We start from the raw sequence: 57,671 nt of genomic DNA on the forward strand, positions 1-57,671 counted from the left end.
GTGCACTGCTGCTGCACGGCACCGTCGAACGGCGCCTCGGCCGGGTAGCCCTGAGCGGTCAGGCTCGGGATCTTGTTCATCGCCGGGGCGTTGAACTCGACGTCGTACGCACCGCCGGCGACCTCCTCCAGGGACTTGCCGCCGGTGCCGTTCTCCGGCTTCACGTGCATCAGGGCGAAGTCGTACGGGGCCATCGGCACACCGGGAACGGCGCCGCCGGCCTTGATCCACTGGTTGGACGTCGCCATGTCATCGGCCCACCACTTGCCCGACGGGACGCGGTCCTCGAAGGGCGTGGTCTTCATCTTGTCGGCGGTCTGGCCCGTCCGGTTGAAGTTCGGGACGAACATCATGTTGCGGTACCAGCCGCCGTTCTTGCCGGCGTGCACGCAGTGCGCGGCGGTCCACACCAGGTTGGACTTGCCGGGGTGCGCCGGGTCCTTGACGACCGTTGCCGAGCAACGCGACTCGCCCTCGGGGGTGCTGAAGAGCAGCAGGCCGACGCCGGGAGCGGTGGAGGTGTACGGGGTCTTGACGGGCTGAGCGGGGACCGCGGCGGGCTCGGGGTCGGTCTTGCCCTGGTCCTCGGAGATGTCCTCCGGCTTGCTCGGGTCCTTGGGCGGCTTGACCTTGTCGATCTTGTCCGGGTTCCAGAAGTCCTTGATGATCGGGTTGATGAACTCCCCGGCCTCACGGAGCCACTTGTCCCGGTCCCAGTTCTTCCACTCGCCGTTCTTCCACTTGTCCAGGTCGAATCCGTGCTCCTTGAGCTTGTCCTGGATCTCCTGGGGGATCTTGATCTCACCTCCGCCCGTGGTGTCCTGAGCCGCGGACTCGGTGGCCTTGGCGTCCGCCTGGCCACCTTCCGGCCCACAGGCGGTTGCGGTCATCGCCAGTACGGCGGTGAGGGCGGCCGCGGCCAGGACTGGCCGACGTATGGATCGCATGGGTGAGCTCCCCCTGATGAATTCGAACTGCGCTTCGGTGAAACGGGATGAGTGCGCCGTTTCGTCTTGTCATGAACCTTAAAGAGCCCGGCGCAGCACCCCACTATGCCGGTGCCGAAGGGGACGGCGGCACCCGGGTCCCCGGTTCCCGCGGCAGAGATCTTGTGCTCGACCGTGATCCTCCGCTGGTGCCGTCGTTGGTACGTACGGGGGAGAGCCGGGCTGCCCGAAACGGGCCCGCGGCATCCAGGAGCAGATCAGCAGGAGGTCACAACTGCCGTGGCGTTGACCGAAACAGCACCGGCGGCCACGCCGTCGTCCCACGAGGGGATCCTGCGCCGACAGTCCCTGCGTGAGTCCGCTGCCCGCACCTACGCGCGCTCGCTGCCCATCGTCCCGGTACGGGCCCGGGGACTGACCATCGAGGGCGCCGACGGCCGGCGCTACCTCGACTGCCTCTCCGGCGCCGGCACCTTGGCGCTCGGGCACAACCACCCCGTGGTGCTCGAAGCCATCCGCGCCGTCCTCGATTCAGGCGCGCCGCTGCACACCCTCGACCTGGCCACCCCCGTCAAGGACGCCTTCACCACCGAACTCTTCGCCACCCTGCCGCGGGAATTGGCGGAGAACGGCCGCATCCAGTTCTGCGGACCGGCCGGCACGGACGCCGTCGAGGCGGCCTTCACCCTCGTCCGCACCGCGACCGGCAGGGAGGGCCTGATGGCCTTCTCCGGGGCCTACCACGGCATGACGGAGGGGGCGCTCGCCGCCTCCGGGGGCGCACGGACCACCGCGGTGACCCGTCTGCCCTACCCCTCCGACTACCGCTGCCCCTTCCGGATCGGCGGCGAGCGCGGCGCCGAACTCTCCGCGCGCTGGACGGAGAGCCTGCTCGACGACCAGAAGAGCGGAGTACCCCGCCCGGCCGGGATGATCCTCGAACCGGTCCAGGGGGAGGGCGGCGTGATCCCCGCCCCGGACAACTGGCTGCGCCGGATGCGGGATGTCACCGCCGCGCGCGGGATCCCGCTGATCGTCGACGAGGTGCAGACCGGCGTCGGGAGGACCGGCACCTTCTGGGCAATGGAACACAGCGGGATCGTGCCCGATGTACTCGTCCTGTCGAAGGCGATCGGCGGCAGCCTTCCGCTCGCGGTCATCGTCTACCGCGCGGACCTGGACACCTGGCAGCCCGGTGCCCACGCCGGCACCTTCCGCGGAAACCAGCTCGCCATGGCCGCGGGCCGGGCCACCCTCGCGCACGTCCGCGAGAACGGCCTCGACCGGCGCGCCGGGGAGCTGGGCGCCCGGATGCTCGCCCGGCTCGCTCAACTCGCCACGGCCCATGACTGCATCGGCGATGTCCGGGGCCGCGGCTTGATGCTCGGCGTCGAACTCGTCGACCGGGACGCCGACGCCGACGCCACCGGCGCGCGCCCCGCGGACCCCACGCTCGCGGTCGCCGTCCGGAGCGCCTGCCTCGACCGCGGTCTGATCGTCGAGCTGGGCGGCAGACAGTCCACCGTCGTCCGGCTGCTGCCGCCCCTGACCATCACCGACGAGCAGGCGGACGCGATCCTCGACCGCCTCACCGACGCCATCGCGGCGGCGGTCCGCACCATTCCCGCGCCGACGGGCACCTCCCCCACGACAATGCGAGGCACCTCCCGATGAACGAACGCCCCGGCCCCGACGGCATCCAGGCCGCCGAGCGGCTCCCCGCCCACCCCCAGGGCGCGGGCACGATCGAGTCGGTCCCGCGCCAGCAACGGCGCCCCGCGAACACCCCCTGCCACCTGCCTGCCGAGGAAGCGCTCCACCGGACCAGCACCCCCGCCACGGCACCGGGCGCCGGCTTCCTCCCCGGCGACACCCTCCTCCACGGTGACCCCCTGGACCACCCCGACCCGGCCGTCGCCGCCGACGCCGCGGGCATCGAGAACCTCCTGCGCTGCTGGATCCGCGAGAACGGCACCCACCCCCCGGCCGGCAGCCGGCTGCGCCTCCCGCTGCACGCCAGCGCGAGCGCCCTGCTCGTTCCCGTCCGCTACTGGTCACCTACCGGCTGGCACCGCCTCGGCGCCCCCGCACTCGAAAGCGCCCCCGAGGACGCCGCGCCCCTGGACGCCGTCACCCTCGCCGCGCTGCTGCGCCGCGAAGCCGCGTACGGCGGCGAATGCCGGGCCGCCCACGGCGGCGCCCCTGGGGCGGACGCAGAACCGGCTGACCCGGACGGCGCCGCGCGGCCGGACCCGGACGGTCGGCCACAGGTGCCCGACGGCGACGGCGCCGAGCTGATCGGCCGGGTCGCCAACTCCGTCCGCAGCACCGCCGTCTTCGTCGCCGACCGGCGAGCCCAACCCGCGGACGACCACGGATCGCTCTTCCTCGAAGCGGAACAGTCGCTGCTCTTCGGCCACCCGCTGCACCCCACACCCAAGAGCCGCGAGGGCCTCACCGACGCCGAGACCCGCGCCTACTCGCCCGAACTGCGCGGCGCCTTCCCGCTCCACTGGGTGGCCGTGCACCGCTCCGTCCTCGCCACCGACTCCGCCTGGACCGAACGCGGCAAGCCCGTCACCGCCGAGCAGCTCACCACCCGCCTCGCCGGAGACGTCCTCCCCCTCCCCGACGGCACCGTCCCCCTGCCCCTGCACCCCTGGCAGGCACGCGAACTCGCCGATCGCCCGGACGTCGCAGCCCTCCGCGACGCCGGCCTGCTGCACGACCTGGGCCCCCGCGGCCCCCACTGGCACCCCACCTCCTCGGTCCGCACGGTCTACCGCCCCGACGCGGACGCCATGCTCAAGCTCTCCCTCGGCCTGCGCATCACCAACTCCCGCCGGGAGAACCTCCGCAAGGAACTGGAGCGCGGCGTCGAGGTCCACCGGCTGCTGCGCACCGGCCTCGCCGAGCAGTGGCAGACCGTCCACCCCGGCTTCGACATCGTCCGCGACCCCGCCTTCGTCGCCGTCGACGGCGCCGACGGCACCCCCGTCCAAGGGCTCGATGTCGTCATCCGCCACAACCCGTTCACCACCACCGACGACGCCGTCTGCATCGCCGGGCTCACCTCGCCGAGGCCCTGGCCCGGTCAGCCGGGGATGCGCTCCCGGCTCGCCGGTCTCGTCAGCGCCCTTGGCGTCCGCACCGGCCGCAGCCTCGGCGCGGTCGCCACCGAGTGGTTCCTGCGCTACCTCGAAGCCGTCGTACGGCCCGTGCTGTGGCTCGACGGCACGGCCGGTGTGGCCCTGGAAGCCCACCAGCAGAACACCCTGGTGCTGCTCGACCCCGACGGCTGGCCCGTCGGCGGCCGCTACCGCGACAACCAGGGCTACTACTTCCGCGAGTCCCGGCGGGCGGACCTCCAGCGGAGGCTGCCCGGCATCGGCGCGACCAGCGACACCTTCGTCGCCGACGATGTCACCGACGAACGGTTCGCCTACTACCTCGGCATCAACAACGTCCTCGGCCTCATCGGGGCGTTCGGCGCGCACCGCATGGTCCGCGAGGAAATCCTGCTCGCCGCCTTCCGCCGCTTCCTCGCCGACGCCGCGGCTGCCCCCCGCGGGCACCGCTCCACACTGCCCGAACACCTGCTGACAGCCCGCACCCTGCGCTGCAAGGCCAACCTCGCCACCCGGCTGCACGGCCTCGATGAGCTCGTCGGCCCCGTCGACACCCAATCCGTCTACGTAACCCTGCCCAACCCCCTGGCCCCCTAGCCGCGCCCACCGCAGCCCGGCACCGACCCCGGACCCGCCCCGGCCTCCGCCGCACCGCGACCCACAAGGCCACGCGGCCCCGGCCACGAGAGGAGAGCGACGCCGTGACACACACCGATTCCGGCCTCAGCTCAAGCTCCGACGACACCCTCGACCGGCAACTCCCGCCCGAATGGGACAGGTTGCTCGCCACAGGAGCCCGGCCGCCGGCACCACCCGGCGCCCCGGCCGCCGGACCGCTGCTCGACAACCTCGCGGGCTGGGGCCCGGCCGACACCCCGGCCGGGCCGTTCGCACTGCTCCCCGTCCAGCTGGAGCGCGATCTCGACCGGATCGCCGACTGGATGAACGATCCGGCAGTCGCGGCCTTCTGGGAACTGGCCGGGCCGCCGGAGACCACCGCGGACCATCTCCGCGCTCAGCTCCGCGGTGACGGACGGAGCGTGCCCTGCCTCGGTGTGCTCGACGGCGTGCCGATGAGCTACTGGGAGATCTACCGCGCCGACCTGGACCCCGTGGCCCGCTACTACCCGGCCCGGCCCCAGGACACCGGCATCCACCTGCTCATCGGCGGCGGTGGTGACCGCGGACACGGCCTCGGCACGACGCTGCTGCGCGCCACCGCCGATCTCGTCCTCGACCACCGGCCGCACTGCGGACGGGTCATCGCCGAGCCCGATCTGCGCAACATCCCTTCCGTGGCCGCGTTCCTCGGCGCGGGATTCCGCTACGCCGACGAGATCGAGCTGCCCGACAAACGCGCGGCACTGATGATCCGCGACCGCGCCCACCGCCACCAGCTCTGAGACCGGGGCCGTCCACGGACGGCCCCGGTCCTCGTTCCCGACCCCGCCGCATCTCGCGGCCTTCCGCCCCCCGTCCACCTCTCCGCCGGATCCGCCTCCAATCGCCGTTGTCCACCGTGCCGCCCCGGTTGCTGTCCCCGCACGAGCCGGGCCGGTCCCGCTCAGAGGAGTCCCGCCTTGTCTCCTGCGCACCAGCCCCCGCACAGCGCCTGGCAGCACGCCGCCCGTCGCCTCTTCGCCAAGACCCTGTCGGAGTTCGCGTACGAGGAAGTCCTCACCCCCGAGCCCGACGGCACCGCCCCGGACGGCGCCCCCCGCTACCGGCTGCCCGTCACCGACGACCTGGTCTACCGCTTCCGCGCCCGGCGCGGCGCCTACGGCCACTGGCGCGTCGACCCCGACTCCATCACCCCGCACGCCGACCCCCTGCACTTCCTCGCACAGGCCCACGACACCGTGCTGAACCTCAGCGGCGACACCACCGGCCACCTCATCCGCGAGCTGACCGCCACCCTCGCCGCCGACACCCGCCTGGACGCCACCGCCGTCGACGCCGGTGCCCTCGCCGACCTCGATTACGCCGCCCTCGAAGGCCACCAGACCGGTCACCCCTGGCTCGTCGCGAACAAGGGCCGGCTCGGCTTCTCCGCCGCCGACGCCGAACGCTGGGCCCCGGAGGCCCGCACCCCGCAGCGGCTGCCCTGGCTCGCCGCGCACCACAGCCTCGCCCACTACCGGGGTGTCCCCGCCCTCGCCACCCCCGACCGCCTCTACGCCGAGGAACTCACCCCCGCCACCCGCGCCGCCTTCGCCCGCGCCGTCACCGACCAGGGCGGCGACCCCGACGACTACCTCTACCTCCCCGTGCACCCCTGGCAGTGGGACGAGACCATCGCCCCGCTCTTCGCCCCGCAGCTCGCCGACCGCTCCCTCATCGCACTGCCGAGCGACGACGACCTCCGGCTCCCGCAGCAGTCGATCCGCACCTTCCTCAACCTCAGCCGCCCACAGGCCCGCACGGTCAAGCTGCCGCTGTCCATCCTCAACACCCTCGTCTGGCGCGGACTGCCCACCGAACGCACCCTCGCCGCACCCGCCGTCACCCGCTGGGTCCACGGCCTGCGTGACGAGGACCCCTTCCTGCGCGACGAGACCCGGGTGATCCTGCTCGGCGAGACCGCCTCCGTCACCGTCGAGCACCCCCTCTACGACCGCCTCGCCGGCGTCCCGTACCAGTTCAAGGAGCTCCTCGGCTGTATCTGGCGCGAGCCCGTCAGCCGCCACCTCGACCCCGGCGAGCGCGCCCGCACCCTCGCCTCGCTGCTGCAGACCGATCCGCGGGGCCGCGCCCTGACCGCGGAGCTGGTGCGGCGCTCGGGGCTGGCGCCGCGGGACTGGCTGCGCCGCCTCTTCGCCGCCCTGCTGCCCCCGCTGCTGCACTTCCTCTACCAGTACGGCACGGTCTTCTCCCCGCACGGCGAGAACGCCATCGTCGTCTTCGACGCGCACGACGTTCCCACCCGGCTCGCGGTCAAGGACTTCGTGGACGACGTGAACACCACCTCGCAGCCGCTGCCCGAGCACCAGTCCATGCCGGACGACGTGCGCACGGTGCTGCTGACCGAGCCGCCGGCCTTTCTGACCCAGTTCATCCACTCCGGCCTCTTCGTCGGTGTCTTCCGCTACCTCGCACCGCTGTGCGAGGAGCAACTGGGCGTCCCCGAGGCGGAGTTCTGGTCACTCGTAAGGGCGGAGATCCTGCGCCACCACGAACGCTTCCCCCGGCTCAAGGAGCGGCACGAGACCTTCGACCTGCTCACCCCCCGGATCGAGCGGCTGTGCCTGAACCGCAACCGGCTTCACGTCGACGGCTACCGCGACCGCAGCGACCGCCCGCACGCCGCCGTGCACGGCACCGTCCCCAACCCCCTGCACGCCCCGTGACCGGGCCGGCTGTCAGTGGTCCCGCGTAGGCTTGCAGCGCTATGACGAAGCCCTCCCTCCCCGATCTGCTCCATGCCGCCGTCACCGCCGTCGGCGGCACCGAGCGCCCCGGCCAGGTGGCGATGGCCGAGGCCGTCGCCGAGGCCGTGGACGACAATTCCCATCTGCTGGTCCAGGCCGGCACCGGCACCGGCAAGTCCCTCGGCTATCTGGTGCCGGCGCTGGCCCACGGCGAGCGCGTGGTCGTCGCCACGGCCACCCTCGCGCTGCAGCGCCAGCTCGTCGAGCGCGACCTGCCCCGTACGGTCGACGCCCTGCATCCGCAGCTGCGCCGCCGGCCCGAGTTCGCCATGCTCAAGGGCCGCTCGAACTACCTCTGCCTGCACCGCCTGCACGAAGGCGTCCCGCAGGAAGAGGAGGACGGCCTCTTCGATCCGTTCGAGCAGGCGACACCCACGAGCAAGCTCGGCAAGGACCTGCTGCGGCTGCGGGACTGGGCGGACGAGACCGAGACCGGCGACCGCGACGCGCTCACGCCCGGTGTCTCCGACCGCGCCTGGGGCCAGGTCTCGGTGTCCTCCCGGGAGTGCCTGGGCGCCTCGAAGTGCGCGTACGGCGCGGAGTGCTTCGCCGAGGCCGCCCGGGAGCGGGCCAAGCTCGCCGATGTCGTCGTCACCAACCACGCGCTGCTCGCGATCGACGCGATCGAGGGCGCCCCGGTCCTCCCGCAGCACGAAGTGCTGATCATCGACGAGGCTCATGAGCTGGTCTCCCGGGTCACCGGCGTCGCCACCGGTGAGCTCACCCCGGGGCAGGTCAACCGCGCCGTGCGCCGGGCCGCCAAGCTCGTCAACGAAAAGGCCGCCGACCAGCTCCAGACCGCCTCGGAGACCTTCGAGCGGCTGATGGAGCTGGCGCTGCCCGGCCGCCTGGAGGAGGTCCCCGAGGACCTCGGCTACTGCCTCATGGCCCTGCGCGACGCCGCCCGTACGGTCATCTCCGCGCTCGGCTCGACCCGCGACAAATCCGTCCAGGACGAGGACGCCGTCCGCAAACAAGCCCTCGCCGCGGTGGAGAACGTGCACGCCGTCGCCGAGCGCATCGCGAACGGCTCCGAATACGACGTCGTCTGGTACGAGCGCCATGACCGCTTCGGCGCGTCCCTGCGGGTGGCGCCGCTCTCGGTGTCCGGACTGCTGCGGGAGAAGCTCTTCGCGGACCGCTCCGTCGTGCTGACCTCCGCCACCCTCAAACTGGGCGGCGACTTCAACGGCGTCGGTGCCTCGCTCGGCCTGTCGCCCGAAGGCGTCCAGGGCGAGGACATCCCGGTCTGGAAGGGCCTCGATGTCGGCTCGCCCTTCGACTACTCCCGGCAAGGCATCCTCTACGTCGCCAAGCATCTGGCGCAGCCGGGCCGGGAGGGCAACCGCGAGGACATGCTCGATGAGCTGGCGGAGCTGGTCGAGGCCGCGGGTGGCCGAACGCTCGGGCTCTTCTCGTCGATGCGCGGTGCGCAGGCAGCGGCCGAGGCGCTGCGCGGCCGCCTCGACATGCCGATCCTGCTCCAGGGCGAGGAGACGCTCGGCGAGCTGATCCGCCACTTCGCCGCGGATGCCCGTACGTGTCTGTTCGGCACCCTCTCGCTGTGGCAGGGCGTGGATGTGCCGGGGCCGAACTGCCAGCTGGTGGTGATGGACCGGGTGCCGTTCCCGCGGCCGGACGACCCGCTGATGAGCGCCAGGCAGAAGGCGGTGGAGCAGGCCGGCGGGAATGGCTTCATGGCCGTTGCGGCGACCCATGCGGCGCTGTTGATGGCGCAGGGCGCCGGGCGGCTGGTCCGTGCCACCGGCGACCGCGGTGTGGTCGCGGTCCTGGATCCGCGGGTGGAGCGGGCCCGTTATGGCTCGTTCCTGCGGAAGTCGATGCCGGACTTTTGGTACACGACTGACCGCAATCAGGTCCGCCGCTCTCTCTCCGCCATCGACGCGGCCGCGAAGACTGCCGAGAAGCCGGCAACGGCCGAGGCAGACGGATCGGCGGTCGTGGCGGAGGCGGGGGAGTAGCCCCACGCGCGGGGGAACCGAGCGGGGACAGAACTGAGCCCCGGAACCGGCGCAGTGGTTCCGGGGCTCGGCATGAGGGCTGGGTCAGACCCGGCGCAGTACCGCCACGACCTTGCCGAGGATGGTTGCCTCGTCGCCGGGGATCGGCTGGTACGCGGCGTTGTGCGGCAGCAGCCACACATGGCCGTCCTCGCGCTTGAAGCGCTTGACGGTGGCCTCGCCGTCGAGCATCGCGGCGACGATGTCGCCGTTCTCGGCGACGGGCTGGCGGCGGACGGTGACCCAGTCTCCGTCGCAGATCGCGGCCTCGATCATGGAGTCACCGACGACCTTGAGCACGAAGAGTTCGCCGTCACCGACCAGCTGGCGGGGGAGCGGGAAGACATCCTCGACCGACTCCTCGGCGAGGATCGGGCCACCGGCCGCGATCCGGCCGACGAGCGGGACGTAGGAAGCCGCGGGCTTGCCTGCGGTGTCGGTGGCCGCGCTGGTGGTCTGGTCGGATCCGCGGACCTCGTACGCGCGGGGGCGGTGCGGGTCGCGCCGCAGGAAGCCCTTGCGCTCGAGAGCCATCAGCTGATGGGCGACCGACGAGGTGCTGGACAGCCCGACCGCCTGGCCGATCTCCCGCATGGACGGTGGATAGCCGCGACGCTGCACCGAATCCCGGATCACTTCGATCACCCGGCGCTGGCGATCGGTGAGCCCCGAACTGTCGGCGCGAATTCCGGGCGGGCGGCCCGGGAGCGAGCGTGCGGGCTTCGGCTCTTCGGAGTCCAACGTGGCGTCGTCCATCGGCGTGTTCCGTGCCGATTGAGGAGGCTCGAATCGGCTCTGGGAGTGGCTTTGTGCGGTGATGGTCGCGCTGTCTGCGGTGGTGGTCACGTCGGCCCCTCTCGAAATGTTCTCCCTAGTTAGCCAACGGTAGTTGCTTTCGAAAGGTTGCGCCAAACACACGTTCGAGTGAAATATTCGCTGATTGGCTGACCTGGTCACGTGGCTGGGTGTATAGCCGAAAGGCAATTCGGGCCTCTGTTGTACGTTTTCGCCCGAGTTCTCCGGTCGCATCTGCCGTGGACGGCACGCCGTTGCGACCGCCTGCCGCGCCGTCGCCGATTCTGTCATCCCGGCCCCTGCGGCCCGCCGGCCGGGTGGCTTCCCGTACCCTCGTGGGCGACCCCCCGGCCCGCCTCCTCCGCGACACGCGGTAGGCAGTTATAAGCGGCCCGACACCACATCTAGTGCTTGAATGCGATTCGCCGCCTACAAGTTGTGGTGCCTGGTCCTCCGAGGCCCCGGGGATCGCCTATGCTGGAGGCTGCTCCGAAGGGCCCGAAAGGGCTGGTCGGAGGTCATTCGTCGTACGCCGGATTCGGTGGCGTACGTCCGTTTTCGAGGGTGAGGAGGGTGGAGCCGTGCACTGCCCCTTCTGTAGGCACCCAGACAGTCGGGTCGTCGACAGCCGCACCACGGACGACGGCACGTCGATCCGCCGGCGCCGCCAGTGCCCCGACTGCTCGCGCCGCTTCACGACCGTCGAGACCGCGTCGCTGATGGTGATCAAGCGCAGCGGTGTCACCGAGCCCTTCAGCCGGAACAAGGTCATCGCGGGTGTGCGCAAGGCCTGTCAGGGCCGCCCGGTCACCGAGGACGCCCTCGCCAAGCTCGGCCAGCAGGTCGAGGAGGCGGTGCGCGCCACCGGCAGCGCGGAGCTGTCCACCCATGACGTCGGGCTCGCCATACTGGGCCCGCTTCAGGAGCTGGACCTCGTCGCCTACCTGCGCTTCGCGTCGGTCTACCGCGCCTTCGATTCGCTCGACGACTTCGAGGCGGCCATCGCCGAGCTGCGCGAGCAGCGCGAGCTGGGACCGCCCGGGCAGCACCGCGGGAGCGACGGGGAGGCCGGCGGCCCGACCGGCGCCCTCGCCGTCGGTACCGCCACCGCCGCCGACTGAGTTCGGCGCGCAACCAAGAACCTGGTCGGGGCTAGAGCAGGCGCCCCGGCATATGCAAGACATACACCGTGCCACGGAATGAGTGTGCACATATGGGCGTTTGCCCGTATAGGGAGGCGGAATGACAGAGACGACGAGCGGCCCGGCACGAGGCTCCCGCGCCAAGGGCAGCAAGGCGAGCAAGGGTCTGCGCATCGAGCGCATCCACACCACCCCCGGCGTGCATCCGTACGACGAGGTGGAGTGGGCGCGCCGTGACGTCGTCATGACCAACTGGCGCGACGGCTCGGTCAACTTCGAGCAGCGTGGCGTCGAGTTCCCCGACTTCTGGTCGGTGAACGCGGTCAACATCGTCACGAGCAAGTACTTCCGCGGCGCGGTGGGTTCGCCGACGCGGGAGTCCAGCCTCAAGCAGCTCATCGACCGTGTGGTCAAGACGTACCGCAAGGGTGGCGAGGACAACGGCTACTTCGCCTCCCCGGCGGACGCCGAGATCTTCGAGCACGAGCTGGCGTACGCGCTGCTGCACCAGGTCTTCAGCTTCAACTCGCCGGTTTGGTTCAACGTCGGGACGAAGCAGCCGCAGCAGGTCAGCGCCTGCTTCATCCTCTCCGTGGACGACTCCATGGAGTCGATCCTGGACTGGTACAAGGAAGAGGGGATGATCTTCAAGGGCGGCTCGGGCGCCGGCCTGAACCTCTCCCGCATCCGCTCCTCCAAGGAGCTGCTCTCCTCCGGCGGCAACGCCTCCGGCCCGGTCTCCTTCATGCGCGGCGCCGACGCCTCCGCGGGCACCATCAAGTCGGGCGGCGCCACCCGCCGCGCGGCCAAGATGGTCGTCCTGGACGTCGACCACCCTGACGTCGAGGCCTTCATCGAGACCAAGGTGAAGGAAGAGGAGAAGGTCCGCGCGCTGCGCGACGCCGGCTTCGACATGGACCTGGGCGGCGACGACATCACGTCCGTCCAGTACCAGAACGCCAACAACTCGGTCCGGGTGAACGACGAGTTCATGAAGGCCGTCGAGACCGGCTCGAAGTTCGGCCTGCGCGGCCGGATGACCGGTGAGGTCATTGAGGAGGTCGACGCCAAGGGGCTCTTCCGCAAGATGGCGGAGGCGGCCTGGGCGTGTGCCGACCCCGGCATCCAGTACGACGACACCATCAACCACTGGCACACCTCGCCGGAGTCGGGCCGCATCACCGCGTCCAACCCCTGCAGCGAGTACATGCACCTGGACAACTCCTCGTGCAACCTCGCCTCGCTCAACCTCCTGAAGTTCCTGCGCGACGACGACCTGGGCAACCAGACCTTCGAGGCGGACCGCTTCGCCAAGGTCGTCGAGCTGGTCATCACCGCGATGGACATCTCCATCTGCTTCGCGGACTTCCCCACCGAGAAGATCGGTGAGACCACCCGCGCCTACCGCCAGCTGGGCATCGGTTACGCCAACCTCGGCGCCCTGCTGATGGCCACCGGCCACGCCTACGACTCCGACGGCGGCCGCGCGCTCGCCGGTGCCATCACCTCCCTGATGACCGGCACCTCCTACAAGCGCTCCGCCGAACTCGCCGCGGTCGTCGGCCCGTACGACGGCTACGCCCGCAACGCCGACGCCCACAAGCGCGTCATGAAGCAGCACTCCGACGCCAACGCCACCGCGGTGCGCATGGACGACCTGGACAACCCGGTCTGGGCGGCGGCCACCGAGGCGTGGCAGGACGTGCTGCGCATCGGCGAGAAGAACGGTTTCCGTAACGCGCAGGCGTCGGTGCTCGCGCCGACCGGCACCATCGGCCTGATGATGGACTGCGACACCACGGGCGTCGAGCCGGACCTGGCCCTGGTCAAGTTCAAGAAGCTCGTCGGCGGCGGCTCCATGCAGATCGTGAACAACACGGTCCCCAAGGCGCTCAAGCGGCTCGGCTACCAGCCCGAGCAGGTCGAGGCGATCGTCGCCCACATCGCCGACCACGGCAATGTCGTCGACGCCCCCGGCCTGAAGCCCGAGCACTACGAGGTCTTCGACTGCGCCATGGGCGTGCGCTCGATCTCCGCCATGGGCCACGTCCGGATGATGGCTGCCGCGCAGCCCTTCCTCTCCGGCGCGATCTCCAAGACGGTCAACGTCCCGGAGACCGCCACCGTCGAGGAGATCGAGGAGGTCTACTTCGAGGGCTGGAAGCTCGGCCTGAAGGCGCTCGCGATCTACCGCGACAACTGCAAGGTCGGCCAGCCGCTCTCGGCCAAGAAGAAGGAGCCCGAGGCCAAGGCCGAGGCTCCGGCCGAGAAGAAGGTCGTCGAGTACCGCCCGGTGCGCAAGCGCCTCCCGAAGGGTCGTCCCGGCATCACCACCTCCTTCACCGTGGGCGGCGCCGAGGGCTACATGACCGCCAACTCCTACCCGGACGACGGTCTGGGCGAGGTCTTCCTGAAGATGTCCAAGCAGGGCTCGACCCTCGCGGGCATGATGGACGCCTTCTCCATCGCGGTCTCGGTGGGCCTGCAGTACGGCGTGCCGCTGGAGACCTACGTCTCGAAGTTCACCAACATGCGCTTCGAGCCGGCCGGTATGACGGACGACCCGGACGTGCGGATGGCGCAGTCGATCGTCGACTACATCTTCCGCCGCCTGGCGCTGGACTTCCTGCCCTTCGAGACCCGTTCCGCGCTCGGTATCCACTCCGTGGAGGAGCGCCAGCGTCACCTGGACACCGGTTCGTACGAGCCGAACGACGACGTCGACGTGGAGGGGCTGGCCCAGTCCGCGCACCTGCAGTCCGAGGCGCCGCAGAAGGACACCCCGGCGGCGAAGATCGTCGAGGAGGCCGCCGCGCCGGCTCCCAAGCAGGCGCACACCAACGCGGAACTGGTCGAGATGCAGCTGGGCATCAACGCCGACGCGCCGCTCTGCTTCTCCTGCGGCACGAAGATGCAGCGGGCCGGCAGCTGCTACCTGTGCGAGGGCTGCGGCTCGACGAGCGGCTGCAGCTGAGCGCGATCGCTGTGAACGCCGTACCGGTCTGAGATGACCGGGGGAGCGGGGACCGACCTACCGTCGGTCCCCGCTTCGGCGTTGGGGGGCCGGACCTGCTTCGAGCCGGGGGTGTGGCGAGGGTTGCCGGGTGGCCGGATGGTGCTCGCCCTGCTCTGTCCCCGTGCGAAGGCCCGTGATGCCGCCGCCCGTACGCCTCCGGAGACCGACGTAGAGCAGTCCGGCGCATAGTTGCAGCGTCGCGATGCAGAGCAGCAGCACCGGCGGGGGCAGTGCGGCGACCAGGCCGGCGAGTGCGGCGCCACAGGCGGCCGCGGTGATCTTCAGCCCGGCGCCGAGAGTGAAGACCTGGGCCCGCGCGGCCGGTGGGGCGTGGGCGGCCCGGATGCGCAGGGTCGCCGTCAGCAGGGGGCCGTCGCACAGTCCCGCTACGGCGAACAGCGCCGCGCAGGCCGTCAGGGACGGTACGAGTGCGGCGCCTGCCAGCGCGAACCCGGTGCCGAACAGGGCCGCGGCGGCGAGATGCGGCTCCGGAAGCGTCGGCCGCCATGTGGCGAGAACCAGGGCCCCGGCTAGCGCCCCGCAGGCGAAGGCCGTCATCAGGACGCCGCCGCTGCCCGGATCCCCTCGGTGATCGCCGAGCAGCACCGTCGTCGTGGTCAGGCCGCCGAGGCCGACGAATGCCAGGCAGGTGCCCGCGGTGATCGCGCGCAGCTCGCGGATACGTCGGACTGCTGCCAGGCCCGCTGCCACATCCGCTCGCATAGTGCCGCGGTGGGCCAGACCGCTCGTCGTGCTGGGCAGGGCGGAACCGAAGGGCAGCGTGGCTGCCAGCGCAGCGGCACAGGCAGCCGCCCCGGCGAGCAGACCCACCGCTGGGCCCGGTGCCACCGTGGCTGCCAGAACGCTGACGGCGGCGGGCCCGGCGACGGAAGCGGCGTTGTAGATCGCCGCGTCCAGTGCGTAGGCACGGTTTCGGGGTGCGCCGTCCGGAAGCAATGCGGCAATCAAGCTGGACAGACCTCCGGACACCACCGGGCCGCAGGCGCCCCCCAGGAGCGCGACGATCAGTGTCACGGGTGTCGGAGCGCGCCCGACGAGCACTGCCATCGCCCCGACGGCCGCTGCGAAGCCGCCCAGAGTACCGAAGTAGAAGAGCCGGGGGCGCCGCAACCGGCTCGCCATGGCGCCCACGAGTGGAGCGGCGATCACGTGCGGTGCCATCCACGCGGTGAGGATGAACGCCCCTTGGGCCGCGCCGGCGGTGCGTTGCAGGGTCAGAAGGAGCACCGCCACGGACATGCCTTCGTCCGCCAGCCTGGCCAAGAAGGCGGTGGCCAGATAGCGCCGTAAGCCGGGGGAAGCGCCGCGCTCGGAACGGGTGGACGCCGAACCGGTGGGGCCGGTGGGGGTAGCGGAACTGGTGGTTCGTTGCGGCATGGAGCCCTCCGGGTCCCTTTCCGTGCTGTGCAGAATTGGGGTAACGACTTAGCGCCCTAAGGCATTACGGAAAGGTACAGTAGAGGGCGCGACCTGAGGAGGGGATGGCGGAAGCGGTCCATGGGGCGCGGTCTGAGGGTGATGCGTGCACGGCTGGTGGCTCACCGCGCGCGCGGCTGTGGCGCGTAAGAGGCGTGGGCCTCAGGGGACGGAAGGAGCGGGCGGCGCATGAGTGGGGACAGGGGCAAGAGGGCCGGCGAGGGGCAGGGGTTTCGGCCCGCCCAAAGGTTGATCGACATGGCGAACGCGGTCCGCGCGGACCCTGAGTTGCCCCGGGAGACGATGGCCGAGCTGCTCGCCCGGCACGGGGAGAGCCCGGGCGAACTGACGAAGCAGTCGTTCTCGCCGAAGGACGCCGACGACCTGCGGAGCGCTGTCGTCCGCATCACCGGTGTACTGACGGAGGCCGACACCGACCGCGCCGCGCAGGCTCTCAACGACCTGCTCGCCGAGTGTGGTGCCCGTCCGCGCCTCTCCCGCCATGACGGTCACGCCTGGCACCTGCATACCGACCGGGGCGACGACGCGAGCTGGGCGGACTGGTTCCTCGCGGCCGGCGCGCTGGCGCTGGCGCAGATCCTCACCGAGTACGGTCGCGTCCCCTGGGGAGCGTGTGCTTCCCCCCGCTGCGCCAAGCTCTACCTGGGCACCGGCCCCGGGAGCGCCCGCCGTTACTGCTCGACCGCCTGCGCCTCGCGGGAGCGCGTCGCGGCACATCGCCGGCGTCAGCGGGAGGGCTGAGGGGCGTGCGGGGGTGGGTGAGGCGATCCATCATGGCGGAGAGGCGGGGGAGTGCACTGAAGCTTCTCCCCCGCCGCCGCTGTGCGTGCCGATCTGAGGCAAGGCGGGTGGGCCGGCCGGGAGCTACCGGCCGGCGGTGCACTGCCCGTGCCCAATCGGCCTGCTGGGACCGCGGACCAAGCAGAAGCAGTCCGGCATCGACCGGCGACGCGCTTCCGTCCGCCGACCACCGACGAGCCCTGCCGCTCAGCGGCCGGGCCGCGTGTGGGGCAGGTGCCGGGCGGTGTGGCGAGTGCTCCGGGTCAGCTGCCCATCAGGCCGGCGAACTCGTCGGGGTCGGTGTCGAAGCCCCGCACTTCCGCGTGGAACCGCCATTCGCCGTGCTCGTCGCGGGCGAAGACGGCGACCCGCGCGGCGGTGGCCTCCGCGACACCGGCGAAATCGTTCTCCGCCAGGTCCGTATACCCTTCGCGGACCAGAACGTGAGTGTTCTCTATGTCGCCGAATGTCTTCCGGCCCTCGCGCTGCTGGATGGCGACTCCCACCACGACGCGCGTGTACGTGTCGGCCAGTCGGCTCAGTTCGAGGGTCATGACCTCGTCGGAGCCGAACCCCTGGCCCGTCCGGCTGTCCCGGTTCAGAGTGATGGTGCCGTCGGGCGAGCGGCTGTCGAAGTGCACCAGGTACGCCGGGTCGCCGTGCGGCGCGTCCGTCGTGTACGTCGCGGCGACGAGATCGAGATCATTATCCGGCGCGCCGAGGGGACTGGGATCCCACTTGAGCGTGACCTCGACCTTCTCGATCCCTTTGTTGAGCGTGCTCACCGGGCTTCCCTTCCTTCGTGTGGTCGAACATGCGTCGAACCGGTCCGGCCGGTTGCGCGGAACGGCTCCTCGCAGGGCCCGGCGGCCGGTCCGGCCTGGCGCCGAGGGGGCCGTACGCCCGATCGTCGGCAGGCTGCCGGAGGGATCCTGGAAATGCGGGGACCGTCCGCGCGGTGGGCGCGGGCAACTCCCCAAGACTCCCCGTTGTTTGACCATCGTGCCACGCCGGGCGGCGCGTCGGGTGGGCTGAAGTGCGCCGATCCGCACGGGGGTTGCGTGGAAGGGCCTCTCGCGATGGCTTGATTGCTCTCCCTGTTCGGCTGCCCGTGTGGCCCTCTGCGCGGCTGTCCGCGTGTCCGGCACTTCGGCTGGCCCAGGGGGAGGTGCCCAAAGACGGTCGTTCGGCCGCGCGTTGATCTCCATGCCGGGCCATGGCGGGGCGCCAGTAGGCCGCCTCGCCCAGAGGTGGCTGGGGTGGTCATCGCGGACAATCCGGTGCCTGGGCTCAGGAGGGTGGCCCGGTCCGGAGGCTCGTGGTCAGGTCCACGGCGAAGGCGAGGCCCATGCGTGCCGCGGGATCGCGTTAGCGGGCGTTGCTGGGCTCGGCGATGACGTGGGAGGGCGCTCTCTGTGGAGCGCGGTGGTTGGGCGCAGGATTCCGGCCACGGTGGACTGAGGGCAGCCGGTGCCGACGTGGCAGTGCATGAAGACGAGTTGACGGCCTACCGGTGGCCGCCGTCCTTCGGGGGTGGTGAGCGGGCTCCCGTACGGCGTGCAGATCGGCGGGTGCTTCTCTGCACATGTGCCCGGAGGCGCGGGAACAGGGACCACCGGCCGGGGGTGCTGAGGCCCATCAGCCCAGTGCGGTAAGGCAGTTCGTGATGGTATGCGCGTGTGACGCGCAGTGATGCCCTGTGGCTCAGGGGCCTTACGATGGCGCGGTGCTGGTCAAGTGGATTCGTCTCACCGTTGTGGACCGTCGAGGGTTCGAGCGGGGGCAGCGGAAATGGGCGGGGCTGCTGGGTGAGCCGGGGTTTCGAGGGCAGGGCGGGGGGTGGAGCCGCAGCCGTCCCGGGGTCGCGCATCTGGTGGCCTTCTGGGAGAGCCGGGCGTTCTACGACTCCTTCATGGCGCGCTCCTACCCCCGGCTGGCTGCCGCGCAGGTCGGTACCCACAAGGATGCCCAAGTGCGTCTCTTCGAGCACGAATTCGATGTGAAGGTCGGTTTCCGGCCCGCGTTCGGCGACGCCGACGTATTGCGCCTGGCGCACTGCCAGGTGCGCGAGGACCGGGTGGATCACTTCATGCTGATGCAGGAGAAGGTCTGGAACCCGGCGATGGCGGGGTCGCCGGGAATGCTCCGGGGGATGCTGGGGCGGGCGCCGGGGGAGGAGTTCTTGGTGTTGTCCCTGTGGCAGTCCGCCGCCGAACGTGGGAAGTACCGGCCGGAGCGGGTGGAACGGCTGGCGCTGCGGGCCCAGATAGCCGCGGATGTGCAGGCGATCGCGGGTGATGTGGTGCAGCTCGAACCTTCGTGGACGGTGTGACGGCCCTGGTCAGGAGCCGTTTCGGGCAGCGTGTGCGCTGCCGACGCCGAACACCCCGGCGCGGGCGGCGGCCACTGCTGCCGCCGCTGACTGGTCGGCGAGCGCCACATCGACCGGCTCCCGGGTGGTGAACAGACGGAAGAAGAGAGGCGCGGCGACGGACCGGACGAGGCTGCCGGCGTCGATCGTGCGCCCGGGGCCCGGTTCGGCACCCGTTGGCAACTCGCCACGGGCTACGGCACGTTCGACGATCGTCTCGCAGCGCGCGAACCGCTCGGTGTAATACGCGCGCAGGGCGATGGCGGCCCGCTCCGACTGGAAGGCGGCCGCGATCATCGCGGAGACGGAAGCGGCCACCGCCTGATCATTGAAGGACTCGACCACCTCGCGGGCCAGAGCACGCAGATCGCCGTCGAGCGAGCCGGTGTCGGGCGGCACCCAGCTGTCCTCCCCTGCCAGGTCCAGGGCATCGGCCACCATGCCCTCGATGTCTCCCCAGCGGCGGTAGAGCGTCGTCTTGTGTACGCCGGAGTGCGCGGCGACGTATTCGACGGTGAGGCCGGGATAGCCGTGCTCGGTGAGGCCGGCGAGGACGGCGTCGCGGACGGCCGCTCGGGTGCGGGCGGTACGGCCGCCGGGGCGTCGAGTGCCGGGGGAGGGGGCGGAGGCGTCGGCTTCGGGTGCGCAGCTGTCCGTGGGTTCGGTCGCCCGGGTCGAGGGTGTGACTTCTTCAGGCAATTGCAACTCCAGTTGCATTAGATGGGTCGATCGTGCCATCATCATCGTAACGCCACTTTGGTTGCGTTTGTGGTTCGGCTCCGTACGAGCCGCCATGAGCGCGTGGACTCTCTCTTCCTGCTTCTTCCGCCTAGACGCCCTCAGCCTCTTCAGCCCTTCGGCCCCTGAATCTCCTCAACCTTTCGGCCCGCCGGATTTGCGCTCCCCACACAGGCGGTCGCGGTGGTCGCTGCACCGCCGGTCCGCCGCATGTTCCCCGACTGTCCCGTCTGCCGTACCTGTCCCAGTGATCTCCACGGAGGATTGATTGCCCACCCAGATCTCGCTGCATGACGTCACCAAGTCCTACGCCGATCACCTGCTGTTCAGCGGCGTTTCCCTTTCAGTGCGACCCGGCGACCGCATCGGGATCGTGGGCGAGAACGGCGCCGGGAAGTCGACCCTGCTGCGCATCATCGCGGGCGTCGAGCAGCCCGACGAAGGCCATGTCGTCTGCCGGGCCGACGGCGGCTCCGGCTACCTCGGGCAGACCCCCGATCTCCCGCCGGATCACACCGTGCAGGACGCGATCGACTCCTCCCTGGCGGACCTCAGGGACATGGAGAGCAGGCTGCGCGCACTGGAGGCCGGGCTCGGCTGCGCGACAGCCGAAGAACTGTCGGAGTACGGCGATCTGCTCACACTCTTCGAGCTGCGCGGTGGCTATGAAGCCGATGCCCGCGTCGACAAGGCGCTGCACGGCCTCGGGCTGGAACAGATCGGTCATGACCGCTCACTCGGCAGTCTGTCCGGAGGCGAACAGGCCCGACTGGGACTCGCCTGCCTGATCGCCGCATCGCCCGAGGTCATGCTCCTCGATGAACCGACCAACCATCTCGACACGGCAGCGCTCCGCTGGCTCGAAGACGCCCTACTCGCCCACCCCGGCACCGTCCTCGCGGTCTCCCACGACCGCCTCTTCCTCCAACGCATCGCCACCGCGATCTTCGAGGTTGACGCGGACCGACGCGAGATCGTCCGGTACGGCGACGGGTACGGCACCTTCGTCGCCGCCAAAACGGCCGCCCGCCGACGCTGGGAGCAGGACCACGCCCGCTGGCAGGAGGAGGTCGCACAGCTCACCGCCTTCTCGGCCGGCACCGCGCATCACGTCGCCCAGGGCCGGGCCATCAAGGACGGCAACAAGATGGCCTACGACCGGCACAAAGGCCGCGTTCAGGCGTCCGTCTCCAGCCGGGTGCGCAATGCTCAGGAACGGCTGCGCAGGCTGCGCCAGGAACCCGTCCCGCGCCCACCGGATCCGCTCCAGTTCCAGGCGGCAGGGCTCGCTGAAGGGACCGACGAGCCCAAAGGGACGCTCGTCCAGCTCGACGGAGTGCGGGTCGGCGACCGTTTGGCGGTGGACGCCCTTTCCGTGGCAGCGGGGGAACGCATACTGATCCACGGCGCAAACGGCGCGGGCAAGACCACGCTCCTCCGTGTCATGACGGGCCTCACCACACCGGACAGCGGCACGGTCTCGCGCCGGGGGAAGATCGGCTACCTCGCCCAGGAAATACCGGTCTCCCGCCCTGCCGAGCCGTTGCTGGCCGCGTTCGGGCGGGGGCTCACCGGAGACAGGGAAGAGGTCGCCGCCCTGCTGATGTCCTTCGGGCTGTTCCGTGACCGCGAGCTGCACGTGCCGGTTGGGGCCCTCTCGGCAGGCCAGCGACGCCGGCTCGCGCTCGCCCGGCTGCTGTCCCGCCCTGCGGATCTGCTGCTGCTCGACGAGCCGACCAACCACCTGGCCCTCGCCCTGGTCGAAGAGCTGGAAGAGGCACTGGCGGCGTGGCCCGGCGCCGTGGTCCTCGTGTCGCACGACCGTCTGCTGCGCCGGCGCTTCGGCGGTCGCCGGTACGAGATACGCGACGGCCGGCCGGTCGATGTCGCCACGGGGGGCGGGAGGTAACCGGAGGTACGCGACCTCAGAGCGCAGGGAAGCGGGCAGAGAAGCAGGCTGGGGAGCGGGCAGGTAAGCCGCGCAGGGGAGCGCGCAGAGGGAGCGCGCAGAGGGAGCGCGGGGAGGGGGCCGGGGGGAGGAAGAGAGGCCCATCGGCGGCAGGTGACCGGCGACCGTGGCCGCGTGCGGCATGTACAGGGCAGGCGATTTAGGGTGGCTTCATGGCCCGGCCCCGACGCATCGTTCTCATCCGCCACGGCGAGTCGGAAGGGAACCTCGACGACACCGTGTACGAGCGGGAACCCGATCACGCGCTCAGCCTCACCGAGAAGGGCAGGCGCCAGGCGGCGGAGGCCGGCGGCCCGCTCCGGGAGATGTTCGGCGACGAACGGATCTCCGCCTACGTCTCGCCCTACCGCCGCACCCACCAGACCTTTCAGCAGCTCGGGCTGAACCCGGACAAGGTCCGGGTCCGAGAGGAACCGCGGCTGCGTGAGCAGGACTGGGGCAACTGGCAGGACCGGGACGACGTACGGCGCCAGAAGGCATACCGCGACGCCTACGGCCACTTCTTCTACCGCTTCGCCCAGGGCGAGTCCGGCGCGGACGTCTACGACCGGGTCGGGGCGTTCCTGGAGAGCCTGTGGCGCAGCTTCGAGCACCCCGACCACCCGCCGAACGTCTTGATCGTCACGCACGGCCTCACCATGCGCCTGTTCTGCATGCGGTGGTTCCACTGGACGGTGGCGGAGTTCGAATCGCTGTCCAACCCGGGCAACGCGGAGTGGCGGACGCTGCTGCTGGGGCCCGACGGGCGGTACGCGCTCGATCGGCCATTTGAGCGCTGGTGTAAACCCGAGCCTTATGGCGTCACCGGTTAGAGTGCACAGCGATGACCGCCGACCACCGTGACGCAGACCGCTTTACGCGGGCCCTAGCGAGCCTGCGCGGACTGTCCGTGGGCGATGCCCTCGGATCCCAGTTCTTCGTTCCCGCCCATTACCCCGCCCTCAAGCGCCGCGAGCTGCCGCCCGCCCCGTGGCAGTGGACCGACGACACCGAGATGGCCTGTTCCGTTCTCGCCGTGCTCACCGCCCACGGCCGGATCGACCAGGACGCGCTGGCCCGCTCCTTCGCCGACCACCACGACTTCGACCGTGGCTACGGCCCCGCCGTGAACCGCATGCTCCGGCTGATCCGGGAGGGCGGCGACTGGCGTGAGCTGGCGTCCGAACTCTTCAACGGCCAGGGATCATGGGGCAACGGTGCCGCCATGCGCATCGCACCGCTGGGCGCCTGGTACGCCGACGACCCCGAGCAGGCCACGCACCAGGCCGAGATCTCCGCGTACACCACGCACCAGCACCGCGAGGCCGTCGTCGGCGCGATGGCCGTCGCCGCCGCAGCCGCCCTGGTGGCCGACCCGTCCCGCGGACTCGGCCCCGAGGACCTGCTCGACGGTGTGATGGAGCTGATCCCGCGCAGCGCCGTACAGGCCGGGCTGCGCCGGGCCCGCGACATGCTCGACTACGCGGACTCCGGCACCGTCGCCGCCGTCCTGGGCTGCGGTCGACGCACCAGCGCCCACGACACCGTGCCCTTCACCCTCTGGGCCGCCGCACGCCACCTCGGCAACTACGAGAAGGCGTTCTGGGCCACCGCTCAGGCGGGTGGCGACGTGGACACCACCTGCGCCATCGTCGGCGGCATCGTCGCGGCGAGCAGTGGCGGCGCTCCGCCGCAGGCATGGCTGGACGGCACCGAGCCGCTCCCGACGTGGGCCCCCTCCCTGTCCGATTGATCGCACTCTTTCCTGCCGTACCACTGACCGGTCGCGCGGCTGACCGACCACGCGCGGCCGGCAACGGCCGTGGGGCCCGACCGGGCCCTTCGCGACGGCTGGGCCGTGTCGCCCGTACTGCGCCTCCACCCAATGGGCGTAGTGCGAAGGCGAGTTCATGCCCGTCTGCCGAATTTGCTTCCGACCACGCCACTCCTTGGCCGTCGCTCGGCGCGCCGGCCCTGGAGCTCGGTCCGTAGGGGCGCCGTGTGGTCCCGGCTCCCACTCTGCCCTCCCTCCCCGCCCCTCTCGCCCCGACAGGTACCTGCTGGTAGCTTCCGTTTCCGTCGCGGTGGAAGCGGTCGCACGAACGGTTTGGTGCGAGGTGCGGATCCGGTGCGGACGGCTGCGCCGAATAGGCGTAACCTTGCTGGCGCCATGCCGTACGAGCCTCCCACCCACACCGTCGAGCGATCATTGCGCGCCACGACCGGTGCCAAGATCGTTGCAGGAATCGACGAGGTCGGACGGGGAGCCTGGGCCGGCCCGGTCAGCGTCTGCGCAGCCATCACCGGTCTGCGTCGCCCGCCCCCCGGACTCACCGATTCCAAGCTGCTGACACCCAAGCGCCGCACCGAACTCTGCGATGTTCTCGGCGACTGGGTCACGTCCTACGGCCTGGGGCACTCCTCTCCGGAGGAGATCGACGCCCTGGGGATGACCGCGGCGCTGAGGCTCGCGGCCGTGCGCGCCCTGGAGGCGCTCCCGGTCCGTCCGGACGCGATCATCCTCGACGGCAAGCACGACTATCTGGGCACGCCCTGGCAGGTCCGTACGGTCATCAAGGGTGACCAGTCCTGCGTCGCGGTCGCCGCCGCGTCAGTGATCGCCAAGGTGCGGCGCGACGCGATGATGGCCGAACTCGGCCTCCAATACGGCGACTTCGCATTCGAGGACAACGCCGGATACCCCTCGCCGACCCATCGCATCGCCCTGGAGGAGTACGGTCCTACGCCGCACCACCGAGTGTCGTGGTCCTACATGGATGCCCTGCCCCGGTGGCGGCACCTGAAGAAGGTGCGCGTCACCCCCGAAGCAGCCGCTCTGGAGGCCGGTGGCCAACTCGGCTTCGACTTCTGAGCGGTGCGGACATAAATGCGGTACCCGCTGTCATGTCCCGTACCTACGTTTGATAGACATCCCTTCATGCCTCTCATCCCCGAGGAGCCTCAGATTCACGAGAGTGTCCCGGGTCCCCGCGCTACTCCGGCCGCCGGCCGTACCGCGCCGACCCCCCGTCCTGTTCCCGGTCCCGGTCCCCGCCCCGCACCTCCGCGTGGCGCCCCCGCGGCCGGTGTCCGTCCGGGCAAGCCCGGACCCGCTGCCCCGCCGCGTGGGCCTGTCGCCGCTCCGCCGGCGCAGCGCACCGGCTCCCAGCTGCCCGCCGCGAAGGCCACCGGCCCCGCCGCAGGAGCCCAGCTCCAGCTGATCCCGGCCCCCGAAGGCGGCGCGGTCGACGCCGCCGATGAGGCCGTCGATCTGCTGCTGGACTCCGGACGGGCACCTGGCGAGATCCTGGTGCTGACCACCGGCGACCCCCACCCTTGGGCGGCGCACGAGCTGTCCTTCGGTGAGGCGGCCTACTGGGCCCAACACGACGCTGCGGACGACGTGTTCTACGCGGACGCCACGGCCGAGCGCATCGCCGGGCGGCCCGTCGTGATCGTCGCCGTCAACGGCGGCACGGACGACGTCACCGCCAAGGCCCTGCCCGCAGCGCTGGCCCGTGCGGGTGCGCTGTTGATCGTCTGCGGTGACCCGCAGCGGATCAACGCCGTCCTCGGCGCGAACGCCTGACCGTCCGCAACTCCCGGCAGCCCGTCGGCCCCTGGGCCGGCCGGGCTCGTCGGCGTGTCCGCGGAGGTGTGCGCCGCGATACGCGCCGGGGCGCGTACATCTGCAGGTCCGTGCTCCGCGGGTCTGAGGCTGTCGATGTCCGGGGCGCTCCGATGTCCGGGTTGTCCGCAGGACTCAGGTGCGCGGATGTCGGGATGCCCAGCGGCCCGTTCTAACGGTCCGTGCACGATGCCAAGATCGTTTGGTCGTGCGGGCGTTGACACGCTTTCCGTGTACTCCCGGTCCCGGCAACCGAGCAGCAGACGGCCGGGAACCGCTCGGTTCTCCCTCCCGCCTCAGCGGGCCGCCGTGTGCCGCCGCGCTTCCCCCACGCCGCCGACGCGCCGTGGCACGGCTCGGCTGCCGGCCCCCCGGGGTTCGGCCGGAAGCGGCGGAGAGCCTTCCGCTGCCGCAAGCGGTCCAGCATCCTCCGCGCTCTCCGTGGCTCCGCTCTGCCCGGACCCGCCGCTGCGAGCAGCGGGAACGCGCTCCCCCGCCGGGGTGGGCGTCGCCACCGGGCGCGGTGGTGAGTCCATGGGCTTCGCTGCAGAGCGCGGCGACACCACGCTCGGCGCGCCCGTGCGGCCTGAGGCGGTGCGCACCGCCCGGCCGTGTTCCGCACGCCGCGCACGATCATTGCGATCCATGCCATCCGCAGGGACTGTTTCCGTGCGGCCTGCTTCCCTCTGCCCAGCTTCGGCGTGGCCGGTCGCCGTGCGCGGTGACTCGTTTCGCCCCAACGCCTCGCCCTGTGACTCGTCACGCCGGGACCCCGCCCGCCGCGCTTCACCGCGACGCGTCTCCGCCCGCCTTTCCGCACGCCTTTGGGCACGTGGCCCGTTCCGTGTCTCGACCCCGGGTGCCGTCAGGGGCGGAAACGCAGTGGGAGACAGCTTGGGGCGACGGCCGCCCCGGTCCTCGCCGAGGACCTGCCAACGGTCACGGGTCAGCGTGATGTACGCCCCGCAGCGAAGTCCGTGCAGTGTGCAGGCATCGCGCAGTCCCCACATCCATGCGCCGTCCGCCTCCGTCCAACGCGGGTCGCCCTCACGGCAGTAGAGCAGCACGGCCGTCCGGATCGGGGAGCGCAACCGTAGGTCGTGCGGGATGACCCGGCGCAGATGGGCCAGCAGCAGATTGCGGAACTGCCAGCCATCCGGAGCGGCGGAGGGTTCGCTGAACGAGGCACTCGCCGTCAACCGCTCCTGAGGATCGAGGACGGCCACCACTGCCGTCGACGACTCCGGAAGGTGACGCTCGTAAAGGGCCGCGACGACCTCACGGGGGTTGCGGAGCAGGGGGATGCCTGCGGAGGCCCACTCGGCGGGCTCCAGCATCCGGCTGAGTCGGGCGGCGGAATCGGCGGATGCGGGCTGGGACACATTCGTGGGCGGGGCGAAGCCGAAGGCCACGGTCCTCCCTTCGTCTACGCATCCACGCGTCGGGCGGTTGCCGGGCGCGAAGGCGCACCGCGACACGGCCCTGCCTGACCGCGAACGGCAGGTACGGGGAAGCGACTTCAATTCTTGCGGTCGCACACGCTTGCGGCAACGAGCAATTCACGCGCGCGACCCGAAATGGTCCGGTGCGCCGTCTATATTCCTTCCCGTCTTATCCGCCTCCGAAGCCCTCAGCCGCCCACCAGCTCGCCGCGCCCGACTACCCCTGTACGGCGAGGACCAGCGGAAACACGCCCTCGGCTCCTGCCCTGCGCAACAGTCGCGCGGCCACGGCCAGCGTCCATCCGGTGTCGGCGTAGTCGTCCACCAGAAGCACGGGTCCGCCGGCCGATGCCAGAGCCTGAGCAAGCTCCGGCGGCACACTCAGCGCGCCGTGCAGGGCGCGCAGCCGTTGCGCGCTGTTGCTGCGGGGGATCCTGCTGTCGGCGTCGTCTTCCCGCGACGTCACCGTCCCCAGGAACGGCATCCTGCCGATGGTGGAGATCCGCTCGGCGAGCGAACGGATCAGCTGCGGGCGGGTGCGGGAGTCGAGGCAGACGACGCCCACCGGGCGGGCCGGGGCGTCTGCCGCTCCGGATGCCCACCCGCCCGGACCCTTGGCCCAGTCGGCGAGCACGGTGACCACGGCGGCGGACACATCGTCGGGTACCGGACCGTCCGGAGCCTGTGGCGCGAGCATCGGCCGCAGACGGTTACCCCATCCGATGTCGGAAAGCCTGCCCAGGGCGCGGCCGGTCCAGGCCAGCTCACCCGCGGGAATGCGGCCCTTGAGGTCGACTCCGATGGCCGGCAGCCCCGTCGGCCACATCCGCCGCGGCTCCACCTCCACGCCGGGGCGCCCCAGCTCACCGCGTGCCGCGTCCAGCGACGCGGCGGACACCTCAGGGGTGAAGCGTGCGCCCGCGCAGTTGTCGCAACGGCCGCAGGCCACCGCTTCCTCGTCGTCCAGTTGCCGCCGCAGGAACTCCATCCGGCAGCCCGTGGTCGTCGCGTAGTCCCGCATCGCCTGCTGTTCGGTCTCCCGCTGGCGGGCCACCCAGGCATAGCGCTCCGCGTCGTACGACCAGGGCCGGCCGGTGGCCGTCCAGCCGCCCTTGACGCGGTGCACGGCGCCGTCGACGTCGAGCACCTTGAGCATGATCTCCAGGCGCGAGCGGCGCAGTTCGACCTGTGGTTCGAGGGCGGGCAGCGACACGGGCCGGTCGGCGGCCGCCAGGACGTCCAGCGTCCGGCGCACCTGCTCCTCCGGCGGAAATGCCAGCGACGCGAAGTACTTCCAGATCGCCTCGTCCTCACGGCCGGGCAGCAGCAGCACCTCGGCGTGCTTGACTCCGCGTCCCGCACGTCCGACCTGCTGGTAGTACGCAATGGGGGACGACGGGGAGCCGAGGTGCACCACGAACCCCAGATCGGGCTTGTCGAAGCCCATGCCCAGCGCGGAGGTCGCCACCAGCGCCTTGACCCGGTTGGCGAGCAGATCGTCCTCGGCCTGCTGGCGGTCGGCGTTCTCCGTCTTGCCGGTGTACGAGGACACGGTGTGGCCCCGGTGCCGCAGGAAGGCCGTGACCTCCTCGGCGGCCGCGACGGTGAGGGTGTAGATGATCCCCGACCCCGGCAGCTCGTGCAGGTGGTCCGCCAGCCACGCGAGCCGGTGCGCGGCGTCCGGGAGCGGCAGCACGCCCAGACTCAGGCTTTCCCGGTCCAGGGGGCCGCGAAGAACCAGGGCCTCGGCGCCCTCGCCCGTCCCCAACTGCTCGGCGACGTCGGCCGTCACCCGGGCGTTGGCGGTGGCGGTCGTTGCGAGCACCGGAACCCCCGGCGGGAGGTCGGCCAGCATCGTGCGAAGGCGCCGGTAGTCCGGCCGGAAATCGTGGCCCCAGTCGGAGATGCAGTGTGCCTCGTCGACCACCAGGAGGCCCGTGGCCGCGGCCAGCTTGGGCAGCACCTGATCACGGAAATCGGGGTTGTTCAGCCGCTCGGGGCTCACCAGCAGGACATCCACCTCACCGGCTGCCACCTCGGCCTGGACGGTGTCCCACTCCTCGGTGTTGGAGGAGTTGATCGTGCGTGCCCGGATCCCGGCACGGGCGGCCGCCTCGACCTGGTTGCGCATGAGCGCGAGCAGCGGCGAGACGATCACCGTCGGGCCGCTGCCGCGCTCTCGTAGCAGCGCCGTCGCGACGAAATACACGGCGGACTTTCCCCAGCCCGTGCGCTGCACGACCAGAGCGCGGCGGTGGTCGGCGACCAGCGCCTCGATCGCCCGCCATTGATCCTCGCGCAGCCGGGCCTCGCCGTCGGGATCCCCGACGAGTCGGGTCAGGACGGCATCGGCCGAGGCTCGCAAGTCTTCGTTGCTCATGCCCCCATGCAACCCGATGCCACTGACAACGCGCGAACCGCGGCACGAACCTGTGGAAAACGGCGTCACCCGTGAGTTATCCACAGGGGTCGCGGCGGAGTGGCGGACCGCGGGATCTTCGAGCCATGAATCCGCACAACGAACCGCCGAAGCGCACGACCACCGACCCGTTCACCGACGCGCTCACCGACCCCGCCACCGATCCGATCGGCGGGCCGCCTACGGACCCGGCGGCCGATCCGATCACCGATCCGGCCGCGGACCCGGTCGGCGACACGTCCCCAGGCGCAGGTCGGACCGCCGGCACCTCCCGTGACGGGGCCTCGGACACCACAGGCTCCTCCGGCTCCTCCGAGCGTGCCGGCTCCTCACCTCCGGCCGGCTCCATTCGCCCTCCGCGCCCCTTGGACGCCACTCAGCCGACCTGCCCGGTCAGCCCGCCGCGCCCGCTCGATGCGACGAAGCCGCACCACGCCACAGCCTCCACCGACCCGATCGGTCCGCCCATCCCTCCCTCGCCTCCCGCTACGCCAGAGGCCCCTCCCACCCCGCCGAACTCCTCCCACCGCCCCTCCGATGCCCAGAAGGCAGGGCACGTGTCCGACCCGATCAAGCCGTCCCAGGGCACGACCGCCGAAGCTCAGGTCACCTTGCGCGGCCCCGCCGAACTGGCCGATGCGCTGCCCTATCTCATGGGCTTCTACCCGGACGACAGCGTGGTCCTGGTGGCGCTCCACGGCGAGCGCGGACGCTTCGGAGGGCGGGTCAGGCTCGGCATCCCCACCGACACCACACAATGGCCCGACGTCTCCGGCCAACTCGCCGAGTGCCTGATTCCGGCGGGGAAGGCCCCGGAGGACCGGCCCGCGGGCATCCTCGTATTCCTCTGCCAGGAACCCGGTCCCGGCGAGAGCGGCCAGGACGTGAAGAACCGGCTCCGCCCTCTCGCCCAGCGGCTGCGCACCGCCTGCGGAGCCCTTGAGGTGCCCGTCCTCGAAGCCCTCTGCCTCTCCAACGGCCGCTACTGGTCCTACTGCTGCCCGGACTTCCGCTGCTGCCCCGCCGACGGCACCCCCCTGGTCATGCCAGGCACGTCCGTGATGGCAGCTGCCGCCGCGTACGCGGGCATGCAGGTACGCGGATCCCTCAAGGAGATGGAGGCCCGGCTGACACCGCGGACCGGGCGCCGGGCAGCCCAACAGGAGAAGGCCCTGGACGCAGCTGCCGCCGCACTCGTTCCCCGCATGCTCCACCGCGACGGTGCCACGGCGGTCCGACGGGACACCCTCGACCTGGCCTGCGCCATGATCCACCGATTTCGTCAGGACACTCCGTCGGGCAGCAACCGCGCCAGGGACGCCTGCGACGACGCCCTGATCACCGACGGCGAATGCGCCGAGCTCATCCTCGGCCTCCAGGACCGAACAACCCGCGACCGGGCCGCGGAGTGGATGGACGACCCCACCGCTGCCGCAGCCCTCCGCCTGTGGCGCGCACTCGCCCGCCGCTGCGCCGGCGGCTACATCGAACACGCGGTGCCACCCCTGACCCTCGCCGGATGGGTTTCCTGGGCCACCGAGGACGCGCCCTCGGCGCGTGTCGCCCTCGGCCGCGCCTTGAGCATCGACCCCGACTACCTCTTCGCCCAGCTGCTGCATCGCGCCATCAACGACGGCCTCGATCCGGAGCCACTGCGCCGCTGCCTCCGCGAACAGCGTGAGGAGGAGACCGACGGTTCCGGCGGAGGGCAGGAGGCCGCGGCTTCGGAGGCTCCACAGCCCGGTCGGCGCGGGGCCGTGCGGACCGGCACCGCCAACCGACCCCGAGGAGCCCGCGGCGCCACGGGGCCCGGCACCCGGACGACAGACGGACGCGGCAGGCGCCGGGCCGGCCGGGACGGCGACCGGAGCAGGCGGTGAGCGAACGGTCTCCCTCGACGTCGGCGTGACCTGGGCGCCGATTGAGCCGTTCAGGTGAGTAAGCAGGAAGTACGCAGGCAGACGGAGTCTCGACGTCACCAGGGAGCGCAGAGCGTGCCAGGCATGGTCCCCACCACTCAGCCGGCCCTTCGGCCGCCCGGCGAACGGCGCCGGGCGCCGTCCCGGTACCTCCAGCCGCAGCCCGTCCACTCCGCCCTCGTCTGTGTGGCGTTACCGGCCCTCGCGGTCTCACCTGCCTCGGGGCAGCTGACCGGTGAAGGTCTGGAGGGCATTTACCGCGACGGCAGGCGGATCCTCTCCCATTGCGAAGTGCGCGCCGCGGGCGGTGAACCGCTCGTCGTCCAAGGGCGATTGACCGGCGCGGACCGCGCACGGTTCGTCGGGACGATCCGCAGAACGGGAGAGCGCGGCCCGGACCCGGAGATCCGGATGGAGCGGCTGAGGTCGGCCGACGGCATCGAGCGCATCACCTTCCGCAGCAGTTCAGCGCAGCCGGTTCGGCTGCCGGTCGAGATCCGGCTCGGCACGGACCTCGCCGAACTCGGTGCCGTTGCCGCCGGCGTCCCCGGGCCGGAGCTGCGGCCCGCGGTCCACGGCTCGGGCCTGCGCTGGTCCGGGGCGGGGGCGCACGCGGTGGTCACCGCGGTGCCCTCACCCCAGGACGCCCTGGCATCAGCGGGACTGCTGCGCTGGGAACTCGATCTGCCACCAGGCGGCCAACGCACCATCGAGCTGCGCGCTGTCCTCCAGCACGACCCCGATCAGCCATCCATCGCCCCCTACCCGGCCCGTTCCCGGCAGCTCGTGCCTTCCATCCCGAGCCCGCGAACCGGGCCGGCCCTGCCCCGGCCGCGCGGCGACCGGCCATCATGTCCCTGGTCACCCGCCCAGCTCGAGTGCGAGGACCAGCGGGCCGACGCCCTGTTTGCGGGCAGCCTCGACGACCTGCGCGGCTTGCTGCTGCGAGACCTGAACACCCCCACCGACGTCTACGTCGCCGGCGGATTCCCCTGGCGGTGCGGCCTCGCCCCGGCCGAGGCGCTGTGGACGGCCCGCATGCTGCTGCCGCTGGGCACCAGGCTGGCAGCCGGCACGCTGCGCACGCTCGCCCGCACTCAACAGGCCATGCCAGGGAGGGATTTCGGCCGAATTCCCGGTGCCCTCAGGGACGCGGGCCCGCACTCCCCGGCCAGCTGCACGGGCGTCGAAGCAACCTTGCTGTTTCCTGCCGTTCTCGCGGAGGCCCGCCGTTGGGGGCTGCCCGAACGGGACACCGAGCGGCTGCTGCCGGCAGCGGAGCGGTGCCTGACATGGCTGCGCACCGCGACGACGGCACCCACCGCGGGCCGCCGGAGTTACGTCCCCGACCCGGCGCCCGATGGCCCGTACCGCTGTGAGACCCAGGCCCACGCCCACCGTGCCGCCCTGTTGGGCGCAGACCTCCTGGACGCCTTCGGGCGCCCCGGGGCGACGGAGCTGCGCGACTGGGCAGCGGACCTCCGCGCACGCTTCCGCAGCGACTTCTGGCTGGAGGACCGTGCGGGTGGTCGCCCCGCCGCCCTGCTGCTCCGCGATGGCCGCCCGCTTCCGCACCTCGGCTCCACCGCGGCCCACCTTCTCGACACCGGCCTGCTCGGGGGCGGCAGTCTCGCTCCCGGCCTGCTGGACCGGGCGCAGACCGGTCAACTGGCCAGGCTGCTCGGCGGACCGGCGCTGGACTCCGGCTGGGGCCTGCGCGGACTCGGCGCGAAGGAGAACGGCTACAACCCCTTCGGCCACCGCAGCGGAGCCGTACGCGTCCATGAGACGGCGATCGCCGCCGCAGGGCTCGCCGCGGCCGGTCACGAGAAGGAAGCGGGCGCTCTGACCCGCGGCATCCTCGACGCGGCAGCAGGGTTCGGCCACCGGCTCCCGGAGATGTACGCAGGAGAGCAGCGCACCGCGGACGGCGTCCCGGTCCCGCACCCCGCGGCCTGCCGTCCCGCCGCGGTCGCGGCAGCCGGCGCCGTACAGATGCTGATCGCCCAGGCCGGGATCCGCCCCGATGCCCCCGCCGGCACCGTGGCCGTCCGCCCGCTCACCGGTGCCCCACTCGGCGCGATGCAGTTCACCAACCTGAGCGTCGCCGGGGAACCATTCGCCGTGCGAATCAGCAGGCTGGGAATGGGGGTGGTGGAGGCCGCAGCGGATCGTCTGCAACTCGGTTCGTAAGACCCTGAGGACCTGTTTATCGTCAGGCGGACGACTATGATCACGTCATGCCTCCCTACGACCCGTCGGCCTTCCCGCCGTTCGCCGTCACTGTCGATCTGGTCGTGCTCACCGTGCGCCGCCACGCCCTGTGCGCGTTGGCCGTGCGGCGTGGTGAGCCGCCGTTCCAGGGCCGTTGGGCTCTGCCCGGAGGATTCGTCCGGGCCGACGAGGATCTGGAGGAGGCCGCAGCCCGGGAACTCTCCGAGGAGACCGGTCTGCACGCCCACGACCCGGCGGCGCCACCGCCGGCGTACGGCGCCCATCTCGAACAGCTCGCCACCTACGGCGACCCCAAGCGCGATCCCCGGATGCGGGTCGTCAGCGTCGCGCACCTCGTCCTCGCCCCCGACCTGCCCGCCCCACGGGCCGGCGGGGATGCCCACAGCGCGCGCTGGGCGCCTGTGGAGACCCTCCTGGACCAGGAGGGCGCCCTCGCCCGCGAAAGCGACCAGGCGGCCCCGCTCGCCTTCGACCACGCCCAGATCCTCGACGACGGCGTCGAGCGGGCCCGCTCCAAGATCGAATACTCCTCGCTGGCCACCGCCTTCTGTCCGCAGGAGTTCACCGTCGGCGAGCTGCGAAGGGTGTACGAAGCGGTCTGGGGCGTCGCACTCGACCCCCGAAACTTCCACCGCAAGGTGACCGGGACCCCAGGCTTCCTGGTGCCCACGGGAGGCACGACGACTCGTCAGGGAGGGCGTCCCGCCCAACTGTTCAGAGCCGGCGGAGCCACGCTGCTCAACCCCCCGATGCTGCGCCCGGAGGTCTGAGCCGACCGTCAGGCGTGTCACCGCGCGGCATCGTGCATCGGGCGGAGGCGCTGCCCTGACGGGACACGAAAGCCCATCAAAAGCCCGAAAATACGGGCAATTAAGACATATGCGTTACTTTGGGTCGGTGAGCCCACTCGTACCCCCCGCTGCTTCCGAACGGTCTCACGCACCGCGAGGAACGCGATGATCCAGGCCATCGGGCTGACCGGCGAACCCCGTGGCGAACTGCCGCCCGCCGTGGACGACCTCACCTTCGAAGCGCGCCCGGGCCGGGTCACCGTGCTCCACGGCGCCGCGGCCGCCGGCAAGACCACCGCCCTGCGCCTGATGCTGCAGCTCGAATACGGCAGAGGCGTCGCACTGTTCCGTGGCCGCCCGCTGCACCGCGTCCCCAACCCCGCCCGCGAACTCGGCGTCGTCCTCGGCGACGTCCCCGGACACCCCTCCCGCACCGCCCGCGGGCATCTGCGGATGCTCAGTGCTGCCGCCGGGGTCCCCGCCGACCGCGCCGACGACGTGCTCGACCTCGTCGGCCTCAGCGGCCTCGCCGACCAGCGCCTGGGGGAGCTCTCCCGCGGCACGGACCGTCGACTGGCGCTGGCCGCCGCACTCATCGGCGACCCGCACACGCTCCTCCTCGACGAACCCGCCGAGGGAGTCTCACCACGCGAGCGCGCCTGGCTGCACGGCCTCCTGCGCGGCTACGCCGCCCAGGGCGGCGCCGTGCTCGTCACCTCCCGCAGCGCCAAGGAAGCCGCCCGGATCGCCGACCGCGTCGTCACCATCGAGGACGGCCGGCTCGTCGCCGACCAGGACGCCGCGGAATTCGCGAGCACCCGTCTGCGCCCCCGGGTCGTCGTCCGATCCCCGCACGCCGATCGCCTCGCCTCCCTCCTCGTCGACGAGTCCCAACGCGTCCACCCCGCCACGGATCCCGCCGTCGGCCGCACCATCGAGGTCGTACGGGAGAGCGGCAGCCGCATCGCCGTCTACGGCAGCAGCTGCGCCGCAGTGGGGGAGACCGCTTTCCGGCACGGGATCCTGGTGCACCAGCTCGCCGACGAGGTCGGCGACACCGCCCCTGTCACTCCCCTTCACCGCGCCGACGGCCGCCGCCCGGGTCCCGTGGACGAGCTTCCGCCGGCGCCCGGCATCAGCCCCACCACCCCGGAGCCGGCCCCGGACACGCCGGCCGAAACGTCGCTGGCGCCCCCAGGGGCGGTCTCCAGCACGCCTACCGGCGCCGGCGCTGATACGCCCTCGGGGACCCTCACCGTCCCGCTCGTCGACCCCATGGCATCCGTAGCGCTTCCGACACGGACATCGACGCCGTTCGTCGAGCGTCTCGCGATCCCTTGTCTGCCCGCTCCGGGGCCGACCTGGCCACTGCGCTACGAATTGCGTCGCACGGCGACAGACCGCACCGGCCTCGCAGCGGCCGTCGTCTCCCTGCTCGTGTCGCTCGTACTTGCCCTGCTGCTGGCCCGCCACGGGGACGCACCGATGTCCCGAGTGCTCACAGGCTGGCCCCGTCAACTGCCGTTCCCCCCGGCCGCGCTAGGGGCCGGACTGCTCGGAGCGCTCGCCTTCGGCCAGGAGTTCCGGTACCCGGCGCTGGCGCCGGAGGTCGGCACCGTGCCCCGGCGTCTGGGGCTGCTCGTCGCCAAACTCCTGGTCAGTGGCGGCTGCGCGCTGGCGCTGGGGTTGAGCGTGCTCGCCGCCGACGAGGTGTCGGCCCGCTTCGTGTTCGGTCCCGATTCCGTCAACAGCGTCGCCGAGTGGCCGGTGCTGGCGGCAGGGTGGATCGGCCTGCTGGTCGGCTGCGCCTGGGCGGGCGTGCTGGCAGCTTGCGTCTTCCGGTCCACCTCCATGGGGTTGGCGGCGGTCCTCGCTGTCCCCGTCCTGGTCGTGCCTTTGGTGCAGCGCGTGGTGGCCGAGCCCGCGGCTCGCTCCCTCGCCGGACTGCCCGGCCGCATGCGGGTGTCGGCTCCCGTTCAGTGGCCTTCCGGAATCGATCACGGAGTATCGGTTCTGCTCCGACTCGCGACCCAACCCGTCGGCAGCGCAATGGCGTTGTCGCTGACCGCTCTCATCTGCGCATATGCGTTCACGATGCGGCGCAGTCGAACGCATTGAGCGTGCGCGTGCCCGTTTCGCGACGCTGTTGCGACACTCGCTGCCCGCAATTCACCACAGAGAGGGCATTTCTTTACGATAAAGCGTCAATTACGAGATGACGGGCGATCACCCTTTCGTGTGCTTTTCACCAAAGACCTCAAGGGTCTTCAGGGTGTCGCCGACAAAAGATGCGTGAGTACCCTTGCGCACACCATGATGACCGCGGCTCGCCCCGGCGACACCGGCCTCGCAGGCCCGGGCGAGCTTGACCGCTACCCCTACGCCAGCGGCGCCAACGCCGCTGCCAACGCCGCCGGCGCGGATCGAGCCGAGCGCGTCTCGCAGGTCTGGGACAGCCCCGAAGCCGACATCGGCCGGACCGGTCGCCGCGCGGCGGGCAGCCGCGGCCGCGGCCTGCACGGCCAACTCGTCCAGCAGCTGGGGCAGATGATCGTCTCCGGCGATCTCGGCGCCGACCGTCCGCTCGTCCCCGAGGAGATCGGCCAGCGCTTCGAGGTCTCCCGCACCGTCGTCCGTGAATCGCTGCGCGTCCTCGAGGCCAAGGGCCTCGTCAGCGCACGCCCGAACGTCGGCACCCGCGTCCGGCCGGTCAGCGACTGGAATCTCCTCGACCCCGACATCATCGAGTGGCGGGCGTACGGACCCCAGCGCGACGACCAGCGCCGTGAGCTGTGCGAGCTGCGCTGGACGATCGAACCGCTCGCCGCCCGCCTCGCCGCCGGCCACGGTCGGGAGGACGTCCAGCAGCGGCTCACCGACATGGTCGAGATCATGGGCCACTCCGCCGCCCAGGGCGACACCATGACGTTCACCCGCGCCGACGCGGAGTTCCACTCCCTGCTGCTGCAGCTCGCAGGCAACCGCATGCTCGAACACCTCTCCGGCATCGTCTCCTCCGCCCTCCACGTCTCCGGAGGCCCGGCCGGTGGCTGCGAGCGCCCCATCGAGACGTCCGTCGGCCAGCACATGCGGATCGTCGACGCCATCGGTTCCGGCGACGCCACGGCCGCCGAGTCCGCGATGCGCCAGCTGCTCGCCGCCCACGGCGAGCCCGGCGGCCAGGGCTCCGGAGCGCCCGTGGACCACGTCGTCCCCGCGCCGCGCGAGCACTGAAGGTCCGTACCCGAGCGTGTACGGAGCGTGGACGCCGCGTGATCGCGGTGCCCCGCGGGCCTCTGCGGCGAGGTGCCGTGCATGTCGAGGACGCAGGATTGCCGGATCCGGGGCGTCGCCGGATCCGGCAATGGGGTCTTGGGAGGGTTGCATGTCATATGACCGGGAAGGGGTCGTTATGAGGTGTGACTCGGGCCACGCAGATTGGGCGTAACGCTCTTCAAGGAAGCGCGATGACTAAAGAGGTGATAGCCGAGGAGGGAATGCGGACGGCGTTCGTGACGCTGTTCAACTCCCCGGTTACCCCCGCGCCGTCGGTCCATCCCCACCGGCGGTCGTCGGCTCCGATCCGCAGTATGGACGGGGTCGGAAGCCGTTTCCATCGTTCCGAGAGGTTGTTCGTGTCGGCCAGCACATCCCGTACGCTCCCGCCGGAGATCGCCGAGTCCGAGTCTGTGATGGCGCTCATCGAGCGGGGAAAGGCAGATGGGCAGATCGCCGGCGATGACGTGCGTCGGGCCTTCGAGGCTGACCAGATTCCGCCAACCCAGTGGAAGAACGTTCTGCGCAGCCTCAACCAGATCCTCGACGAGGAGGGTGTGACGCTGATGGTCAGTGCCGCAGAGGCGCCCAAGCGCACCCGCAAGAGCGTCGCAGCGAAGAGTCCGGCAAAACGCACCGCCACCAAGACCGTCGCGGCCAAGGCCGCCACGGTGAAGAAGGCCACCGCCGCGGCCGCCGCCCCTGTGGGGGACGAGCCGGTGGGTGAGTCCGAGTCCGCGCCTGCGAAGAAGGCAGCGGCGAAGAAGGCGACCGCGAAGAAGGCGGTCGCGAAGAAGACCACGGCCAAGAAGGCCACGGCGAAGAAGACCGCGTCCAAGAAGGACGTCGACGAGCTGCTCGACGACGAGGCGACCGAGGAGACCCCCGCGCCCGGCAAGGGCGAGGCCCCCGAGGCCGCCGAGGGTACCGAGAACGCCGGCTTCGTCCTGTCCGACGACGACGAGGACGACGCCCCCGCGCAGCAGGTCGCAGCGGCCGGCGCCACCGCCGACCCGGTCAAGGACTACCTCAAGCAGATCGGCAAGGTCCCGCTCCTCAACGCCGAGCAGGAGGTCGAGCTCGCCAAGCGCATCGAGGCAGGCCTGTTCGCCGAGGACAAGCTGGCCACCGAGGAGAAGATCGCCCCCAAGCTCAAGCGTGAGCTGGAGATCATCGCCCAGGACGGCCGCCGGGCCAAGAACCACCTCCTGGAGGCCAACCTCCGACTGGTCGTCTCCCTGGCCAAGCGGTACACCGGCCGCGGCATGCTCTTCCTGGACCTGATCCAGGAGGGCAACCTCGGTCTGATCCGCGCGGTCGAGAAGTTCGACTACACCAAGGGCTACAAGTTCTCGACCTACGCGACGTGGTGGATCCGCCAGGCCATCACCCGCGCCATGGCCGACCAGGCCCGCACCATCCGTATCCCCGTCCACATGGTCGAGGTCATCAACAAGCTCGCGCGCGTCCAGCGCCAGATGCTCCAGGACCTGGGCCGTGAGCCCACCCCGGAGGAGCTGGCCAAGGAACTCGACATGACCCCTGAGAAGGTCATCGAGGTCCAGAAGTACGGTCGCGAGCCGATTTCGCTGCACACCCCGCTCGGCGAGGACGGCGACAGCGAGTTCGGTGACCTCATCGAGGACTCCGAGGCGGTCGTCCCGGCCGACGCGGTCAGCTTCACGCTTCTGCAGGAGCAGCTGCACTCGGTGCTGGACACCCTCTCCGAGCGTGAGGCCGGCGTGGTTTCCATGCGCTTCGGCCTCACCGACGGCCAGCCCAAGACGCTGGACGAGATCGGCAAGGTCTACGGCGTCACGCGTGAGCGGATCCGTCAGATCGAGTCCAAGACGATGTCGAAGCTGCGTCACCCGTCGCGGTCGCAGGTTCTGCGCGACTACCTCGACTAGCCGAACCGGCACGGACGACGCCGCGAGCCCGGTCCCTCCTTGGTGGAGGGGCCGGGCTCGCGGCCGTCCGGGGTGCGGGGCGCGGCCGTTTGGGTCACGCTGGGTGGGCGACCACTGTCCCAGAGTCAGGAGTCCGTATGCGCCCGTCCGCCCACGCCCTCCTCGGAGCTCTCACGCTGATCCTCGCCACACCGACCTCGGCAGCCGCGGACGGATCGGTGGTGGGCGGCAAGCCCGTACCGATCTCGCAGAGCCCATGGGCGGTGGCTCTCTCGTCTCACGACCGGTTCGGGACGGAGCGCTCAGGTCAGTTCTGCGGGGGCGTGCTCGTAGGGCGCTCGACGGTGGTCACGGCCGCGCACTGCCTGAGCAAGGAGGTGCTGGGCGTGCCCTGGCGACAGGTCCGAGACCTGCGGATCGTGATCGGACGGGACGACCTCGCACGCGGCGGCGGCCAGGAGATCAAGCCCGCGAAGGTCTGGGTGAACCCGGGCTACAACAGCTGGACGAACGAGGGCGACATGGCCGTCCTTACCCTGGAGAGGGCGGTCAGCAACCGGCCGATTGCAATAGCCGGCCAGGACGACGCCGCTTACCGGCCGGGCGGCGTCGCCGAGGTCTACGGCTGGGGGGACACCACGGGGGAGGGCAGCTATGCGTCACGGCTGCGGGCGGCACGCGTCAATGTGCTGCAGGACTCGGTCTGCGCGCGGGCCTATCCAGGCAGCGCAGACGGCACGTACAAGGCCGCGTCCATGCTCTGCGCCGGGGAGCCCAGCGGAGGTCGGGACGCCTGTCAGGGGGACAGCGGGGGGCCTCTGGTGGCGCAGGGGCGGCTGGTAGGGGTGGTGTCGTGGGGGACCGGATGCGGTCAGGCCGGCAATCCGGGGGTCTACACGCGTGCCTCGTCGATGCTCCCGGCGGTATCGGCTCACGGAGCCGGCTGAGGGAGCGGAGGGGCCAGGCGTTCCTGGACATGCGAGTGCGGGCGGTCTCCCCGGTGGTGTCCGGGGAGGCCGCCCGCAGCACGGCCCTAGGCCGCTACTCGCTCGTCGTGGATGCGATGTGTCAGCGGTCCTCGTCGGTCGCAGACGCCGGAGGGGCGGTCAGCCGCTCCGTCTCGTCCTGTATTTCCGCGGCGATCTTCTTGAGTTCTGGCTCGAACTTGCGACCGTGGTGGGCGCAGAAGAGCAGTTCTCCGCCGGACATCAGGACGACGCGCAGGTATGCCTGGGCGCCGCAGCGGTCGCAGCGGTCAGCGGCCGTCAGCGGGCTCGCGGGTGTCAGAACAGTAGTCACGTCGCCTCTTCTCTAGCTCGACGAGCTGTCGTACCAGGGTCAACATCCAACCAGGCCGAAAACGTTCCCGCTCGTGCCTTTTCCTCGAAAAAAGTTCTTCGAGAGGCCGGGTGCTGCCGGGTGGCGGCGAATGAGCCGTATTGCTTGGTGGTCTGATTCACATGGGTTGGGGGGTCCGTCCGCCCGGCTGGCTTGCCGGGTTGTTGATGAGGACGTGCCCGGAGCCTAAATGGTTCATGCCTGGAAGGGAACGTGATGTGCACGTCATCCCGACGTCACCCCTTCGAGGGATCGAACGCACGAGCGAAATTCTACTACCATGGCCAACCTCATGGGTGGCGTCACATCGGCTCTACCAGGCCTCGGTACCCTCTGACCGGCGACCACCGCCACAACAGAGTCCGCGGAATGCGGACTGCCAGAAATTCAGCGAGGAGCGAACCGCGTGACCGCCGAGATGTCCGTGCCGTCCACCGCAGTGCTGACCGGGGCAGACCGGGACGGATCCAATTACACCGCGCGGCATCTGCTCGTCCTCGAGGGCTTGGAAGCCGTCCGCAAGCGCCCTGGCATGTACATCGGCTCGACGGACAGTCGCGGCCTGATGCACTGCCTGTGGGAAATCATCGACAACTCGGTCGACGAGGCGCTGGGCGGCTATTGCGACCACATCGAGGTGATCCTCCACGACGACGCGTCGGTGGAGGTCCGCGACAACGGCCGCGGCATTCCCGTCGACGTCGAGCCCAAGACGGGACTCAGCGGCGTCGAGGTCGTGATGACCAAGCTGCACGCTGGCGGAAAGTTCGGTGGCGGCTCCTACGCCGCCTCCGGCGGCCTGCACGGCGTCGGCGCCTCGGTCGTCAACGCGCTCTCCGCGCGACTCGACGTCGAGGTGGACCGCAACAGCAAGACCCACGCCATCAGCTTCCGCCGCGGCGTCCCCGGCATCTTCACCGAATCGGGCCCGGACGCCCCCTTCGACCCCGGAAACGGCCTGCTCAAGGGCAAGCGGGTCGCCAAGGCGAAGACCGGCACCCGCGTCCGGTACTGGGCTGACCGGCAGATCTTCCTCAAGGACGCCAAGCTCTCCCTGGAGACGCTCTACTCCCGCGCACGCCAGACCGCGTTTCTCGTGCCCGGCCTGACCATCGTGGTCCGCGACGAGCGCGGCATCGACGGCGCCGGCAAGTCGGAGGAGGTCTTCCGCTACGACGGCGGCATCAGCGAATTCTGCGAGTACCTCGCGCAGGACAAGAGCATCTGTGAGGTTCTGCGACTGACCGGCCAGGGAACCTTCAAGGAGACCGTGCCCGTCCTGGACGACCGCGGCCATATGACACCCACCGAAGTCACCCGGGAACTCGGCGTCGACATCGCGCTGCGCTGGGGCACCGGCTACGACTCGACGGTCAAGTCCTTCGTCAACATCATCGCGACGCCCAAGGGCGGCACGCACGTCTCCGGCTTCGAGCGCTCCATCACCAAGACGGTCAACGAGGTGCTCCGGTCGAGCAAGCTGCTGCGCGTCGCCGAGGACGACGTCGTCAAGGACGATGCGATGGAGGGTCTCACCGCCGTCGTGACCGTACGGCTGGCCGAGCCGCAGTTCGAGGGCCAGACCAAGGAGGTGCTCGGCACGTCCGCCGCCTCCCGCATCGTCGCCCAGGTGGTGAGCAAGGAGCTCAAGGCGCATCTGACCTCCACGAAGCGGGATGCCAAGCAGCAGGCCCGCTCCGTTCTGGAGAAGGTCGTGGCCGCGGCCCGCACCCGCATCGCCGCCCGCCAGCACAAGGAGGCGCAGCGCCGGAAGACGGCGCTGGAGTCCTCCTCGCTGCCGGCCAAGCTCGCCGACTGCCGCAGCGACAACGTCGACCGCAGTGAACTCTTCATCGTCGAGGGCGACTCGGCGCTGGGTACCGCGAAGCTGGCGCGCAACTCGGAATTCCAGGCGCTGCTGCCCATCCGAGGCAAGATCCTGAACGTCCAGAAGTCATCGATTTCGGACATGCTCAAGAACGCCGAATGCGGTTCGATCATCCAGGTCATAGGAGCCGGGTCCGGCCGGACCTTCGACATCGACGCCGCCCGCTACGGCAAGGTCATCTTCCTCGCGGACGCGGACGTCGACGGAGCCCACATCCGCTGCCTGCTGTTGACCCTCTTCCAGCGCTACATGCGGCCCATGGTCGAACAGGGCCGGGTCTTCTCCGCTGTTCCGCCACTGCACCGCGTGGAGCTGACCAACCCCAAAAAGGGTCAGGAAAAGTACATCTACACCTACTCCGACAACGAGCTGCGCCAGACGCTGCTGGAGCTGCAGCGCAAGAACGTCCGCTACAAGGACAGCATCCAGCGCTACAAGGGCCTGGGTGAGATGGACGCCGACCAGCTCGCCGAAACCACCATGGACCCGCGCCACCGCACCCTGCGCCGTATCAACATCAGCGATCTCGAAGCGGCGGAGAAGGCCTTCGACCTCCTCATGGGCAACGAGGTGGCCCCCCGTAAGGAGTTCATCACCAACTCCGCCTCCACTCTCGACCGTTCGCGCATCGACACCTGAGTCGACCGCGGTTCCGCACGGGCGCCTGTTCACCCAAGGGTGGAGGGGCGCCCGTCGCTCGTACCCGTTCGCCGATCCACATCCGTTCCTGCACATGTGTCGCATTGGTTGCAGCGGACCTCGTGATCGACCCTTGCCCCGGTTCCGGGTAGGGGCCGCCCCCGGTGACCCGTCGCGCGTGCCGTCACAGCCTCTCGCAGCCGCCCGGATCGTCCATCACCTGATGGGGTGAAGCATTCGGAATGAAGAGTCCGGGATCTTCCTTTCTGTCCATCCTTGGGGCGCATCGTCAACAGGCCCGTGCAACAAGGAGTGTTCCGTGGACAAGCAGGACGGCCATGTGGCCGGGGAGCCAGGAGCCGTGCGGCTGGACGACCCTTGGTACGACAGCCTTGCTTCCGGGTGGGGAGAGTCGGACGATGCGGCCGACGAGAGGGACGAGGAACGTGGCAAGGCGGCCTCCCCGGTGCCGGCATCGCGCTCCGCAGCGCACGACGAGGTGTATCTGACGGTCCAGCGAAGCGCCGCATTCCAGCAAGTGCGACGCCGCTACCGAGGATTCGTCGTACCCGCCACGGCCCTCTTCCTCACGTGGTACCTCGCCTACGTCATCGCGGCCACGGTTGCCCCCGGCCTCATGGCTCACCGCATCGTCGGCGCGCTCAACGTCGCGATGTTCGCCGGGCTCGGGCAGTTCGCCACCACCTTTCTGCTCACCTGGGCGTACGCACGGCATGCAAGGCTGCGCCGGGACAGCGCGGCGCTCGACATCCGCTGGGAGACCCAGGAGATGACCGGGGGGAACGTCCGTTGACCAGCGACCACCAGACCCTGGCGCTGGCTCTGTTCAGCGCGTTCATCGCTCTCACGCTCGCCATCACCACGTGGGCGAGCCGCCGCAGGCAAGGCTCCGCCGAAGAGTTCTACACGGGCGGCAGGCTTTTCTCCCCGATGGAGAACGGTTTCGCCATCGCGGGCGACTACATGTCCGCCGCCTCCTTCCTCGGCATCTCCGGGCTGATCGCCCTCTTCGGCTACGACGGCCTGCTGTACTCCGTCGGCTTCCTCGTGGCCTGGCTTGTCGTGCTCTTCCTCGTCGCCGAACTGGTCCGCAACTGCGGCAGATTCACCCTCGCGGATGTCGTCGCCGCCCGAATGAGGGAACGACCGGTCCGCATCGCCGTGGGAGCCGCATCGGTCACGGTGTCGGTGCTTTACCTGGTGGCGCAGATGGTCGGTGCGGGCAGTCTCGTGGCGCTGCTTCTGGGCGGGGCGGGGGCGCATGCCCGCACCTGGATGGTGATCGGTGTCGGCGCCCTGATGGTGGTGTACGTCGCCTTCGGTGGCATGCGCGCCACCACCTGGATCCAGATCGTCAAAGCGGTCCTTCTCCTGGGCGGCGCCGTCGCACTGACCGTCCTGGTAGTGGTCCGCTTTCACGGCGACATCAACTCACTGCTCAACACCGCAGCTGAACGCAGTGGCCACGGAAGGGACTTCCTCGCACCGGGCCTCAAATACGGCGGCAGCTGGATCTCGCGGCTGGACTTCATCAGCCTCGGCATCGCCCTTGTCCTGGGGACGGCAGGGCTTCCGCACATCCTGGCCCGCTTCTACACCGTGCCAACGGCACGCGCCGCCCGCCGCTCCGTCGTCTGGGCCATCGGCCTGATCGGCGGCTTCTACCTGATGACCATCGTGCTGGGCTTCGGTGCCGCTGCGGTCCTCGGCAGCGATGCCGTCCGTGCGTCCAACACCGGAGGCAACACCGCGGTGCCGCTGCTCGCCATGGACCTCGGAGGCGGCGCCGGTTCGACTGGAGGAACGGTTCTGTTCGCGGTGGTTGCCGCGGTTGCCTTTGCCACCATCCTGGCGGTGGTCGCCGGCATCACGCTCGCCTCATCCGCCTCAGTGGCGCACGATCTGTATGCCTCGATGCGTCGCTCCGGCGGCACGACCCAGCAGCGGCAGCGCGGTGAGGTGGCAGTGGCGCGTGTGGCGGCGGTGGGCGTCGGTGCCATCGCCATCGGCCTCGCCCTGCTGGCGCAGGATTTGAACGTGGCCTTCCTCGTGGGCCTCGCCTTCGCCGTCGCCGCTTCCGCCAACCTGCCGGTTCTGCTGTACGCCCTCTTCTGGCGCGGCTTCACGACGCGCGGCGCTGTCTGGGCGGTCTACGGCGGCCTCATCCCGGCGGTTGCGCTCGTCGTCCTCTCGCCGGTGGTCTCGGGCGGCCCGGAGTCGCTCTTCCCAGGCCTGGACTTCGCGCTCTTTCCCCTGCAGAACCCCGGAATGGTGTCGATTCCGCTGGGCTTCCTGATGGGATGGCTCGGCACGGTGTTCTCCCCGTTGGCCGCTGATGAAGCGCGGCACGCGGAGACCGAGGTCCGAGCGCTCACGGGGGCAGGGGCGGCTTAGGAACCTGGCTGGCGCGTTCGGCCTGGGCAGTTGGGTGTCTGGGGCGAGACGGAGGCTGAGGTGAACCGGCGTTCAGGCCCACTCGTAACGGTGCTCGGGGCGACCCGTTTCGCCGTATCTGAGCGTGAGGCGGACTCGACCGGTGCGCTCCAGGAGCTTGAGGTAGCGCTGTGCGGTCTGCCGGCTCAGTCCGGCTTGGAGCGCGACGTCCTGCGCGGACAGCGGGGCCTCCGCGGTGCGCAGCACCGAGCGCACCCGGTCGGCTGTGGCGGTGGAGTGCCCCTTGGGCAATTCGGTGGGGGCGGCATTGACGCCCCCGAGTGCCCCGAAGATGCGGTCGACTTCGGACTGCTCCGCCTGGCCACCTCCTTCGAACGTGCGGTGCAGGGTGGCGTAGCCCTCCAGCTTGGAGCGCAGGCCTGCGAAGGTGAAAGGCTTGACCAGGTACTGCAGGGCTCCGTGCCGCATCGCTGCCTGAACGGTCGCGATGTCGCGGGCCGCCGTCACCATGATCACGTCGGTGAGCAGTCCGCGTCGACGCAGTTCGCCCACTAGGTGGAGACCTGTCTCATCGGGGAGGTAGTGGTCCAGGAGGATCAGGTCGACGTGGTGTGTGTCGAGGGCGGCAAGCGCCTGGGAAGCGCTATGGGCGAGGCAACTGACGCGGAACCCGGCGACCTTTGCCACGTACGCCGCGTTGATCTGCGCGACCCGTACATCGTCGTCCACGACCAGTACGTCGATCATCGGTCTGCTCCCGTGGCCTCTTCGGGGCGGTGAGTGCCCCAGGTGTCATCGGTGCCCGCATCACCCGCCCCGGAGCCCGCGAGCGACTCTTGGCGGAGAGCATCCCGCGCCGTGGAAAGGTCGTCGGAGAGTGCGTCGGGCACAGTGACAGTGAACACCGCGCCGCCACCTGGGCGCTCACCTACCTCGGCGCTCCCTCCGTAGCGCTCAGCGAGGCGTCGTACGAGAGCGAGTCCGATGCCGCGCTGACCGTGAGCCGGCGGTTCCTTGGTTGTCCAGCCTTCGGTGAAGATCTCGGCGCGACGGGCTTCGGGCACGCCGGGGCCGTTGTCGCTCACACGAATGACCGCGGTCTGTCCATCGGCCCTGACCTCAACCTCGACCTGCGCGTCACGTCTGGCTGCCGTCGCATCCAGGGCGTTGTCGACGAGATTGCCGAGCACAGTGACCAGGCTGGTCGGGTCGATCAAGCGGTCAGGGAGATGGGAGTCGGCGGAGATGCACAGAGCGGCGCCGCGCTCGGTGGCGACGGTGGCCTTACCGACCAAGAGGGCTGCCAACAACGGATCGTGAATGCGCTCCGTGACCTGTTCCGCCGTGGCCCTGTGTACACCCACCGCCTCGGTTACGAATTCCACGGCCTCTTCATGAAGCCCGAGCTCGAGGAGTCCGAGCAGTGTGTGCAGTCGGTTGGCGTGCTCGTGGTCCTGGGCGCGGAGGGCGTCGATCAAGCCGCGAGTGCCGTCCAGTTCGCGTCCCAGCCGCTCCAGCTCGGTGCGGTCGCGCAAGGTGATGACGGCGCCGCCGTCGTCGGTTGGCATGCGGTTCGCCACCAGTACACGTTGGCCGCTGACGGCAAGGAGGTCGGCGCCGGACACGCGGCCGGCCAGTACGTCCGTCGTGCGGCTCGGGGGCAGGACCTCGTCCAGGGGGCGGCCGGTGTCGTCCGCATGCAGGTCGAGCAGTCGTTGCGCCTCGTCGTTCATCAGGCGGATCCGGCCGTGCTTGTCGAGCGCGACGAAACCCTCACGTATGCCGTGCAGCATTGCCTCGCGCTCGGTGAGCAGAGCCGAGATGTCGGAGAAGGCCAGGTCGTGGGTGCGGCGCTGAAGTCGACGGGACACGAGATAGGCAGCCAGAGCGCCTACGGCGAGCGCGCCGCCCGCGTAGGCGAGGAGCTCGGGAACGGTGGAGAGCAACCGCTCCTGCACGCTCTCGTAGGCAATGCCGACGGACACCGCGCCGACGACCTTGCCGTCCTCGTCGCGCAAGGGAACCTTGCCCCTGGCAGAGCGGCCGAGAGTGCCGTTGTCGATCTGCATGACCTCTTGACCAGAGAGCGCTGCACTCGGGTCGGTGGAGACATGACGACCGATCTCGTCCGGGTCGGTGTGTGACCAGCGGACCCCGCGCTCGTCCATGATCACCACGTACTCGGCGCCGGTAGCGGCACGTATGTGCTCTGCCTCGTTCTGGACGGGGCCATGGCGCGACGGACGAGAGGACTCCAGGGCATCGTCGAGACGGGGCTGGGCCGCGGTTGTCTGAGCGATTGCGAGGGCGCGGCGCATCGCCTGATCGTCGAGTTCGGCACTCAGGGGCGCGAGGAACAAGCCCGTTGCGAGAGCGGTGACCCCGGTGGCGATGGCCATTTGCATCATCAGCACTTGGGAGAAGACTCGGCGTGGCCACCCCAGGCGGGGCCGGGTCATGGGAAGCCAGGCCTTTCGGCGTCGAGTCTCGTGCTGTGAAGGGTCTGCTGGATGGCGGCTACGGCCAGGTACCTCGGCAGCGCTCCGCTCGTCGGCCGGGGCAGTGGGGCGGACTACGTCCTGCGGAATCGGCGCAGGGCCCGAGAGCTCTTCAGCGCTCGGGCGTGTGGCTCGTCCATGCGTCTCGCCCATATGAACGAACAGTAAGCGGGCTGGCTACCGGGTCGGTAGTTCCTTCGGCCGCGACTTCGGAGCGTGGCCGAGCGGCGACTGGCTCGCATGGCCGGTGGGGCGTGGAGCGGCCCCGAGAGTTATCCACAGGGCTTTCGGTGGCGGATCTTGCGCGCATAGCGTCGAAGGGTGATGCCGAGGTCGTGTCGCCGAGCCTACTCAGAGTGGGCCGGTGATGGCTGCGGGGCCGAGCGGCATGGCGAAGCGCTTTGTTGCGGTGCGAGGGCAGACGGTTTGACTGTGGCGGGTGGCGAGCGGGGTCCGCGTGGAGGAGCCGATCGGGCACGAGGGACGGACGGAGGGGTGGGGTTATGTGGTTGATGGGGGACCAGGCGTGTAGGCGCCGAGGAGCGACGAGGCGGGGCGCTGCCCGCCCGATTGGGGTATTGCAGGCCGTGGGGCCGATGCTCGGGCTGGGGCTCACGGTGACGTGGGGAGTGGCAATCGGCATGGCATTCGCGTGCGGCTTGGGGGCGGGAGTCGCGCCTCGCAGGGACGCCTGCCGTTGTCGGTCCCGAGGGGGAGCGTCGGACGGTGGCGCCCGGGCGTCAGCCGAGAGAAAGGTAAGCGGGAGCGTGGAGCGCCGGAGCGCCGGCTCCCGAGACCGGGGTGATGGCCGTGACGGTCATACGAGCCGGTGGGCCGAGCGGCGCACCACAGCTGGCGGGCGCCGGAGCACCGTCGGACCGCTGCTCCACCGTGACGCGCCAGGCACTGCCGTCGGAATGCGCGACGCAGACAGCCCACGTAGGGGGACCGACGGCGTTCGGGTCGCCACCGGGCGCCGAGCTGTGGGGCCGCCTCGATTCGGGCCGCACCGTGTCGGTCCCTACGACGTCGAGTGCGTCCGCCCGCTCCTCGCGAAGCAGCTCGCGGACGGCGAGGTCGGCGGCCTGGGCCGGCCTGTCCCACGCCGAGCGGCCGCGGCAGTGGTCGATCGTGATCCGTCCGTCGCGCGCCGCTTCCACAGCATCCTTGACGAGATGTGCCGAGGCTCGGCCGTAGGCGTAGCCGTAGGGGAGAACGAAAAGGGTGGGGGAGAAGCGGTGGCCTCCGATGTGGGTGACTTCCCACACCTCGGTTCCGCTCCGGGAGAGCTCGGCGGCCAGAGGGCGGCCAAGGAGGGCGCAGCAGCGGTCCCGCTTGCCGTTCGTGCAGACGAGAACCAGCGGTTCGCCGGTGTACGGCTCCCACAGGCCCCGGTGGTCTCCTGCGCCCAAACCGGCGAAGTCCAGGTCGAGAGCCGCTCTCGGGTCGGTGACGGTGGTCGTCCGGATCCAGGAGCGGCCGGGGGCGGTGTGTGCGAGGAACAGTCGGCGTCGAGGGGCCCCATAGCAGTCGGCATGACGTCCGGGCCGACGGATCAGGGCGACGCGTACATCCGTACCGTCTGTCGCGGTCTCCAGGGCCCGGCCGATGTCAGGATCGAGGTGGCTGTCCGTCAGCGCTTTGGCTCCCCAGGGCCCGGTCTGCTCGATCAGGAGCCAGGTTCGGGCGGTAGCCGCGGTTCCGGCCAACGTTTCAGCCGATTCACGGGAAGCGGTAGCGCATGTGCTCACAAAGGTGAGCCTAACTCGTCGCGTCCGAGGTCGACGGATGGGAGTCCGCGCAGAGGAGCCACGCGTCGAGTGCCGGGCTGAGGGCAGTCGTCTGCGTCACGGCAACGGCTGGGGTGGGCGGGGGCCCTGGTACTGCCCGCTGGGACGCATCCGCAGGGGGCGCTCCCCGTACTCCTCCAAGGCGTGGGCGATCCAGCCGGCCGTACGAGCGATGGCGAAAACCGTTTCGCCGGCCTCTGCAGGCATCTCCGCCGACACGGTGAGTACTGCCAGCGCGAGGTCGACGTTGGCATGCAGCTCCGTGTGCCGGGCGGTAGTGGCGATCACTTGGCGAGCGGCCTCCAGTGTCGGACGGGCCTCCGGCACGTTCTCCAGCAGTGCGAAGAGCGCAGCCGCCCGAGGGTCTTCCCCCGGATAGAGGCGGTGTCCAAGGCCGGGTACTCGACGCCCCGCCCGCAGGTGATCAGCGACGACCGCAGCTGCGCTGCCCCGTTCCAGCACCTCGTGCAGCATCCGGTGGGCGAGACCGCTCGCCGCGCCGTGCAGCGCTCCGTCCAGCGCTCCGAAGCCGGCGGAGACGATCGCGTAGGGGTGGGCACGCGCCGACGCGGCTACCCGGGCCGCAAGGGTCGAGGCGGCGAGGTCGTGGTCGATGAGCAGTACGAGTGCTGCATCCAGAACGCGAAGCGCAGCCGTGTCGGCCCGCGCGGTGGTGAGGCGGGACCACAGCCGGGGAGCGAGTGATCCATCGTCGGGCTCGGCGTTGGTTCGTGACGGCAGGGCGTCGACCAAGGTCGGGACGAGGCTCCGGGCGGTGTCGAGGACGGTGTCCTCCGAAAGGTCGAAACGCAGCGGGTCGGCGGCCGCTGCGGCGATCACGGCGACTCTCAGGCGGTCCATCGGACCGCTGTGTTCCGGCAATGCCTGTACGGCGCGGCGAGCCGCTGCCAGAGCCTCTGCGGGCGCGGTGAAGCGAATGCCGCGTCGCATTTCGCCCGTCCACAGCCACTCGGCGACTTCCTCGTAGTCGTAGTGGGCGGCGAGCTCTGAGGTGTCGACGCCGCGGAAGTAGCAGTGGTCACGTTCGATGAGCGTGATGCCTGTGCGGACGGTCAGCTCGCCGCCGGACCCGGACGGTTCGCGTCGGCTGCCGCGTCGTGACAGCGCATCGACCTCCTTGGCGTCGAATGTGCTGCCGCGGCCCCCCGGTTCTCGTCGACTCGTCAGCTGGCCGCGGCTGACGTACGCGTACACCGTCTCGGGCTTCACCCCGAGCCGGTCGGCTGCCTCCCGAGTGCTCAGCCGCGAGCCGGATGTGTCGCCGACCGTGTCTTGATCCGCCATGTCACCACCGTATCCATCAGTGTCCATATTGATGGAATCAACATTGACAAGAGTTTAGCCAAACATGGACAGTCGAATCAATGTTGCAGGAGGATGAGCAAGGAGAGCTGCCATGTCGATCACTGAGGCGAACGCCCCCATCGATGCGCCCCGCGGGCTCGCGGGCGTCATCGTTACCGAGACCGAACTGGGTGATGTCCGGGGTCGTGAGGGCTTCTACCATTACCGCCAGTACTCGGCGGTGGAGCTGGCCACGGCCCGCACTTTTGAAGACGTCTGGTACCTGATGTTTCACGGGGCCCTGCCGAACGCGGCACAGCTTGCTGCCTTCAAGGCCGAGACCGCGGCCTTGCGCGTGCTGCCCGCGGCCCTCCGCGATGCGCTCCCCGGGATCGCCAAGGCGGGAGCACTGTCCGGTCCGCTCGCCGGGCTGCGCGCCTCGCTCTCCCTGCTCGGTGCTTCGGCCGGCTTCCGCCCGCTCTACGACATCGACGACGACCACCGCCGTGCGGACGCGCTCGCCGCCTGTGCCGCCGTCCCGACGCTCCTCACCGCCCTCCACCGGCTCGGGCAGGGGGAGCAGCCCGTCGAGCCCCGCGCGGATCTGAGTCATGCCGCCAACTACCTCTACATGCTCACCGGCCAGGAGCCCGACCCCGAGCGTGTACGGGCGGTCGAGGCGTACCTGATCTCCACCATCGACCACGGCTTCAACGCCTCGACGTTCACCGCCCGAGTGATCGCCTCCACCGGGGCCGACCTCGCCGCCTGCCTCGGCGGCGCCGTCGGCGCTCTCTCCGGTCCGCTGCACGGCGGCGCCCCGAGCCGGGCTCTGGACACCCTGGACGCCATCGGTACGCCGGACCGCATCGACACGTGGATCCGCGACCGGGTGTTGAGGGGCGAGCGCATCATGGGGTTCGGCCACCCCGTCTACCGCACCGAGGACCCGCGCTCACGGATGCTCCGCGGTATCGCGGAGGAGTTCGGAGGCCCGCTGGTGGAGTTCGCGGTCCAGGTGGAGGCGCGGGTCGAGGCGCTGCTGGCCGAACTCAAGCCCGGGCGCGAGCTGCACACCAATGTGGAGTTCTACGCGGGCGTCGTCATGGAGCTGTGCGGTCTGCCGCGTGAGATGTTCACTCCCACCTTCTGTGCGGCCCGTGTGGTCGGCTGGAGTGCCAACATCCTGGAGCAGGCACAGGACTCGAAGATCATTCGTCCGGCGGCGCGGTACGTCGGTCCGCCCCCGCCGCAGCCGGTGCCGGCGGTGGGTGTCGCGACGGGCTGACGGTAGACGGCTTGTAGGCCGGGGGCGGGCCGGCGCCAGCGGTGGTGGGGGACAAGGCGATGGCGATCGATCTGCGCGGACCCTCAAGCATTGCCGCGCTCGGCCCAGCGCCGCGGTGTTGTCCCCAGCCGCCCTGCCCCACACACCGGCCCGGCCTCCCCGGCCCCGGTCCCCGGTCCCCCGGCCCCCGCAGCCGTCCGCGCCCCCACACCTGCCCGTACACCCAGGCCTCCTCGCTCCCCTCCCGACCGCCGTGCGCGGCTTCGCCGTGCTGGGTTCCGTTACGATCGACAGCTCGTTCGCCGCCGGTCCGCGCGGCTCGCCACCCGCACATGGAGGCGCCCCTTGGCCACGCAACAGATCCCGGTCGTCGTGCTCGCGGGCTTCCTCGGGTCGGGCAAGACGACCCTCCTCAACCACCTGCTCGCCGCAGGCGATGGCACCCGCATCGGGGCGATCGTCAATGACTTCGGCAGCATCGAGATCGATGCCATGACCGTCGCGGGGCAGGTCGACTCGATGGTCTCGCTCGGCAACGGCTGTCTGTGCTGCGCGGTCGACACCAGTGAACTGGACACCTACCTGGAGCGGCTCGCCCGCCCCGCCGCTCGTATCGACGTGATCGTCATCGAGGCCAGCGGTTTGGCGGAGCCCCAGGAAATGATCCGCATGATTCTGGCCAGTGAGAACGATCGGATCGTGTACGGCGGACTGGTCGAGGTGGTCGACGCAGCCGAGTTCGCCGCAACCCGCGTCCGCCACCCGGAGCTGGACCGGCATGTGCGCATCGCCGACCTCGTGGTGCTGAACAAGGCTGACCGGATCGACGATTCGGCGCGCCAGGGCCTCATGGCCACCCTCGCGGACCTCGCCCCCGGCCGCCCGGTGATGAGCGCCGCGTACGGGCGCATCGACCCGGAGTTGCTCTTCGACCGCGGAGCCGGCGAGGAGTACGACGCGGCTGTGCGTCAGCTGTCCTTCGAGGACCTCCTGCGCGAAGCCTCCGCGGTGGAGCGCGCGGCCCCGGGCAGCCACGGCACCCACCACGCCGACCACTGCGACCTCACCGAGCACGAAGGCTGCGCCCACCACGCCGACGACCCGGCTAACGCGAGCCACGCGGCGCATCTGCACTCCGCCTACCAGAGCGTGGAGTTCACCTCCGGTGAGCCGATGAACCCACGTCGACTTATGGACTTTCTCGACAGTCGGCCCACCGGCCTCTACCGCATCAAGGGCTTCGTCCACTTCGACGTCCCCGGAAGCCGGCAGAAGTTCACCGTGCACGCCGTAGGTGACTTCCTGCGCTTCTACCCCTCGCCCTGGGGCCGGGACGAGGAACGCAGCACTCAACTCGTCCTGATCGGCAGCGGCATCGACGCCGAGGCGCTTCGCAAGGCGCTCGCAGGGTGCCGTGAAGAGCCTTCGCCGGCGAGCGAGGGTCCCGGGGCGCCGGAACGCCCCACATCGGAGGACAGCATGTGGGGCGTTCTGCGGTACGTGGCTTCCCGCGAGGAGTGACGAGGTGGCCCGCGCCGTACGGCGCGGGCCGGCATCGACCGCCTACACCGGTCCTGCCAGCGCGGCCACCTGCTTCGTCAGCGGCACACCGGATCCGTCGCGCCGCGGATCGACCTCGGGCAGCTCCAGGGGAGCACCCTTCGCGTCCGCCGCCCGGACCGGTGCGGCACCGGCCCACGCCAGCGTCAGGCAGTCCTCGCCCTTCAGGAACCGCTGGCAGCGCACACCGCCGGTCGCGCGGCCCTTGCGCGGGTACTGGTCGAACGGGGTCAGCTTGGCGGTCGCCACGGAGTCGTCCAAGGTGCCGTGCGAACCGGCGACCGTGAAGACCATCGCGTCCGAGGCCGGGTCGACGACGGAGAAGTGGATCACCTTCGTGTCCTCGCCCAGCTTGATGCCGGTCATACCGCCGGCCGGCCGGCCCTGGGGCCGTACCTGCGAGGCCTGGTAGCGCAGCAGCTGCGCCTCGTCGGTGATGAAGACCAGGTCCTCCTCACCGGTACGCAGTTCCGCCGCGCCGACGATGCGGTCGCCGTCGCGGAGGCTGATGACCTCCAACTCGTCCTTGTTGGCCGGATAGTCGGGCACCACCCGCTTCACGACGCCCTGTTCCGTGCCGATCGCCAGGCCAGGGGAGGACTCGTCCAGCGTCGTCAGGCAGACCAGCGTCTCGCCGTCCTGCAGGGTCAGGAACTCCGCCAGCGGCGCGCCACCGGAGAGGCTGGGCGCCGACGCGGTGTCCGGGAGCTGCGGCAGATCGATCACCGCGATCCGCAGCAGCCGGCCGGTGGACGTCACCGCGCCCACTTCGCCGCGGGTCGTCGCAGGCACCGCGGAGACGATCGCGTCGTGCTTCACGCGCTTGGCGTCGGTGTCGTAGGGCACCTCGCCGGTGGCCGTGCGCGCCAGGAGGCCCGTCGAGGACAGCAGCACCCGGCACGGGTCGTCGGAGACCTCGAGCGGCACCGCCGCGAGGGAGGCGCCGGACGACTCCAGCAGCACCGTGCGGCGCTCCGTGCCGTACTTCTTCGCGACCGCGGCCAGCTCGCCGGAGACCAGCTTGCGCAGCTCCGTGTCCGACTCCAGGATCCGGGTCAGTTCCTCGATCTCGGACTTCAGCCGGTCGCGCTCCGACTCCAGCTCGATGCGGTCGAACTTCGTCAGCCGGCGCAGCGGCGTGTCGAGGATGTACTGCGTCTGGATGTCGCTCAGCGAGAACCGCTCGATCAGCCGCTCCTTGGCCTGCGCGCTGTTCTCGCTGGAGCGGATGAGCCGGATGACCTCGTCGATGTCGACCAGGGCGGTCAGCAGCCCCTCCACCAGGTGGAGGCGGTCGCGCCGCTTGCCGCGGCGGAACTCGCTGCGCCGGCGCACCACGTTGAAGCGGTGGTCGACGTAGACCTCCAGCAGCTCCTTGAGGCCCAGGGTCAGGGGCTGGCCGTCCACCAGCGCGACGTTGTTGATGCCGAAGGACTCCTCCAGCGGGGTGAGCTTGTAGAGCTGCTCCAGGACGGCCTCCGGGTTGAAGCCGTTCTTGATCTCGATCACCAGCCGCAGACCGTGCTCGCGGTCGGTGAGGTCCTTGACGTCCGCGATGCCCTGCAGCCGCTTCGCGCCGACGAGGTCCTTGATCTTGGAGATGACCTTCTCGGGACCGACGGTGAAGGGGAGTTCGGTGACGACCAGGCCCTTGCGGCGGGCCGTGACGTTCTCCACTGTGGCCGTGGCGCGGATCTTGAACGAGCCGCGGCCCTTCTCGTACGCGTCGCGCACGCCGCCCAGGCCGACGATCCGGCCGCCGGTCGGCAGGTCCGGTCCCGGCACGAACCGCATCAGGGTGTCGAGGTCGGCGCCCGGATGCTTGATCAGGTGGCGGGCGGCGGCGATGACCTCGCCGAGGTTGTGCGGCGGCATGTTCGTCGCCATGCCGACGGCGATGCCGGTGGCGCCGTTGACCAGGAGGTTCGGGTAGGCGGCGGGCAGGGCTACGGGCTCCTGCTCCTGGCCGTCGTAGTTGGGGCTGAAGTCGACGGTGTCCTCTTCGATGGACTCCGTCATCAGCGACGTCGCGGAGGCCATCCGGCACTCGGTGTACCGCATCGCGGCGGGCGGGTCGTCGTTGCCCAGCGAGCCGAAGTTGCCGTGGCCGTCCACCAGCGGCAGCCGCATCGAGAACGGCTGCGCCATCCGCACCAACGCGTCGTAGATGGAGGCGTCGCCGTGCGGATGGAGCTTACCCATCACCTCGCCGACCACCCGGGCGCACTTGACGTAGCTGCGCTCGGGCCGCAGGCCCATCTCGTTCATTTGGTACAGGATGCGGCGGTGCACGGGCTTGAGACCGTCGCGGGCGTCCGGCAGGGCGCGGGAGTAGATGACCGAATACGCGTACTCGAGGAAGGAACCCTGCATCTCGTCGACGACGTCGATGTCGAGGATCCTCTCCTCGAAGTCGTCCGGCGGCGGGGTCTTCGTGCTGCGGCGGGCCATCGCGGCTGCGGCTCCTTCTGCTGCGTCTACTGCCGATGTTGGATCAACCAGCTGGGGATCAACCGGTGAGTCTGCCTGAGTCTGACGCGGACCATTGTGGACCGCCCCACTGACAACGCCGACCGCGACTCCCCCTTCGGCCGACGAGGGAGCGGCGCGGAGCCCTCGTACGGGGCCTGTCGATCGGGAACTTCGCCAGATGCCGACGCGCTTGCATACAGTGACAGAACTTCCTCGCAAGCGGATCGAAGGGACGTACATGCCCATGGGTCACACGGCCACAGAACAAGCCGGCTCCGGCGGCCTGACAGCGACCGAGCACCGGCTGGCCAACGGCCTGCGCGTGGTGCTCTCCGAGGACCACCTGACGCCTGTCGCAGCCGTCTGCCTGTGGTACGACGTCGGCTCCCGCCACGAGGTCAAGGGCCGTACCGGCCTGGCTCACCTCTTCGAGCACCTGATGTTCCAGGGCTCCGCCCAGGTGAAGGGCAACGGTCACTTCGAGCTCGTCCAGGGCGCGGGCGGCTCGCTGAACGGCACCACGAGCTTCGAGCGCACCAACTACTTCGAGACCATGCCCGCCCACGAGCTGGAGCTCGCGCTCTGGCTGGAGGCGGACCGGATGGGCTCGCTGCTCACCGCGCTCGACGACGAGTCGCTGGAGAACCAGCGCGACGTCGTGAAGAACGAGCGCCGCCAGCGCTACGACAACGTCCCTTACGGCACGGCCTTCGAGAAGCTGACGGCCATGGCGTACCCGGAGGGCCACCCCTACCACCACACGCCCATCGGATCGATGGCCGACCTGGACGCGGCCTCCCTGGAGGACGCGCGCGCCTTTTTCCGCACCTACTACGCGCCCAACAACGCCGTCCTGTCGATCGTCGGCGACATCGACCCCGCGCAGACCCTGGCCTGGGTGGAGCGGTACTTCGGCTCGATCCCCGGGCACGACGGCAAGCAGCCGCCGCGGGACGGCTCGTTGCCCGAGACCCTCGGCGGCGAGCTGCGCGAGGTCGTCGAGGAAGAGGTCCCCGCCCGCGCGCTGATGGCGGCCTACCGGCTGCCGCACGACGGCACCCGCGAGGCGGACGCCGCCGACCTCGC

The 57,671-nt window shown here is 70.5% G+C and carries 39 protein-coding genes and 1 pseudogene (2 of these 40 cut by a window edge); 27 read left to right on the forward strand and 13 right to left on the reverse strand.

Annotated elements, in window-relative coordinates; genetic code table 11:
* Positions 1–947: the 5' portion of a trypsin-like serine peptidase gene (locus ACGFZW_RS13995; protein WP_393893336.1), read on the reverse strand. The gene continues 244 nt to the left of window position 1, outside the view; the window shows 947 of its 1,191 coding nt (coding positions 1–947); the start codon lies at positions 945–947; the stop codon falls past the left edge of the window.
* A gap of 279 nt (positions 948–1,226) precedes the next feature.
* On the opposite strand from ACGFZW_RS13995, the gene ACGFZW_RS14000 reads away from it, so the two are divergent.
* The 5 genes from ACGFZW_RS14000 (at position 1,227) to ACGFZW_RS14020 (ending at position 9,485) form a co-directional block, all read left to right on the forward strand.
* A complete protein-coding gene (locus ACGFZW_RS14000) occupies positions 1,227–2,621 on the forward strand; it encodes a diaminobutyrate--2-oxoglutarate transaminase family protein (protein ID WP_393893337.1) in 1,395 nt (464 codons plus the stop codon).
* A complete protein-coding gene (locus ACGFZW_RS14005; RefSeq protein ID WP_393893338.1) occupies positions 2,618–4,672 on the forward strand; it encodes an IucA/IucC family protein in 2,055 nt (684 codons plus the stop codon). Before ACGFZW_RS14000 ends, ACGFZW_RS14005 begins: the two co-directional genes overlap by 4 nt.
* A gap of 104 nt (positions 4,673–4,776) precedes the next feature.
* Positions 4,777–5,478 (forward strand): GNAT family N-acetyltransferase, encoded by a 702-nt coding sequence (locus tag ACGFZW_RS14010; RefSeq protein WP_393893339.1) that lies wholly within the window; start codon positions 4,777–4,779, stop codon positions 5,476–5,478.
* Between the two features lie 177 nt (positions 5,479–5,655).
* Positions 5,656–7,422 carry an IucA/IucC family protein gene (locus ACGFZW_RS14015; RefSeq protein WP_393893340.1) on the forward strand — a complete coding sequence of 589 codons (1,767 nt, stop codon included), beginning with the start codon at positions 5,656–5,658 and terminating at the stop codon, positions 7,420–7,422.
* A gap of 41 nt (positions 7,423–7,463) precedes the next feature.
* Positions 7,464–9,485, forward strand: a complete 2,022-nt coding sequence (locus ACGFZW_RS14020; RefSeq protein ID WP_393893341.1) for an ATP-dependent DNA helicase — start codon at positions 7,464–7,466, stop codon at positions 9,483–9,485.
* Between the two features lie 84 nt (positions 9,486–9,569).
* Here the strand turns inward: ACGFZW_RS14020 and lexA are convergent, their stop codons facing one another.
* Positions 9,570–10,370, reverse strand: a complete 801-nt coding sequence (lexA, locus tag ACGFZW_RS14025; RefSeq protein ID WP_393893342.1) for a transcriptional repressor LexA — start codon at positions 10,368–10,370, stop codon at positions 9,570–9,572.
* Positions 10,371–10,900: 530 nt separating this feature from the next.
* On the opposite strand from lexA, the gene nrdR reads away from it, so the two are divergent.
* Positions 10,901–11,440, forward strand: coding sequence for a transcriptional regulator NrdR (gene nrdR, locus ACGFZW_RS14030; protein WP_393893343.1), 540 nt, complete (start codon positions 10,901–10,903; stop codon positions 11,438–11,440).
* A gap of 121 nt (positions 11,441–11,561) precedes the next feature.
* A complete protein-coding gene (locus ACGFZW_RS14035; RefSeq protein WP_393893344.1) occupies positions 11,562–14,435 on the forward strand; it encodes a vitamin B12-dependent ribonucleotide reductase in 2,874 nt (957 codons plus the stop codon).
* 57 nt (positions 14,436–14,492) lie between these two features.
* On the opposite strand, the gene ACGFZW_RS14040 is transcribed toward ACGFZW_RS14035, so the two are convergent.
* The gene (locus tag ACGFZW_RS14040) at positions 14,493–15,875 is read right to left on the reverse strand and encodes an MFS transporter (RefSeq protein ID WP_393893345.1); all 1,383 of its coding nucleotides are present in this window, start codon (positions 15,873–15,875) and stop codon (positions 14,493–14,495) included.
* A gap of 297 nt (positions 15,876–16,172) precedes the next feature.
* Between ACGFZW_RS14040 and ACGFZW_RS14045 the strand changes: the two genes are divergently transcribed.
* Positions 16,173–16,676: a CGNR zinc finger domain-containing protein gene (locus ACGFZW_RS14045; RefSeq protein ID WP_393893346.1), complete on the forward strand. Its 504-nt coding sequence runs from the start codon at positions 16,173–16,175 to the stop codon at positions 16,674–16,676.
* A 302-nt stretch (positions 16,677–16,978) separates the two neighbouring features.
* Here the strand turns inward: ACGFZW_RS14045 and ACGFZW_RS14050 are convergent, their stop codons facing one another.
* The gene (locus tag ACGFZW_RS14050) at positions 16,979–17,500 is read right to left on the reverse strand and encodes a TerD family protein (RefSeq protein WP_393893347.1); all 522 of its coding nucleotides are present in this window, start codon (positions 17,498–17,500) and stop codon (positions 16,979–16,981) included.
* Positions 17,501–18,441: 941 nt separating this feature from the next.
* Between ACGFZW_RS14050 and ACGFZW_RS14055 the strand changes: the two genes are divergently transcribed.
* Positions 18,442–19,047, forward strand: coding sequence for a YdbC family protein (locus ACGFZW_RS14055; protein WP_393893348.1), 606 nt, complete (start codon positions 18,442–18,444; stop codon positions 19,045–19,047).
* A gap of 9 nt (positions 19,048–19,056) precedes the next feature.
* Here ACGFZW_RS14055 and ACGFZW_RS14060 read toward each other — a convergent pair whose 3' ends face one another.
* The gene (locus tag ACGFZW_RS14060; RefSeq protein ID WP_393893670.1) at positions 19,057–19,803 is read right to left on the reverse strand and encodes a TetR/AcrR family transcriptional regulator C-terminal ligand-binding domain-containing protein; all 747 of its coding nucleotides are present in this window, start codon (positions 19,801–19,803) and stop codon (positions 19,057–19,059) included.
* 289 nt (positions 19,804–20,092) lie between these two features.
* Here ACGFZW_RS14060 and abc-f point away from each other — a divergent pair, with 289 nt between their 5' ends.
* The 5 genes from abc-f to ACGFZW_RS14085 all read left to right on the forward strand — a co-directional run bounded on the left by abc-f (position 20,093) and on the right by ACGFZW_RS14085 (position 25,361).
* Positions 20,093–21,733, forward strand: a complete 1,641-nt coding sequence (gene abc-f, locus ACGFZW_RS14065) for a ribosomal protection-like ABC-F family protein (RefSeq protein ID WP_393893349.1) — start codon at positions 20,093–20,095, stop codon at positions 21,731–21,733.
* A gap of 212 nt (positions 21,734–21,945) precedes the next feature.
* Complete coding sequence (locus ACGFZW_RS14070) at positions 21,946–22,605, forward strand: histidine phosphatase family protein (RefSeq protein ID WP_393893350.1); 660 nt, start codon at positions 21,946–21,948, stop codon at positions 22,603–22,605.
* Positions 22,606–22,616: 11 nt separating this feature from the next.
* Positions 22,617–23,525, forward strand: a complete 909-nt coding sequence (locus ACGFZW_RS14075; RefSeq protein WP_393893351.1) for an ADP-ribosylglycohydrolase family protein — start codon at positions 22,617–22,619, stop codon at positions 23,523–23,525.
* A 417-nt stretch (positions 23,526–23,942) separates the two neighbouring features.
* Positions 23,943–24,644 (forward strand): ribonuclease HII, encoded by a 702-nt coding sequence (locus tag ACGFZW_RS14080; RefSeq protein ID WP_393893352.1) that lies wholly within the window; start codon positions 23,943–23,945, stop codon positions 24,642–24,644.
* Positions 24,645–24,710: 66 nt separating this feature from the next.
* Positions 24,711–25,361 carry a hypothetical protein gene (locus tag ACGFZW_RS14085; RefSeq protein WP_393893353.1) on the forward strand — a complete coding sequence of 217 codons (651 nt, stop codon included), beginning with the start codon at positions 24,711–24,713 and terminating at the stop codon, positions 25,359–25,361.
* Positions 25,362–26,292: 931 nt separating this feature from the next.
* Here ACGFZW_RS14085 and ACGFZW_RS14090 read toward each other — a convergent pair.
* Positions 26,293–26,812, reverse strand: a pseudogene (locus ACGFZW_RS14090) (hypothetical protein); the annotation flags it as partial.
* A gap of 247 nt (positions 26,813–27,059) precedes the next feature.
* On the reverse strand, positions 27,060–29,222 hold the full coding sequence (locus ACGFZW_RS14095; RefSeq protein ID WP_393893354.1) for a RecQ family ATP-dependent DNA helicase: 2,163 nt from the start codon (positions 29,220–29,222) through the stop codon (positions 27,060–27,062).
* A 596-nt stretch (positions 29,223–29,818) separates the two neighbouring features.
* Between ACGFZW_RS14095 and ACGFZW_RS14100 the strand changes: the two genes are divergently transcribed.
* The 7 genes from ACGFZW_RS14100 (at position 29,819) to ACGFZW_RS14130 (ending at position 40,339) form a co-directional block, all read left to right on the forward strand.
* On the forward strand, positions 29,819–31,141 hold the full coding sequence (locus ACGFZW_RS14100; RefSeq protein WP_393893671.1) for a DUF4192 domain-containing protein: 1,323 nt from the start codon (positions 29,819–29,821) through the stop codon (positions 31,139–31,141).
* Positions 31,142–31,366: 225 nt separating this feature from the next.
* The gene (locus tag ACGFZW_RS14105) at positions 31,367–33,373 is read left to right on the forward strand and encodes a glycogen debranching N-terminal domain-containing protein (RefSeq protein WP_393893672.1); all 2,007 of its coding nucleotides are present in this window, start codon (positions 31,367–31,369) and stop codon (positions 33,371–33,373) included.
* 47 nt (positions 33,374–33,420) lie between these two features.
* On the forward strand, positions 33,421–34,185 hold the full coding sequence (locus ACGFZW_RS14110; RefSeq protein ID WP_393893355.1) for an NUDIX domain-containing protein: 765 nt from the start codon (positions 33,421–33,423) through the stop codon (positions 34,183–34,185).
* A 186-nt stretch (positions 34,186–34,371) separates the two neighbouring features.
* Positions 34,372–36,324: an ATP-binding cassette domain-containing protein gene (locus tag ACGFZW_RS14115; protein ID WP_393893356.1), complete on the forward strand. Its 1,953-nt coding sequence runs from the start codon at positions 34,372–34,374 to the stop codon at positions 36,322–36,324.
* Positions 36,325–36,444: 120 nt separating this feature from the next.
* On the forward strand, positions 36,445–37,440 hold the full coding sequence (locus ACGFZW_RS14120; RefSeq protein ID WP_393893357.1) for a FadR/GntR family transcriptional regulator: 996 nt from the start codon (positions 36,445–36,447) through the stop codon (positions 37,438–37,440).
* Positions 37,441–37,835: 395 nt separating this feature from the next.
* Positions 37,836–39,392, forward strand: coding sequence for an RNA polymerase sigma factor (locus ACGFZW_RS14125; protein WP_393893673.1), 1,557 nt, complete (start codon positions 37,836–37,838; stop codon positions 39,390–39,392).
* A 137-nt stretch (positions 39,393–39,529) separates the two neighbouring features.
* On the forward strand, positions 39,530–40,339 hold the full coding sequence (locus ACGFZW_RS14130) for a S1 family peptidase (protein WP_393893358.1): 810 nt from the start codon (positions 39,530–39,532) through the stop codon (positions 40,337–40,339).
* Between the two features lie 121 nt (positions 40,340–40,460).
* Here ACGFZW_RS14130 and ACGFZW_RS14135 read toward each other — a convergent pair whose 3' ends face one another.
* Positions 40,461–40,691 carry a hypothetical protein gene (locus tag ACGFZW_RS14135; RefSeq protein ID WP_393893359.1) on the reverse strand — a complete coding sequence of 77 codons (231 nt, stop codon included), beginning with the start codon at positions 40,689–40,691 and terminating at the stop codon, positions 40,461–40,463.
* 445 nt (positions 40,692–41,136) lie between these two features.
* Between ACGFZW_RS14135 and ACGFZW_RS14140 the strand changes: the two genes are divergently transcribed.
* From ACGFZW_RS14140 to ACGFZW_RS14150, 3 genes are all read left to right on the forward strand, one after another.
* The gene (locus ACGFZW_RS14140; RefSeq protein ID WP_393893360.1) at positions 41,137–43,257 is read left to right on the forward strand and encodes a type IIA DNA topoisomerase subunit B; all 2,121 of its coding nucleotides are present in this window, start codon (positions 41,137–41,139) and stop codon (positions 43,255–43,257) included.
* Between the two features lie 319 nt (positions 43,258–43,576).
* Entirely contained in the window at positions 43,577–44,071 is a 495-nt protein-coding gene (locus tag ACGFZW_RS14145) for a DUF485 domain-containing protein (protein ID WP_393893361.1), read from the forward strand.
* Positions 44,068–45,672 carry a cation acetate symporter gene (locus tag ACGFZW_RS14150; RefSeq protein WP_393893362.1) on the forward strand — a complete coding sequence of 535 codons (1,605 nt, stop codon included), beginning with the start codon at positions 44,068–44,070 and terminating at the stop codon, positions 45,670–45,672. Before ACGFZW_RS14145 ends, ACGFZW_RS14150 begins: the two co-directional genes overlap by 4 nt.
* Positions 45,673–45,744: 72 nt before the next feature.
* Here ACGFZW_RS14150 and ACGFZW_RS14155 read toward each other — a convergent pair whose 3' ends face one another.
* The 4 genes from ACGFZW_RS14155 to ACGFZW_RS14170 all read right to left on the reverse strand — a co-directional run bounded on the left by ACGFZW_RS14155 (position 45,745) and on the right by ACGFZW_RS14170 (position 51,265).
* Positions 45,745–46,419 carry a response regulator gene (locus ACGFZW_RS14155; RefSeq protein WP_393893363.1) on the reverse strand — a complete coding sequence of 225 codons (675 nt, stop codon included), beginning with the start codon at positions 46,417–46,419 and terminating at the stop codon, positions 45,745–45,747.
* A complete protein-coding gene (locus ACGFZW_RS14160; RefSeq protein ID WP_393893674.1) occupies positions 46,416–48,080 on the reverse strand; it encodes an ATP-binding protein in 1,665 nt (554 codons plus the stop codon). The genes ACGFZW_RS14155 and ACGFZW_RS14160 overlap by 4 nt, the downstream gene beginning before the upstream one ends.
* An 830-nt stretch (positions 48,081–48,910) precedes the next feature.
* Positions 48,911–49,921 (reverse strand): sucrase ferredoxin, encoded by a 1,011-nt coding sequence (locus ACGFZW_RS14165; RefSeq protein WP_393893364.1) that lies wholly within the window; start codon positions 49,919–49,921, stop codon positions 48,911–48,913.
* A gap of 96 nt (positions 49,922–50,017) precedes the next feature.
* Entirely contained in the window at positions 50,018–51,265 is a 1,248-nt protein-coding gene (locus ACGFZW_RS14170; RefSeq protein WP_393893365.1) for a citrate/2-methylcitrate synthase, read from the reverse strand.
* Positions 51,266–51,377: 112 nt separating this feature from the next.
* Between ACGFZW_RS14170 and ACGFZW_RS14175 the strand changes: the two genes are divergently transcribed.
* Entirely contained in the window at positions 51,378–52,553 is a 1,176-nt protein-coding gene (locus tag ACGFZW_RS14175) for a citrate synthase/methylcitrate synthase (protein WP_393893366.1), read from the forward strand.
* 345 nt (positions 52,554–52,898) lie between these two features.
* Positions 52,899–54,074 (forward strand): CobW family GTP-binding protein, encoded by a 1,176-nt coding sequence (locus tag ACGFZW_RS14180; protein ID WP_393893367.1) that lies wholly within the window; start codon positions 52,899–52,901, stop codon positions 54,072–54,074.
* A 42-nt stretch (positions 54,075–54,116) separates the two neighbouring features.
* Here ACGFZW_RS14180 and ACGFZW_RS14185 read toward each other — a convergent pair whose 3' ends face one another.
* The gene (locus ACGFZW_RS14185; RefSeq protein WP_393893368.1) at positions 54,117–56,564 is read right to left on the reverse strand and encodes a DNA topoisomerase (ATP-hydrolyzing) subunit A; all 2,448 of its coding nucleotides are present in this window, start codon (positions 56,562–56,564) and stop codon (positions 54,117–54,119) included.
* 265 nt (positions 56,565–56,829) lie between these two features.
* Between ACGFZW_RS14185 and ACGFZW_RS14190 the strand changes: the two genes are divergently transcribed.
* Positions 56,830–57,671 carry the 5' portion of a M16 family metallopeptidase gene (locus tag ACGFZW_RS14190; protein ID WP_393893675.1) on the forward strand. Its footprint extends 511 nt past the window's final position, so the window shows 842 of its 1,353 coding nt (coding positions 1–842); it begins with the start codon at positions 56,830–56,832; its stop codon lies beyond the right edge, outside the window.

The sequence above is a fragment of the Streptomyces sp. NPDC048248 genome, from assembly GCF_043201875.1.
Lineage (GTDB): Bacteria > Actinomycetota > Actinomycetes > Streptomycetales > Streptomycetaceae > Streptomyces.

Excerpts from the sequence above, each read along its gene's own strand:
- ACGFZW_RS14005 (WP_393893338.1), top strand. The coding sequence starts at position 2,618 with ATGAACGAACGCCCCGGCCCCGACGGCATCCAGGCCGCCGAGCGGCTC.
- ACGFZW_RS14020 (WP_393893341.1), top strand. The coding sequence starts at position 7,464 with ATGACGAAGCCCTCCCTCCCCGATCTGCTCCATGCCGCCGTCACCGCC.
- ACGFZW_RS14035 (WP_393893344.1), top strand. The coding sequence starts at position 11,562 with ATGACAGAGACGACGAGCGGCCCGGCACGAGGCTCCCGCGCCAAGGGC.
- ACGFZW_RS14040 (WP_393893345.1), bottom strand. The coding sequence starts at position 15,875 with ATGCCGCAACGAACCACCAGTTCCGCTACCCCCACCGGCCCCACCGGT.
- ACGFZW_RS14045 (WP_393893346.1), top strand. The coding sequence starts at position 16,173 with ATGGCGAACGCGGTCCGCGCGGACCCTGAGTTGCCCCGGGAGACGATG.
- ACGFZW_RS14060 (WP_393893670.1), bottom strand. The coding sequence starts at position 19,803 with ATGCAACTGGAGTTGCAATTGCCTGAAGAAGTCACACCCTCGACCCGG.
- ACGFZW_RS14070 (WP_393893350.1), top strand. The coding sequence starts at position 21,946 with ATGGCCCGGCCCCGACGCATCGTTCTCATCCGCCACGGCGAGTCGGAA.
- ACGFZW_RS14075 (WP_393893351.1), top strand. The coding sequence starts at position 22,617 with ATGACCGCCGACCACCGTGACGCAGACCGCTTTACGCGGGCCCTAGCG.
- ACGFZW_RS14080 (WP_393893352.1), top strand. The coding sequence starts at position 23,943 with ATGCCGTACGAGCCTCCCACCCACACCGTCGAGCGATCATTGCGCGCC.
- ACGFZW_RS14085 (WP_393893353.1), top strand. The coding sequence starts at position 24,711 with ATGCCTCTCATCCCCGAGGAGCCTCAGATTCACGAGAGTGTCCCGGGT.
- ACGFZW_RS14095 (WP_393893354.1), bottom strand. The coding sequence starts at position 29,222 with ATGAGCAACGAAGACTTGCGAGCCTCGGCCGATGCCGTCCTGACCCGA.
- ACGFZW_RS14110 (WP_393893355.1), top strand. The coding sequence starts at position 33,421 with ATGCCTCCCTACGACCCGTCGGCCTTCCCGCCGTTCGCCGTCACTGTC.
- ACGFZW_RS14115 (WP_393893356.1), top strand. The coding sequence starts at position 34,372 with ATGATCCAGGCCATCGGGCTGACCGGCGAACCCCGTGGCGAACTGCCG.
- ACGFZW_RS14130 (WP_393893358.1), top strand. The coding sequence starts at position 39,530 with ATGCGCCCGTCCGCCCACGCCCTCCTCGGAGCTCTCACGCTGATCCTC.
- ACGFZW_RS14155 (WP_393893363.1), bottom strand. The coding sequence starts at position 46,419 with ATGATCGACGTACTGGTCGTGGACGACGATGTACGGGTCGCGCAGATC.
- ACGFZW_RS14160 (WP_393893674.1), bottom strand. The coding sequence starts at position 48,080 with ATGATGCAAATGGCCATCGCCACCGGGGTCACCGCTCTCGCAACGGGC.
- ACGFZW_RS14170 (WP_393893365.1), bottom strand. The coding sequence starts at position 51,265 with ATGGCGGATCAAGACACGGTCGGCGACACATCCGGCTCGCGGCTGAGC.
- ACGFZW_RS14175 (WP_393893366.1), top strand. The coding sequence starts at position 51,378 with ATGTCGATCACTGAGGCGAACGCCCCCATCGATGCGCCCCGCGGGCTC.
- ACGFZW_RS14185 (WP_393893368.1), bottom strand. The coding sequence starts at position 56,564 with ATGGCCCGCCGCAGCACGAAGACCCCGCCGCCGGACGACTTCGAGGAG.